Consider the following 57,339-nt stretch of genomic DNA (forward strand, 5'->3'; position numbering starts at 1 on the left):
GGAACATTCGAGTCTACTTGATTGCCATGTGCCAACATGCCGACGCATGGTTGGAAGAAGCAAGAAAAGCGAACCTTCCTTCACTGGACGAATGGTTTGCAAGCCAATTAGCTGCATAGTCACAGGCCTTTTCCATATTTTTTAAAAACCCGATATTGTCGGGTTATTTGGCATGCCCATTTTTTGAAAATGGCTTTCCAAGGTTAACAAAATAGACAATTTTTGACCCATTCACCCCTTGTCCAGACTCGGATTCATCTCTCTAATTCCGAGCTACTATCAATTTTTTCGGTCCGCCTTTCAGAAAAGCCTGGACGCGGGGATCAAGCGAGACGGTCGTAGTGGTTGCCATGGTAACTCCTCCTTGTTTTTTTGATGATGTGACGCAAAACAGTATTTGCAATATTCATGCCAGCATGAAAACGCTATCTTTTCCAGACGTTTTGCGTGTTCCAAAGTCCCTTGAACTGTACCATAACGGCGCACTTGTTCCATTTCGGAACACTCGGGTTTTCTTTGGCTAACCTTGTCTAACGAAGGCGGGTAAGGGTATGATTATGGAAAGCGGGAATTTTCAGAAAGGGTGATTGACGTGCGAAAGTTGATCAATCCTTGTTTGAACAACTCGTGGGAAAGAAGTCGCAAGTACGGCGTGGATCCTTTGCAAGCGAAGGATGCCATATTGGAATCGAACGAATTCAAACAGTTACGGGAACAGAAAGAACCTTTCTTGCGGGAAATCAATCCTACGATCGAACGTTTATACGCTTGGGTCAAATCGTTTTCCTCGACAGCCATCATTTCGGATACATCTGGGTATATATTGGAGAGGATCGGTGATCCTGCCTTTATGAAGGACACCGACAAAATTCATTTGTTTCAAGGAGCCTGTTGGTCGGAAACGGTCAGGGGCACCAATGCGGTAGGAACGGTCATTATTGAAAAAAAGCCATTGGCCGTAGTTGGGCAAGACCATTACCTGGAAGCGAACCGATATATTTATTGTGCAGCGTCACCAATATTTGATCCATTGGGGGAACAGGTCGCCGTCTTGGACATCAGCGGCTATTACAACATCTATCATCCTTCTATCCTGGCGATGGTGGATGTGATTGCACGAAAAGTTGAAGATTGGATCCTGATTCATGATTCCAACAAACAATTGGTGATCTCCCTCCACCCGCAGCAAAAAAGAGGCCAGGGGGCTTTATTGCGAGTCAATGAAGAGGGCGTAATCACCGGCGCCAATCGGGAAGCACGCGATTTGTTCGAGCTGGATCAATTGCTGCTTAACGCAGTCAAGCTTTCAGAGTTTCTGACAGGTGTCGAGTCGCTGCTGCAACGACCGGGCAATCACCCGAATTCTGATGTTTCCGCCGTATATAACAGGAAAGATGACAACAACAAATGGTTTGCGTCCGTTCTTGTAGACAAGCGCCCCCTATCGGTTGCATTCACTCAGGATCGAAAAACATCGCTTCCATCGGTCCGGCGCAGTTCCGTGAAATATACCTTTGCCGATATTTACGGGAATGATCCTGATTTTCTCTCGGTTCTTGAGCTTGCCAAACGGGCGGCGAAAACAGACTACAATATCCTGGTTACCGGCGAAAGCGGAACAGGAAAAGAGATGGTGAGCCAGGCGATCCATCACGTGAGCAACCGATCCGACAAACCTTTTGTTGCGCTGAACTGTGGGGCTATAGCAAGAACCTTGATGGAAAGTGAATTGTTCGGATATGAAGCCGGCGCATTCACCGGAGCAAAACAATCCGGCCATCCCGGAAAGATTGAACTTGCCCACGGAGGAACATTGTTTTTGGATGAAATAGCAGAAATGCCGCTCGAGATGCAAGTGTCCCTGTTACGGGTGCTCCAGGAAAAAACGGTGATTCGGGTCGGCGGAATCAAACCGATACAGGTGGATGTGCGTATTATTGCGGCAACTCACAAGGACTTATGGGAGGAAGTACAGGCGGGGCGTTTTCGTGCCGATTTGTTTTACCGGCTGCAGGGGATCCATCTCGTCTTGCCTCCTCTGCGGGATCGCAAAGACCGCCTTGACCTGGCCGCTCACTTGCTTCGGGCTGTAGTGAAGGAACTGGGCAGCCCCATGTTATCTTTCTCTGAGGAAGCAACAAAGCTGATCAACCAATATTCATGGCCGGGAAACGTACGAGAGTTGCTGGGATCCTTACGCCAAGCCGCTTTTCTGGCAACCGACGGGATCATTGACATCCGCCATTTTCCTGCTTATATTCTTAAAAACCGCGCGCCATATGCCGAAACAGCCAGTGCTTCGCTTGAACAACTGGAACACGAGACGATCCTCCGCATATTGAATACCACCGACGGGAATATCTCGCAGGCGGCACGGATGCTTGGAATCGGTCGCAATACCCTGTACCGAAAATTGAAAAAACTAAACCGTACCTACACGACCCAGTGATCCCGCATTTCTTGCAGCTAACGGAGATTTACGAACCGATCCGGCGGTGAGGTGTAGAAGCCGCGCCTATCAGCGGCGTCGTCCGCGACTTGCTGAAAAATGCGGATGCAAACTGGCGGTTCACACAAATTGGCGGTTCCCGTTTGCGCCAGCGGCGAAATATGTTATGATGTGAATGGCCATATAATAGAGCAATGTAGTAGGGCAAGTTGAGAAAAATGACGCTCCTTGCGAGCAATGGGGGCCCGATTAATGAAAACAAGGGTCATGACTTGGTTGATCAGTTTTCTTCTTATTAGTGCAATTTCCGCCTGCAGCCCGAAAGAGAGCAATGAACCGCACCCTTCCTCCTCTCCGAAAGCAGAGCAATCAAACAAGAAAAAATGGGAACCGGTCTCGAGAGCATATAGAATACAAGGGAAAATAGCAAACGTTGTGGTACAAGACGGTCAATTGAGATCAATCTCGCTTCATGTAACAAAAAACTTGGTGAACAGCAATCCTGTGGATTATGATTTTGTAGGTCAGACGATAGAAGTTCAATTTGAGGATGCTCCACTAGATGCGAACCGTTTGAACCGATTGAAGAAAGAAACGGAAATTGCCATCTCCATCGCTCAATATGCTTTACCAGACGGCAAAGTGGTTTGGGGTGCATTGCCGGAATGGGTATATTTGGTGGTCGATGGCTCTTATGAGGATCTGCAAGGCCAACCTGTGAAGGAATTGCGACCATAAAAATGGATTGCAGATGAAAGATTCCACTTCAGTAAGTGAAAAATGCGAAGCGGTCGCCAGCCACTTCGCATGTTACTTGAACCACTTAGACGAACTGCTTTTTGTTGGGGTCAATGTCCCTTGACACGTTCAGGTCCACAGCAAGACATTCGCCATTATACTTGACGTACACATCCCCGGCGTATTGTCGCATATAAGCGCCAGAGAATGAAGTGTTATCCAAATTCAAATTATTGATAGAGGCAGTATTTGTGCAGGAAGTTGTAAAGCAATAATTACTGCTTGTATTATAGGATTTTCCTGGGCTGCATTGATATTGAGCAACCCACATGTTGGCTCTTCCACCAACCGCATCGTACAATTGTTGTGCAACTGACCCGTTGCTTCCGGCACTACAATAAATTCCTGCCCAATATGCTGTCGCTCTGTTGATGTAGCTCACCCAAGCTTTGACGTAATCCACCATGGCTGTCGTATGGAGGTTCCCTCCTTCTACATCCAAGTAAATGACGCTCAGAGCAGGTGCACCGATTTCGCTAGCAAATTGTGCAGCTTGTTGAGCGTCTTGTTCACCCAAAGTAGTTGCGTTTGAGGTGGTGGGGGCATTGCAGGGATATGGTTGATCCTGGCGACCTACATAAATATAGGCCAAATTGTATCCAATATTCTTATATTCGCTGTGCAACGAAGCTGTAAAGCTTATTGCTCTGTTATTCGAATCGCGGTCGCCACTCAGATAACAAGGGCCACCAAGGTAAAATCCGTACCAGTAAAAAGGTGTGCCCGTCCACATATTCTGAGCAGTTGTTTTCGAAATGGCTGGCGCTTTATCAAAACCTTGCCAGGACATAGTTACTTTTCTCCCCCTTGCTTTGTCGCTGGATGTTCTTGTTCACGTAATTCCTGCAGCAAGTCTTCATACTTTTTTGCTTTTTCTTTCCATTCAAGCAAGAGATCCTCCGAAACGATCACCTTTCCCGGTGAATGAGGTTCAAAAATCATAATTATTAACCTCCTCGAAATATTTTCTGAGTCTTCTTAATGCTCTCCCTTTCATTCTGTTTACTGCTTGTTTGGTTGTTCCCATTTGGAGTGCCACTTCCTGTTCCGGTGTTCCCTCTAAAATCGTTGCTTTAATCACCGCTTGTTGAGGGAATGTCAATAATTTGAAGACTTCTTCAAGGGAAATCAGATCCTCCATCTCAGCAGGTGTGTCATTTGCCGCAGCAATTTGATCGATCATCTCCGTCTCTTCCGAATCGGCGTGAAGACGTTGATTCAAAATCAACAGTTCATGTTGTCTGACTCGATTTTGTCGGCGAGCCAACCTGGCAGTTTCACGGCGCAATCCTGTTAGAAACCATGCGGCGATTCTGGCCTCTTCCAAAGAGAGTTCATAAGCGTTCATTCTAATCACCTCCAATCCTCTTTTGTTTGGTGTTCTATAGAATAAAGAGAAAATAGGAGTTGTTTTGACAACTTCCTATTTGTAAAAATGGTGAGCCTAATTCTTTGTTTTATTTTCCTTCTCTAATATGTGAAGTGGAAAACGATTAACGGTTTTGATCATCCATTCCACTAAATCCGAATAGGCTTCTTCGTAGCCCAGGCGGCGGCTGTATTTTCTGATTGCAGGCATGAATCGTTGGATGATTGCGGCTAGCGCATCCTTATCCCCATTTTTTGCTCTGACCACCATTTCCCGAAGAGTCACGTTCCGATTTATATGATTTTTTGGACACCCTTTCTGAGGTTGGAGTATGGCGTTTCACAAAACAGAATTGTAAATTACTTATAATATACAATTTATTATTTTATAATGTTCGGGATGTTGATCTGGTTTGTTTGACGATTCCAAAGCGGTCGCTTGGGAGAGAATTTTGAAGCGAGCAATTTTCGTATTTACTGAAAACAGAGAATATGCTATGATATGAATGACCATTCAGTCAAAGATTTTCCTTCCAACCGTTCGGTTGCGCGGGGGGTGTTAATGACTGGATCTGGTCCATAGACATGTAGCAATGAGGTCTATCAGAAGCACTGGACACAGAATTGTTACAATTCGGGTGCCCGCCATAACGTGACCTGGCGCAATCGAGCTTCTCGACAATATGTAAGCGCTTTGCTTGCGGTTCCGGCAGCATGGCGAGCCTGCTGTTTTGGGATTGTCGGCGCAGCGGGTCAGTTGCGGGTAAGGCCGTCGCGTTGGCGGGTGGATCGATGAGGAGGTATGGGGATGGATTTTGCGGTGAAAAAAGTGGCCGTGATCGGTTCCGGCGTAATGGGATCGGGAATCGCGGCACATCTTGCGAATGTGGGAATCCCATCGTATTTGCTGGATATCGTTCCGAAGGAACTGACGGAACAGGAAGTGCGAAAAGGGCTGACGATTGACCATCCGCAGGTGCGCAACCGGTTTGCGCTGGCCGCCAAGGAACGGCTGCTCAAGTCAAAACCGGCACTGCTGTACACGCCGGAAAACGTTGACCTGATCACTCCAGGCAACCTGGAAGATGATCTGGCGGTGCTGTCGGAAGTCGACTGGATCATCGAAGTGGTCGTCGAAAATCTGGAAGTCAAGCAGCAATTGTTCGAAAAAATCGAGCAAGTATGGAAACCGGGCACGATCGTTTCCTCCAACACGTCCGGCATTTCCATCAATCGGATGTCGGAACGGTGCAGCAAGCCATTCCGGGAACATTTCCTCGGCACCCATTTCTTCAATCCCGTCCGCTATATGAAACTGTTAGAGGTGATCCCCTGCACCGAAACGAAACCGGAACTGGTCGAGTTCATGGTCAACTTCGGAGAACGGGTGCTCGGCAAAGGAGTCGTCGTCTGCAAAGACACCGTCAACTTTATCGCGAACCGCATCGGTACCTATGGACTGATGGTCACCGTTCAAGAGATGGTGAAAAACGGCCTCGGCATCGACGATGTGGACGCAATTACAGGACCGGTTATGGGCCGTCCCAAGTCGGCCACCTTCCGAACGCTCGATCTGGTTGGGCTTGACACGTTTGTCCACGTTGCTAATAACGTGCACGCAAATGTGGCCGACCGGGATGAAAAAGCTGCGTTTGTAGTGCCGGAATTTATGCAACAGATGGTGCAGCGCGGCTGGCTGGGCGAGAAAACGAAACAGGGTTTTTACAAAAAAGAAGGCAAGGACATCCTGGCCCTCGATTACAACACGCTGGAATACCGGCCGAAGCAAAAGCCGCAGTTCGCATCGCTGGAAGCGGCCAAGCTGCAAAAAGACACGAAGGAGAAACTGCGCGCTCTCGTCTACGGACAGGACGCTGCCAGCTTATTCGCTTGGGGCGTGTTAAAGCGGGTGCTGTTGTACACCGCAGAACGGGTGGATGAAATCGCCGATGACATCGTCAGCATCGACAAGGCGATGAAGTGGGGGTTCAACTGGCAACTCGGTCCGTTCGAAACATGGGATGCGATCGGTCTGGATAAATCGCTCGCACGCATGAAGCAAGAAGGTGAAACGATTCCGGACTGGGTGGAAGAGATGGTCGCATCCGGTAAAACTTCCTTCTATACGAAGGAGGGGGGAGTCAAATCTTTCTACATGCCGAAAGGCGAATACAAGGAAATCGAGGAGCAGAAAGAGATCATTGATCTGCAGGTGTTGAAAGAGCAGGGCAAGACGATCAGGTCGAACAGTGGGGCGTCGCTGATCGATATCGGCGACGGCATCGCCTGTCTCGAATTCCACTCCCCGAACCAGGCGATCGGCGCTGACATCACGCTGATGATCAATCAGGCGTGTGAGGAAGTGTCGAAGAACTGGCGGGGCCTGGTGATCGGCAACCAGGCGAAAAACTTTTGCGTCGGCGCCAACCTGATGCTGCTCCTGATGGAAGCGCAGGACGAGAACTGGGACGACATCAACTGGACGGTCAAGCAGTTCCAGGATACGCTGATGCGCCTGAAATATCTTGACAAGCCGGTCGTGGCTGCTCCGTTTGCGATGACGCTCGGTGGCGGGATCGAAGTCTGCTTCCCGGCGGACCGCATTCAGGCGGCGGCGGAAAGCTACATCGGGCTGGTCGAAGTGGGAGTCGGCCTGATCCCGGGCGGTGGTGGCAACAAAGAACTGTTGATTCGCCACACCGAGTCGGTGCAGGATCAGAAAGACGCCGATCTGCAACCGCTGGTCAACAAGACGTTTGAAACGATCGCGATGGCGAAAGTGTCCACCTCCGGGTACGACGCAAAAAAATTGGGCTATCTGCGGCGGGAAGACGGCATCACCGTCAACAACGACTATCTGCTGCACGACGCGAAACAAACGGCGCTCGCGCTGGCCAACGCAGGCTACAAGCCGCCTCAGAAGAAAAAGATTCGGGTGGTCGGGGAACCCGGATACGCGGTCATGAAAATCGCCGCTTATACGATGAAACAGTCCGGCTACATCTCCGATCACGATCTGAAGATCGCCGACAAACTGGCGTTTGTGTTGGCTGGCGGCCGGGTCCCGGCAAACACCTGGGTGACGGAAGAATACCTGCTCGATCTCGAACGGGAAGCGTTCCTGAGCCTGTGCGGCGAACCGAAGTCGCAGGAACGGATGCAGCACATGCTGACCAAAGGCAAACCTTTGCGCAACTAGGAAAAATGAACTGGAACCTCTATGGGTCCCGGCAAGTCAGCCGGAAGACGGATGATTTTCGGGACCCCGCGGAACCGGGCGGGGAAGTGATTGGGGTCCCCGCAAAGTACTCGGAATTGGCTTCAAAGCTTCGCTTCACTTTACGGGGCATAATTAGGGGGCCCCACGAAAGTAATCGGAATACGCTTCGTAGCTTTACGTCACTTTCGTGGGGTATTTTTAGGGAGGGAACGGAATGAAAGAAGCGGTAATCGTGGCCGGTGTGCGAACGGCGGTTGGCAAAGCTCCCAAAGGATCGCTCCGGCAAATGCGGCCGGAAGATCTCGGCGGCATCGTCGTCGAGGAGCTGGTTCGCCGCACGCCGGGCCTGGATCCGGCGGAAATCGAAGATGTGATCATCGGTTGCGCGATGCCGGAAGGCGAACAGGGGATGAACCTGGGGCGGATCGTCGCGCAACGCGCAGGTTTGCCAAATGAGGTGTCCGGAATGACTGTCAACCGGTTCTGTTCGTCCGGCCTGCAAACGATCGCGCTGGCCGCACAGCAAATCATGATCGGGCAAGCGGATGTGATCGTGGCCGGTGGCGTCGAAAGCATGAGCCATGTGCCAATGACCGGATACAAACTCGCTCCCAATCCGTGGCTGGTCGACAACAAACCGGAAATCTACATGTCGATGGGGCACACGGCGGAGCAAGTGGCACGCCGTTTCAACGTGACGCGCGAGGAGCAGGATGCGTTTGCAGTGCGCTCCCACCAACGGGCGGCAGCCGCCATCCAGGCAGGCAAGTTCAAAGAAGAGATCGTTCCGGTCAAGGCGCAGATCAAAACGTTTGAAGACGGGAAAGTCAAAGTCGAAGAGTTTATCTTCGACACGGACGAAGGGGTGCGCCCGGACACGACGCAGGAAGTTCTCGCGAAACTGAAGCCTGTGTTTCACGTGCAGGGAACCGTGACGGCGGGGAACTCTTCGCAGACGTCCGACGGGGCGGCGGCCGTGATGGTGATGTCAGCCGAAAAAGCGGACGCGCTCGGATTGAAGCCGCTTGCGGTGTTCCGTTCGTTCGCGGTCGGCGGCGTCGACCCTGACATCATGGGGGTCGGGCCGGTTGTCGCGATTCCGAAAGCGCTGAAAATGGCAGGCATCACAAAAGAGGACGTCGATCTGTTCGAGATCAACGAAGCGTTTGCTTCGCAGTGCGTCTATGTGACCCGCCACCTTGAACTTGACATGGACAAAGTCAATGTCAACGGCGGTGCGATCGCGCTCGGCCATCCGCTCGGCTGCACGGGGACGAAACTGACCGTATCCCTGATCAACGAACTGCGACGGCGGAACGGCAAATACGGGGTTGTATCGATGTGCATCGGCGGCGGCATGGGAGCGGCCGGCGTATTTGAAATCGTGTGAGGAGGGCTTTTTATGGAAACGAAACGCAAAGTCAAAGGCGGTAGCTTCATTCTCGAATCGATCGATGCGAATGACGTCTTTACACCGGAAGATTTTACGGATGAACAGAAGATGATCGCGCAAACGACGGCCGATTTTATCGAAGGGGAAGTGGCACCCCACCGCGAACAGCTGGAAAAATTGGATCTCGACCTGTCCGTCAAACTTCTGAAAAAAGCGGGGGAACTCGGACTGTTGGGAGCTGACGTGCCGGAAGAGTATGACGGTCTCGGCCTTGATAAAGTTTCTTCCAGCCTGATTACCGAGTACTTCACCCGCGCCGGTTCGTTTGCCCTGTCGCACGGGGCACACGTCGGGATCGGAACGCTGCCGATCGTCTTTTTCGGCAGCAAGGAGCAGAAAGCGAAATACCTACCGAAACTGGCAACCGGTGAATGGATCGCCGCTTACGCTTTGACCGAACCGGGATCCGGATCCGACGCGCTGGGGGCAAAAGCCACCGCCAGATTGTCGGAGGACGGCAAGTATTACATTCTCAACGGAACCAAGCAATTCATTACCAATGCCGGCTTCGCCGACGTGTTTGTCGTCTATGCGAAAATCGACGGTGAAAAATTCTCCGCGTTCATCGTGGAACGCACCTTCCCCGGCGTGTCGGTCGGACCGGAAGAAAAGAAGATGGGGATCAAAGGCTCTTCCACCCGTCCGCTGATTCTCGAAGATGTCAAAGTGCCGGTGGAAAATCTGCTTGGCGAGGAAGGCCGCGGCCATGTCATCGCGTTCAATATCCTGAACATCGGCCGTTACAAGCTTGGGGTCGGCTGCGTCGGTTCCTCCAAATGGGCGATCGAATTGGCCGCCAAATATGCGAACGAACGCAAGCAGTTCGGCCGTCCGATCTCGTCCTTTCCGCTGATCGGGGCAAAATTGGCCGACATGAACATCAAGACCTATGTACTCGAGTCGCTGATCTACCGGATCGGCGGACTGTATGACGAGCAGTTTGCCGATTTTACCGACCCGAACGATCTGGGACGGACCGCCGCCAAGCTGATCGAAGAGTATGCGATTGAATGCTCGATTGCGAAAGTGTTCGGTTCCGAAGTGTTTGATTTCGTTGCCGATGAAGCTGTTCAGATCCATGGCGGGTACGGGTTTATCCAGGAGTATCCGGTCGAGCAGATGTATCGCGATTCGCGGATCAACCGGATTTTTGAGGGAACGAATGAGATCAACCGCCTGTTGATCCCTGGCACGCTGTTGCGCAAGGCGCTGAAAGGCGAGTTACCGCTGATGCAAGCGGCTCAGCAGCTGCAATCGGAGCTGATGGGCATGGCGCCGCAAATGCCGGACGGCTCACCGCTTGGCGAGGAACAACTGCTGCTGGAGCAGGCGCGCAAAGCGTTCCTGATGGTCGGCGGACTGGCCGTCCAGAAGTACCAGCAGAACATCCAGAACGAGCAGGAAGTGCTGGCCAACCTGGCGGATATCATGATTGAAATCTTTGCGATGGAATCCGCTTTGCTGCGGGCCAAAAAGGCGCTGGCGAAAGACGCCGACAAGGCGCAACTGAAGGTGGCCATGACGAAAGCGTATGTCCACGAAGCGTTTGCCCGGATCGAGGCGCTCGGCCGCGACACGCTGGCCGCAATGGAAAGCGGTGACATGCTGCGGACGCAGTTGTCGATTTTCAAGAAATTGGTTCGCTTCCAGCCGATCAACACGGTCGCTCTGAAACGGGAAATCGCCGCGAAAGTGATCGAAGCGGAAAAGTATGTGTGCTAACCCGGCAGGAATCCAACAGAATACCGACGAACAATAAGGTACTGGCATTCGCCGGTACCTTTTCTATTTTCCACGAAAGTAATGCGTCGCCTGGCCTGGATCGAAGCAACCGGTCGCGGGGCGCAAAGTTATTGCAGAAACAACACCGAGCCAAACAGACCCAGTGCATAGGCCGTTCCGTAGACCAGATGCAGCAAAACGGTCAGCCCGACCACCAGGTTCATTTCGAGCGGGGTGGCGCTTGTCCATGCCTTGCGGATCACCTGCACCGCGACCGGCAGGGACAACAGGGTGATCAGCGACAACTTCGGCAGTGTGCCGGCGGACACGAGCAAAATCTGGATCGCATAGGCAGCAAAGACGAGCACGGTCAGTTCCTGTTTGGCCCCTTTTTCCGACAGCAGGTTGGCCAATGTGATCTTGCCGACCAGCCGATCGTGTTCCCTGTCCCGCAAATTGTTCGCGTGCAGCATGGCGGCCGCCACCAGCCCAATCGGGATCGATCCCCCAAAAACGGTCCAGCGCATCATACCCATTTGCGCGTAATAGGTGGCCAGCACCAGCAGCGGGCCCATTCCCACAAATGCGGCCAGCTCTCCCAGTCCCCGATAGGCAAGCGGAAACGGTCCGCCCGTGTAGCAATAGCCAACGAGCAGCCCGATCAATCCGAACCAGAGCATGCCGCTGCCCACCCTTGTGACCAGATAGGCGCCCAGCAGACTGGCCAGTACAAAACAAACAACGCCCCCTTGGTACACTTGTTGGGGGGTGAGCCATCCCTTTTGGATAACGCCGCTGGCACACAGGGAATCGGCCGCGTCGGCACCCGTTTTAGAATCGAAATAGTCGTTAAACAGGTTGGCTCCGGCATGCAGCAGATTGCTCGCCAGCAACGCCAGCAAGAACGGAACGGTTTGAAACGCGCGGTCCATCACGGCAAACGCCCCGCCCAACATGACCGGGATCAGGCTTGCCGTAAGCGACGGAAAGCGGATCGCCTGAAACCAGACCTGAAACAGACTGACCTGCCGTTTCTCCAATTCAGGACATCCTTTCCAACTCTTCCTAACCCCATAATACTATGTCCAACCTTCTCATACAATTGTTTCATAGGCCGCAACAGACATTCCGGAAAGCCGCCCGGCTGCTCACCCACCGCATGAGAATGACATTTCATCCCTGCCGGGGTAACGCGAAGCAGACAATTGCGGCAAAATGGGGAGGTTGCATATGACGGACACAAGCTTCTGGTTTGCAGTGCTGGCCGCTTTGTCGTGGGGAATCGCGCCTCTGTTTGAAAAATGGGGAGGCATGAAGGTGATCGGCACAATTTTGATTTTGATTGGAATTTTCTTGATTCGGTAATTTTGCAAATAATTGATAACATAACCAAAACTAAAAGTATTAAATTTTGATCAAGTATGTATTTTCTCGAAATCGGTAGGTAGAGCTTGATATTGAATCCTGGTTTCTTACAATGTCGAAAAATAAAAGGTGATAGTTTCTCTTCGTTCATGTACTATCAATGCTGGGATTATTCAGATAGTTGCCAGTAATAGAACCACAGGAAAACACAGCAGAAGCGGTGAATGTCATGTGGTCACGATCGTCGATGCGCCGCCTCCGGTGACACGGTGGCGATGATCCCGGTTGTGACCGGGCAAAAGACGCCGCTCATTACGCCGTCCGGGACAGCGGCGAAAGTGACGGTTGACGAGCGAAGCGGCAAGGTAAACGAGTGGGTGTTCCGCGCCTGCTTCATCGACCCGTTCCAGGGGACGGTGACGGGCAAGTTTGCCGTTAACGGTCTGATGGCGAAAACGGTTGTAATTTATACGGATGCTTCTAACGACTATTCGAAAGGTTTCGCCAAGTCGTTGCAAGAAGAATTCACGAAACGTGGCTACCGGTACCGGTACGGCTAAAATCAAGGGAGCGTTGGCAAGCATTAAGGATTACAAAGTGGCGACAGGGGGTGATTTCGTTCGACGACAAGCACAATCCGATCAAATCGGCCGTTTTGATCGAGCTGAAAGACGGAAAGCCAACGTTCAAAACGAAGGTCAATCCGTAGTCATCCTGGGACCGCAGCGTCCCCCTCTTTATCCAAAGGAAAGGAGTGCCCGTATGGACTATATCATCCAACAATTGATCAACGGGATCTCGGTCGGAAGCATCTACGCGCTCATCGCGTTGGGCTATACGATGGTGTACGGAATTATCAAGCTTATCAATTTCGCCCACGGCGATGTGTTTATGGTAGGCGCTTTTGTCGGTTTGTTCACCGTGAAAGCGCTGGAAGCGCAAGGCATGCAAAACAAAATCCTGGTGTTCGTGATCGCCCTGCTGGTGGCGATGGCGGCCAGCGCTGTGCTGGGGGTGCTGATTGAACGGACAGCGTACAAGCCGTTGCGCAACGCTTCCCGGATTGCGGTTTTGATCACGGCGATCGGTGTATCCTTTTTGCTGGAAAATGGCGGAATATTCTTGTTGGGACCGCAAGCAAAAGGATTCCCCGAAATCGTCCAGAAAACGCAGTACAACCTGTTTGGTTCTGTACAGATCGACTCGAACCAGATCATGATTCTGATCGTCACGGTCATCCTGATGGTCGTGCTGGAATTGATTGTGCACAAGACAAAAATCGGCAAGGCGATGCGCGCCGTTTCATTTGACAAGGATGCGGCCCGCCTGATGGGCATCAACGTCGACACGACGATCTCCGCTACGTTCGCCATCGGTTCCGCGCTGGCAGCGGCGGCGGGCGTGATTTTCGGCATGACGTACAACTCGATCGACCCGCTTATGGGCATTATTCCGGGGCTGAAAGCGTTCGTTGCGGCGGTGCTCGGCGGCATCGGGATTATTCCGGGGGCGCTGGTCGGCGGCTTGCTGCTCGGGGTGATCGAAACCGGCGTCTCGTCGGTCGGTTTTTCGCTCTGGCGGGACGGAGTGGCGTTTGCGATCCTGATTCTGATCCTGATCTTCAAACCGTCTGGCCTGTTTGGCAAGAACGTTCGCGAGAAAGTGTAGGTGACAGCGGATGCGCGTGCAAAACAAAAGTTTTTGGACCGGAATCGTCGTCAGTCTCCTGATTTATGCGGTGTGCGAAGTGTTGATCGATACGGGCGTGCTGAACGATTTTGCGGAATCGACGCTGATCTTGATCTGCATCAACATCATTCTTGGCGTTTCCCTCAATCTGATCAACGGGTTCACCGGACAATTTTCGATCGGTCACGCCGGCTTCATGTCGATCGGCGCCTATCTGTCGGCGATTATGACGATCGATTTCAACATGCCGTTTGTGGTGGCCCTGGTGATCGGCGGATTGGCGGCGGCCGTCGCAGGTCTCATCATCGGCATTCCGTCCCTGCGGCTGAAAGGGGACTATCTGGCGATCGCCACGCTCGGATTCGGCGAGATCATCCGGATCGTGTGGCTGAATACCGAGTATGTAGGGGGTGCCTCCGGCCTCAGCGGCATCCCGACGGAGACGAACTGGACCTGGGTTTTCCTCTGGACCTTGATTACGGTGGTTGTGATCAACAACTTCGTCAATTCGACGCACGGGCGGGCCTGCATTTCCGTCCGCGAAAATGAGATCGCGGCCGAAGCGATGGGGGTCAACACGACCAAGTACAAAGTGATGGCGTTCGTGATCGGCGCCTTTTTCGCAGGGATTGCGGGCGGGCTGTCTGCACACATGTTCTACATCATCAATCCGAACAACTACAACTTCATGAAATCGTTCGAGATTCTCGTGATCGTGGTACTCGGCGGTCTTGGTAGCACGTCCGGCTCAATCGTCGGGGCGATCGTTCTGACGATGATCTTCACCCTGCTGCAGGATTACCCGGATATCCGCATGATCATCTATTCGGTGCTGCTGATTTTGATGATGATTTTCCGTCCGAGCGGACTGATGGGGACTCGCGAATTTCGGTTCAACTTCCTGAACAAGAAGGAGGAGCAGCATGGCGCAACCAACACTTCTGCTTGATGTGCAAAAGGTCAGCCGCTCTTTCGGTGGTCTGAAGGCGGTATCCGACGTATCGATGCATCTGCGCAAGGGCGAACTGGTCGGTCTGATCGGTCCGAACGGCGCAGGAAAGACGACTTTGTTCAACCTGCTGACCGGGGTCTATGAACCTTCCGAGGGGAAGATCCTGTTGAACGGGGAGTCGATCGGCGGCCTGAAACCTTACCAGATCACGCAAAAAGGCGCCGCCCGCACATTCCAGAACATCCGCCTGTTCAGCGATCTGTCCGTCCTGGACAACGTGAAAATCGCCTATCACCAGCACGCGAAACATTCGGTGTTCTCGTCGATTTTGCGGCTGCCGTCCCATTTTAAAGGCGAGGCGGAGATCACGGAGAAAGCGATCGAGTTTCTGAAAATCTTCAAACTGGACGGCAAGAAGGACGAACTTGCGAAAAATCTGCCATACGGCGAACAGCGCCGGTTGGAGATCGCCCGTGCGCTGGCGGCACGGCCGAAGCTGCTGCTGCTCGACGAGCCGGCGGCCGGCATGAACCCGCAGGAAACGCAGGATCTGATGCATCTGATCCAATGGATTCGCCGTGAGTTCGATTTGACGATTCTCCTGATCGAGCACGACATGTCGTTGGTGATGGGCGTTTGCGAACGGATTTACGTGCTGGATCGCGGCCTGCTGATCGCTGAGGGAACACCGAGCGAGATCAAGTCGAACCCGAAAGTGATCGAAGCCTATCTGGGGCAGGAGGTGTGAACGGGTGTTAAAGGTCGATAACATCAACGTGTACTACGGTGCCATCCACGCGCTGAAAGGGGTAAGCCTGACGGTCAATCAAGGCGAAATCGTGACTTTGATCGGCGCCAACGGAGCCGGCAAATCGACACTGCTGAAGACATTGTCGGGACTTTTGAAGCCGAAAACGGGCGGGATCGAATTTTTGGGCCAATCGATCGCCGGCCAGCCCGCCCAGTCGATCGTCAAACAGGGCCTGATCCACTGCCCGGAAGGTCGGCGTGTGTTTGCCAACATGACGGTCGAGGAAAATCTGGAATTGGGCGCTTTTTCCCGTACCGACAAGGAAATCAAGGCGGATATGGAAAAAGTGTTCGACCGTTTCCCACGTTTGCTGGAGCGGCGCAAGCAGCAGGCCGGCACATTGTCCGGCGGCGAGCAGCAGATGTTGGCGATTGGCCGTGCTTTAATGGCGCGCCCCAAGCTGCTGCTGCTCGATGAACCGTCAATGGGCCTGGCGCCGCTTCTGGTGCAGGAGATCTTCCGCATCATCCAGGAAATCAACCAAGCGGGGACAACCGTCTTGCTGGTGGAGCAAAACGCCAACCAGGCGCTGCGGATCGCCCACCGGGCGTATGTGCTGGAAACCGGCAAAATCGTGCTGTCCGGAGACGCCGCCGAACTGGCCGCTTCCGAGGAAATCAAAAAAGCGTATCTGGGCGCATAGACGGCCCGGAGTTCGGCAAGTTGGAAACGGAAAAGCTCTCCCACTCTGGCGGAGCTTTTCCCAAACTTCTATACTTTTAGCACTTTTTTATAGAAAAGTAGAAAAAGATTACATCTGTGTAGGGGGTGATGAAAACGAAAGATTGAGCGTGATTGTGCGAGCTGTTTTGCAAAAAACGTCATCCACGGCAGGTGATTGTTTTCCACCGATATTGTAGTATGAGTTCGTGCATTATTCAGATTTTTACCGGAAATCGAAAGAGAGGAAAAAAGTAGAAAGGGGTCAAGTGGGATGAAGAAAAAACTGATAACCGCAACCGCCATCGCGGCACTGGCGCTTGGCGCATTGGCAGGCTGCGGCGGTAAGCAGCAGGCAAACGGCAACGCCGGGGGAGGCAGCAGCTCCGGGGACACGATCAAGATTGGCACCGACTTTGAGATGACCGGCGGTCAAGCGGCGTTCGGTACATCGGCGTTGAAAGGCGTCAAACTGGCCGTCAAGGAGATTAACGCAGCAGGCGGGGTGCTCGGCAAGCAAATTCAGATTATCGACGCCGACAACGCGTCCAAAAACGACGAATCCGCCCGCGCGGCGCAAAAACTGATTTCGAACGATAAAGTGGTCGCTTTGATCGGGGCCACCACTTCCACCAACACACTGGCGGCAGTGCCGGTAGCGATGGAGAAGAAGATTCCGTTGATCACTTCTTCCGCCACCAACCCGAAAGTAACGGTTGACGAGCGGACCGGCAAGGTCAATGAGTGGGTGTTCCGGGCTTGCTTCATCGACCCGTTCCAGGGCAAGGTGATGGCCGATTTCGCAACGAAAGAGCTGAAGGCGAAGACGGCGGTGATCTACACCGATACGTCGAGTGACTATTCAAAAGGCCTGACCAAGTTCTTTGAAGAAACCTTTACCAAGAACGGCGGCCAGATTTTGGCGAAAGAATCCTATCAGCAGAAAGACACCGACTTCAAGGCGGTGCTCACCCGCATCAAGGAAAAGAAACCGGATGTGATCTACGTCCCTGGCTACTATGAAGAGGTCGGCAAAATCATCAAACAGGGCCGTGAACTGGGAATCACCGCTCCGTTTATGGGCGGCGACGGTTGGGACGCTCCGCAGCTGATCGACATCGCCGGCAAGGAGAACCTGAACAACACTTACATCTCCAACCACTATGCGCCGGATGACAACTCGCCGGAAGTCCAGCAGTTCGTCCAGTCGTTCAAGAAAGAATACAACGGCGAAACACCGGATGCGATGGCGGTTCTCGGTTACGATGCAATGAAGATGCTGGCGGACGCGATCAAGCGGGCCGGCAGCACCGATCCGGCGAAAATCAAAGACGCGCTTGCAGCGACCAAAGATTTCAAAGCGGCGACCGGTTCCATCACGCTCAATGAGAACCACGACCCTGTGAAATCGGCCGTTGTACTGGAGTACAAAGACGGCAAACAAGTATTCAAAGGAAAGGTAAATCCGTAACTCTGACGAACGGGGGGCTGACACCCGAAAGGGCGAAAGCCTCCCGTTTTTGTTGACTTTATTGACTTTCCGCCGAGAGCCGCCTGGGGAACTTCCCGTTTGCCTCCGGAAGGGACGGCAGGATACGCGGAATCGCCGGAAGACTGGTGGCATGTGTCCCGCGATCTCCCGCTTGCTGCAGAGGGAGCGGCGGGCGATGGAAAGCTGTATCCTGTTGCACTATAATGGGAGGAAAATGGGAGGGAATTTTGATAGCGGGTGGGTGGAATCGGATGCGGAAGTCTCTGTACGAAGTACGGCAGTTGCTGAAGCGGTTTCAGATTTTTGTCTATACGGGAAACGAGTTGGACGATGCGGTGCTGATGGAGGCGGAACTGGAAGACTTGTACGAAATGAAGCTGATCGAAGAGGAAGAATACCTCAAGGCGCGGCTGATGATTAAGCAAGTATTGGCAAACCAGCATCATAATACTTGATGGAAGAAAGCGCAAGAAGCAAACCGAGAGCTGAGGTGGCGCGAAAATGAGTGTGTTCCAATTGGCCTGTCTGCTTGCGGCGGGACTGTTCTGCATTGTGTTGCCGTTTCTTTCGTTTCTGGTGGTGAAACGAAAACTTCCCTCCCGCTGGCGGATTTTCTGGATCGGTGCGCTGACGTTTTTCATCTTTCAGATCCTGCTGCGGCTGCCGTGGCAAATCCCGCTTGCTGCTTGGATGCGCGAACATGCAGCAGAGGGGTGGATGTTGGTCTGGTTCACCTTGTTGTCCGGGCTAACAGCAGGTCTGTTTGAGGAGACGGGGCGCTACCTGGCGTACCGATTTTTCGTGAAAAAACCGACTGTAGGCGACGGCGTCGCATTGGGGATGGGCCACGGCGGAATCGAGAGCGCGCTGCTGGTGGGTGTCAGCATCATTTCGGCCAGTATCGTGACCTATCTGGCTACACATCAACAGATTGCCATCCCGCCCGATCAGATGGCTGCATTGGCGGCGCAAACCAACCTGAACGGACCGTGGTATCTGAATTTTGCCGGAGCTTATGAACGGGTGATGGCGCTGATCGCTCATGTGACGATGAGTTTGCTGGTGTATGTGGCGTATACGCGGAAACGGTTCTCGTATTTTTTGATCGCGGTGGTCGTCCATATGGCGATCGATGCGGGCGTTGTCCTGTTTGCAAAATTCACCGGCAGCACGCTGCTGGCGGAGGTGCTGCTGACGGCGGTGGCGGTTGCCGGATGGTTGTGGATGTCACGTTTGATTGCAAAAGAACGCGTTCAAATGGATATAATTAGGACGGATCGTTCGCTGCATGTCCACTGATGGACGATTTTGCTGCTTGATTTCATCCAGCAAAGAGTGTATGATAAAATTACGTGCCGCTGTCGGCGTGTTAGGCAATATTCTGACGGCGAGCCATCAATAGGCAAGGCAACAAAGAGTGGTTGTCACGGGCCGAAGCGTTGAACGGGGCTTCGGCCTTTCTTTTTTTACAAATTCGCTACAAACTGTCAACCGAACCGCAATATTTCCGTTGTACGATGAAATTGTGAAGCGGCTGGCAGTTTCACATCCCGATCACTGGCACTCCCCATGAGTGCCCCCCCTACCGGATACCGCTGCCGGGACGCAAGGATCGTGCGGACCGGTGGTGTTGTTCCATACAGGAAAGATGACAGAGGTGGTCATCATGGCCGTCAGCGAAGGTGGGGCTGGCGGTTTTTCTATTCAACCGCTTCCCCCAAACATGCATTGATCGAATTTTGCTGCATCACTTATTGACGAATCTTGTGAAAACCGGGTAGTATAAAAGTAACATTCCTGAACGAGCGCTCGGTCGAGGGGGGTTCGTGACGGTGTCCGCCATCGCTGCCACTGGCTGCTGCGGTTCCGAAAGCGAGACCGTCCGACCGCGCGTTCGGCGGCTGGAAAAGAGGGGCTGTGCGTGGCAAACAAAAGCAAACCGATTCCTTCTTTGGTAAAGGATCAAGAACTGGTGAAAATCCGCCGGGGGCAGATCATCCGGGCTGCCGTCGATCTGTTCGTGGAGAAAGGGTTTCACAAGACGACCACTCGCGAGATTGCCCGCAAAAGCGGACTCGGGATCGGGACGCTGTATGAATACATCCAGTCAAAAGAAGACGTTCTCTATCTGGTCTGCGACTTTATCCACACCGATGTTCTGCAGCAGTTGGATGAGGAGATGACACACGGGCATACGGGCCGGGATACGCTGGTCAACGCGATTCGCGACTTTTTCCGTGTGATGGATCGCATGCAGGACTATGTGCTGCTGATCTACCAGGAGTTGAAGTCGCTTCCCGGCGAGATGCTCCGCTATGTGCTTGCGAAGGAAGAGGAGATCACCAGCCGCTTTGAGCGAATCCTGGAACGGGGGATTGCGGACGGCTCACTGTTGCTGGAACCCGGTTCCGTCAAGCTGATGGCGCACAACATCGTGGTGCTGGGCCAGATGTGGGCGTTCCGCCGCTGGGCGCTCGGCCGCCATTACACGCTGGATGAGTATACGCAGCATCAGACCAGCCTGATTTTGCAAGGGATGCAGCCAAAAGACCAGGTGGCCACCTGAGGCGATTGAGTCAGGACTCCGCTTGGACGAACCGGAGCTGCTCCTGAACGCGGCGGGGTTGCGACGGAGGGCTTGCGAATGTACATGCGTCGCCGATCCATTCGGCGAACTGTGGACCGCGATTTTGTACGCGCGTTGCCGACCGGTTGTTTGGTAGAAACAAGGGGAGAAGGAGGAGCATTTGATGGAAACCACCGTGTATCGTCCGAAACATAAAATCCGTTTTGTCACAGCGTCCAGTCTGTTTGACGGGCATGATGCGTCGATCAACATTTTCCGGCGGATTCTGCAGGCGTCCGGCGCGGAAGTGATTCACCTGGGGCACAACCGTTCGGTTGAGGAAGTGGTGAACGCCGCCATCCAGGAGGATGTGCAGGGAATTGCCGTCAGTTCCTACCAGGGCGGGCACATGGAATATTTCAAGTACATGTACGACCTGCTGCAGGAAAAAGGGGCCGGCCACATCAAGATTTTCGGCGGCGGCGGCGGCGTGATCGTGCCGGAGGAAATCCGGGAACTGGAAGCGTATGGCATTACCAAGATCTATTCGCCGGAAGACGGGCGGCGGATGGGACTGCAGGGGATCATCAACCACATGCTGCAGGAGACCGATTTTCCGACCGTCCGCGATCTGCAGAACGAAGTGGAGCAGCTGCACGAGAAAAATTCGCTGGCGATCGCCCGCCTGATCACGTTGGCGGAAGAGGCGGTGAGAACGAAGGAGGCTGCCGCTTCCGCGGGGGCGGCCGGCAACGGCCCGGGTGCCGGACAGGCGGCTGCAGCCGGGAGCGCGGCAAACCATGGTGCGGCGGAGATCGCCCCGGCGGCGGAAGCGATTTTGGCAACGGTCAAGGAGAAGGCGGCTGATGTGCCGGTCGTCGGCATTACCGGGACGGGCGGAGCCGGCAAATCCTCGCTGACGGATGAATTGGTACGCCGGTTTTTGAACGATTTTGCCGATAAGACGGTGGCGATCCTGTCGGTCGACCCGTCCAAGCAAAAAACGGGCGGTGCGCTGCTTGGCGACCGCATCCGCATGAACTCGATCCACAACCCGCGTGTGTACATGCGTTCGCTGGCGACCCGCAAGTCCAGGTCGGAGCTGTCGGCGGCCATCACCGATGCGATCAACGTGGTGAAAGCAGCCGGATTCGATTTGATCATCGTCGAAACATCCGGAATCGGCCAAGGTGACGCTGGAATTACCGAGATCGCCGATGTGTCGCTGTATGTGATGACATCCGAGTTCGGGGCGCCGTCCCAGCTTGAAAAAATCGACATGCTCGACTACGCCGACCTGATTGCGATCAACAAGTTTGAGCGGAAAGGGTCGGAAGACGCGCTGCGCGACGTGCGCAAACAGTATCAGCGCAACCACAATCTGTTCCATGTGAAAGAGGAGGAACTCCCGGTCTACGGCACGATCGCCAGCCAGTTTAACGATCCGGGGACGAATGTTTTGTACCGGGCGCTGATCGATACGATCAACCGGAAATGCGGCACCGATTGGCAATCGTCGCTGGAAATCCGCGAGACGAGAAGCCGCAAAAATTATATCGTGCCGCCTGACCGCACGATGTATCTGGCGGAGATCGTCAACACGGTGCGCAACTACAAGAAATTCACCGACGAGCAGGTGGCGATCGCCCGCAAGCTGTACCAGCTGCATGGGGCGAAGGAGACGCTGGCGGCGGCCGGTGCGGACGCGAAGCTTCTGCAGTCGCTCGATCAGCAGATCGCCCATTTTGACGGCATGCTGCATCCCGAATGCAAACGCATCTTGGAAAATTGGCCGAAGCTGAAGGAAACCTACCGCCAGGACGAGTTTGTGACCAAAGTGCGGGATAAGGAAGTTCGCACAAAACTGTTCCACACTTCGCTGTCCGGCTTGCGGATTCCGAAGATCGCGCTGCCCGATTTTGCGGATTGGGGCGAAATCCTGAAATGGAGCTTGAAGGAAAACGTGCCAGGCGAGTTTCCCTACACGGCAGGCGTGTTCCCGTTCAAACGGGAAGGGGAGGACCCGAAACGCCAGTTCGCCGGTGAAGGGACGCCGGAGCGGACGAACCTCCGCTTCCATTACCTGTGCAAAAACGATCCGGCCAAGCGGCTGTCGACCGCGTTTGATTCGGTCACGCTGTACGGCCACGACCCGGATACCCGCCCGGACATCTACGGGAAAATCGGCGAATCGGGCGTGTCGGTCTGCACGCTGGACGACATGAAGAAGCTGTACGCCGGTTTCGACCTGTGCGACCCGTCCACTTCGGTGTCGATGACGATCAACGGCCCGGCGCCGATTTTGCTGGCGATGTTTATGAACACGGCGATCGACCAGCAGGTGCAGAAGTTTGTCGAGAAAAATGGCCGCCAGCCGAATGCGGAGGAGTATGAACAGATTAAGGCCTACACCCTGTCGACCGTACGGGGAACCGTGCAGGCGGATATCCTGAAAGAGGACCAGGGGCAGAACACCTGTATTTTCTCGACCGAGTTTGCGCTGCGGATGATGGGGGATATCCAGCAATACTTCATCGATCACAAAGTGCGCAATTACTATTCGGTCTCGATTTCCGGCTACCATATCGCGGAGGCGGGGGCGAATCCGATCTCGCAGCTGGCGTTTACGCTGGCGAACGCGTTCACCTACGTCGAATACTACCTGAGCCGCGGCATGCACATTGACGATTTTGCGCCGAACCTGTCGTTCTTCTTCTCGAACGGCATGGATCCGGAATACAGTGTAATGGGCCGGGTGGCGCGGCGGATCTGGGCGACTGTCATCAAGCACAAGTACGGCGGCAACGAGCGTTCGCAGAAGCTGAAGTACCACATTCAGACGTCGGGCCGTTCGCTGCATGCGATGGAGATCGATTTCAACGACATCCGGACGACGCTGCAGGCGCTGATCGCGATCTACGACAACTGCAACAGCTTGCACACGAACGCGTATGACGAAGCGATCACGACGCCGACGGAAGAGTCGGTGCGGCGCGCGATGGCGATCCAGATGATCATCACGAAGGAATTTGGCCTGGCGAAAAACGAGAATCCGCTGCAAGGCTCGTTTATCATCGAGGAGTTGACCGATCTGGTGGAAGAGGCGGTGCTGGCCGAATTCATGCGGATCAACGACCGCGGCGGCGTGCTCGGGGCGATGGAAACGCAGTACCAGCGCGGCAAAATCCAGGAAGAATCGATGTATTACGAACAGTTGAAACACAGCGGCGAACTGCCGATCATCGGCGTCAACACGTTCCTCAATCCGAAGGCGCTGGCAGGCGAGGCGGAGGCGCCGAAGGTGGAACTCGCCCGCGCCACAAGGGAAGAGAAGGAACTGCAAATTGCGAATCTGCGCGAGTTCCAGGAGCGGAACAAAGACAAGGCGCCGGAAATGCTGCAGCGGCTGAAGCAGGTGGCACAAAGCGGCGGCAACATTTTTGCGGAGTTGATGGAAACGGTCAAATACTGCTCGCTCGGCCAGATCACGCAAGCGCTGTATGAGGTCGGCGGCCAATACCGGCGGAATATGTAAAAGATGAAAGTACGTCGCTTCGGAGAAAGTCCGTCAACCCGGCAACATGCCGGCGGTGGCGGGCTTTTTTTAAATTATACATAAAAATAATTTAACAAATAAAAATAAAGAATGCAGAGTGATGGAAAGAAAAAATTTTTTGAAATAGACATGAAATAGGCAGGAATACCATGAGTTTACGTAGAATATAGTCAATACATCGCAAAAAAGATTGGAGTAGTTACAAATGTTGAAGAAAATGGTAGTGGCTGTCCTGTCTGCTGTAATACTGCTGACCAGCATGGAGTCTCTGTCGTTTGCTCAACCAAAAAACTCTGCCGATCAGATTAGTACCCCGGTAGATTTCACAACTACGAATTCTAGCCAGTTTGAAATCGAACCTGCGGCAATTTTAATCCCTGACAAGTTTTCACTGACATCTTCAAGACGAACAGAGAGTAATCAAAAACATGAAGGAGTCAGGTGTTGACGAGGCAATTTAAAAGAAACTGATTAATAAACTAAAAAGAGGCGAAAAGTGGGATTCCATGAAACCGGAAATGTTGCCACTGGCCAAAAAAGAAGTGAAGACCACTCCCACGAGTCGTGAAACAAGATACACTTTTCCTGATGGCTCCATGATTATTCAGAGCGTAGATGGTGGAACGACTAGCTGTGGAACAGGATATTGCAACTTTACAAACATGACCGTAAAAGAAACACGGTGGTATTGTGAAGGTAGATTTCAAGCTGATTTTACGCTGGTTAACGGCGGGGACGACTACATCTCACGCGTTTATGATGCCCAGGTTTGGTCAGCCGGATCGATCAGTGATGTTTCATTAAATCTCACCAAAGCATGGGAAGATCTTAACGGTCCAGCAGAAGCCGTGTTGCGGTGGGTGGCGTACAATGGTGTTACATCCACCACATATATACTAAAACTCAAAGTTGGCGGGAATAATTATTGGGATGAATGTAACTATTAACGGGGGACATTCCATCGTTAATTCTGTAAGAGGGGGAATGTAGATGGAGATGTATCCGGGAACGATCTTTTTCCAGATTGTGCTTTTGATCATGGTTGTCGCGATATTGGGTGTCGGAATTTTACTCTACAGATCCCGCAAAAAGTAACTTTCATAGCGTAAATATGTAAGGGACCCTGATGGGAATCGGGGTCCTCTTAGTTGTTTTTGTAAGTTTGGTTCAGGCTTGTCTCGCTCAGAACTTTCTTTTGCATCCACACCACGAGCACGGTGCCTACCAATACCATGCACCCCCCGACTGACTGAAGCCAGGTCAACCGCTCCTCGAACAACAAGGAAGAGCAGACGATCGTCACCACCGGTTCCAGCGAACTAAGGATAGACGCCTTGGTCGAGCCGATCACACGGACGCCGGCAAAAAAGGCCAGGATCGACAGAACGGTCGACACCAATGCGATGCCCACCACAGATACCCAAGCCTGGCGGCTCATTTCGAGGTTCAGGCTGCCGGTGGCGATACCAAGCACCAACAGGGCGAAAGCGGCGAAGAAAGAGATAAACGCACTGGTGGTAACCGGCGGAATTTGCGCCACCACCCGGTTGCCGAACACAATATAGCACGAGTACGTGAGTGCCGCGCCGACCGCGCACAACACGCCCACGATGTTGATTCTGTCGATCGGGGCACCGAGAACGATGGCGACGCCGGTAATCGTCAGGCAAATCGACAGAATCGTTTGCCTGGACAGCTTTTCATGTTCGACAAAAAATGCGAGCGCCGCGACAAACACCGGATACATATACAGAAGCAAAGCGGCCAGTGAGGTCGGGATATATTTTACGGATAAAAAATACAGGCTCGACTGGATGGTGTAGAAGATTCCCCCCAGCAGAAACAGCGACATGAATTGGCGAGCTGTCAGGCGGTATCCTTTCGTTTTCGCAAACAGGTATGTAAAGAAAAACAGGCTGGCGATGGAAAATCGCAAAAACAGCAGAGTGGTAACACTGGCTCCCCCCTGGTACGCATACAATGCAAAAATCGGCAACAGCCCGAATCCTGCCGCCGACAGAATTACGTAGACAGCACCCAAATAAAACGGATTCATACAAATTCCTCCAGGTGTGCGGATCGATGCGGGTTGCAATTCTGAACTTATTATAAATTTCATCCAAAGATCGCGCCATACTTCATTTTCGCATATTTCCCCGGGAATGGGGCATATAGATACAAGATGTGAAACACGATAGGACGGTGAGTGCGGATGTGGATCGTCAAACAGCAACATAAGCGGGACGACGGCGAGAGCGTCGCGATCGAGCTGGAACATTCGGACGGGTGGATGGACGCGAACGTGCGTTGGGACGGCTGCATGGAAATCCATTTGCGCACAAAGACCGAGGAAGGGCATGGGATGACCGGTACTGTGCATACATGCGACATCGACGGACTGATCGAAAAGCTGCAACAGGTAAAGCAAATCAGCCAGGAATACTTCGATTTTAAAGGCTATTGGCAGCGGCATACCACGGATGAGGCGGAGATTTGAAGCAAACCTGTCGGCAACGAGCGGGGTTGCTTTTTTCGTTTGGGTGTGATAAATGTTTTGTATACGAATTTTTTTTTGTGAAACTATTTCTGTGCGATCAAAGGAGGATCCGATGGATGTCTTCAACCACGAGCTGATTCGTTCCTTCTGGAAAATCACGCGCGCGTTCAAGCGCATCTTCCGTGAAAGCGCCGAAGCGGCCGGTTTGACGGGCGTCCAGTTGTGGTGTCTGTTCATCATCTCGAAACATCCCAACATCGGATTGGGAGAATTGGCAGACCGGGTGCATTTGACCAACAGCACGATAAGCGGTGTGGTGGACCGGCTGGTGAAGGCCGGCCTGATCGTGCGGGAGACGCCGCCGCACGACCGACGGGCGATTTCGCTTGTGATCACCGACAAAGGACGGGAGAAACTGCAACAGTTCGTCGCGCCAGACTCCGTCTTGGTGAAACGCCTGTCGGTACTGCTGGAGCTGCCCGATGAGGATGTGCAGACGCTGTTGCGGATTCATCGGCAAATTTTGCGGAAAATCGAGATCGAGGAGGACTGATTTTTTGTTATGAACAATTTTCGCCGTTTGCTCGCAGTCAACATCATCATTCTCGTTTTGCTGGTGGGGGGCGGCTTCGCCGGTTGGTACTTCCTGAACCAGTCGGCCACCTATCTGACAACCGATAACGCAAAAATCGACGGGCAGCCGATCACGATCGCCGCGACAGCAGCCGGGCAGCTGGTCGATTGGAACGGGGAAGTCGGCAAGACCTATCAGGCGGGCGAACGGGTCGGCACCATCCAGGTGGCTGGCGGAGCGCCGACAGCGGCAGCGGCGGCCGGACCGGTACGGACAGATATTACGTTTCCGATGAGCGCTACGATCGTCGAACAAACGGCTGTCAAAAATTCGTTTGTGACGCCCGGCACACCGCTTGCGCATGCGTTCGACCTCGATCACCTGTGGGTGACCGCAAACATCAAGGAAACCGACATCAATGATGTGAAAGTTGGGCAAGACGTGGATGTGTATGTCGATGCTTATCTCGGCACGACGCTGAAAGGGAAAGTCAACCGAATCGGCCTGGCCACCGCGAACACATTTTCCCTGCTGCCCAGTTCCAACAACACCGCCAACTACACAAAAGTGACCCAGGTGATACCCGTTACGATCACGTTTGACGGATACAAAGGATTGAAACTGATGCCGGGCATGAACGTCACCGTCCGAATCCACAAGTAGAGAGGCGGATGCTGGGATGTCCGGATACTTCATTGGATATATCCTGTTTTCGTTGTTGGTGCTGGCGGGGGTGAACAGACTGCTGCGGCGCCAGCCGTCCGCACGAACAGAACCGGTTGGCCAAATGGCCAAACCGCTGGAGCCGGAGAAACCTTCCGCGGCGAGGAAACTGTATGAGCCCGGAAAACAGCAGCAGGCAGGGGAGGCGAAGCCGGATCTGCAAACGGCTGCTCAGACGGGTGACTCAAAAGCCACGCCGGGGCAGCCGGTGCTGTCCCCGAGTGCGCCGGCAACAGAGCCGCATCTTAGCAAGGCGGCAGTGGAGCCGCAGCCGGACGAAGCGATCAAGCCCGGTCCGATTGTTGCCGTCCTGATGGCCGGCGCGTTTGTGGCGATCCTCAATCAGACGCTGATCAATGTGGCGATTCCGCATCTGATGAGCGATTTCAATGTCTCGGCCAACACGGTCCAATGGTTGATCACCGGCTTTATGCTGGTCAACGGGGTGCTGATTCCCCTGACCGCGTTTCTGATTGAAAAATTCGGCACGCGCAAGCTGTTCATGGCGGCGATGATTTTCTTCACGGTCGGCGCGGTGCTGTGCGCAGTGGCGCCGACGTTCGGTGTGCTGCTGGCGGGACGGCTGATCCAGGCGGTCGGCGCCGGCATCATCATGCCGTTGATGATGACCGTGTTCCTGATGATCTTTCCGCCGGAAAAAAGGGGCCGGGCGATGGGGGCGATGGGAATACCTTTGATGTTCGCGCCGGCGATCGGCCCGACGCTGTCCGGCTGGATCGTACAAAATTACAGTTGGCGTGTGCTATTTTACATTGTGATTCCGATCGCACTGATCGATTTGCTGCTGGCTGCTGCCTGGATGAAAAATGTGGCGAAACTGTCCAACCCGAAGCTGGATGTGTTGGGAGTTGTCTTCTCCACATTGGGGTTCGGCGGTCTGCTGTACGGGTTCAGCGAGGCGGGCAACAACGGGTGGAGCAGCAGGGAAGTGGTGATCTCGCTGGGGATTGGGCTGATCGGGCTCGCGCTGTTCGTTTGGCGGGAACTGACCGTGGAAAAGCCGATGCTCGAGCTGCGGGTTTTCAAATATGATGTGTTCCTTTTGACGACCATCATCAGTTCGATTCTCAACATGGCACTGTTTGCCGCGATGATCCTGCTGCCGATCTATCTGCAAAACATCCGCGGCTTCACGCCGCTGGAATCCGGTTTGCTGCTGCTGCCGGGCGCCCTGATCATGGGGATTATGACGCCGATTGCCGGCGCGATTTTTGACCGGATCGGCGCCCGCTGGCTGGCGGTCGCCGGGTTGCTGATCACGACGATTACGACGTGGGAGTTCAGCAAATTGACGGCCGATACGAGCTACAGCCATATTTTGTTGCTGTATATCATGCGAATGTTTGGCATGTCGTTTTTGATGATGACGATCATGACGGCCGGCCTCAATCAGTTGCCGCGCCGATTGAGCGCCCACGGAACGGCCATGTCAAACACGCTGCGGCAGGTGGCAGCGTCGCTTGGCACCGCGTTTTTGGTGACCGTGATGTCGACGCGGGCGAACGTTCACCTGGCCGATTATTCGAATGTGGTGACGGCGGACAACCCGATTCTGTATCAAAAAATCAGCGGTTTCGGGGCGCAGCTGGCGGCTGCAACCGGTTTGCCGCAGCAGGCGGGCGCGGGTCTGGCTGCGCAAGTTCTGCACGGCCTTGCGATGAAACAGTCGGTGATCGATGGCATCAACGATGCGTTCCTCGTCGCGACCGGCATTACGGCGGTTGCATTGGTGCTGGCTTTCTTCATCAAACGAACGAAGCCCGCTGGGCAGGAAAATCGATAGCAGCAGCACCTCAAACAACGCAGTCCAAAATCTTTGGGCTGCATTGTTCTATTGAAAGAGCGAATTTTTGTGCGGTACGATTTAAACGTTTGTTTTAAACATTTGATTAAAAGATTGTTTCAAAAAGGGGGGCTGTGCAGCTGGTGGCTTTCATGCGGACGGATCAGGGTTACGACCGGTTGAATACCCGGCCGGATTCCGGCACACTGGTTTAGAGAGAATTCGATACGGAAAGGATCCGATCAGATGGCAGGCAAAAGGCGTTACGAAAATCTGGACCAGGCGAAAACAACGGGATCGTTTCGGGAGTTTGTCAAGTGGCAGCAGGAGCGCCGGCGGAAAGTCAAGGATCTGTCCTATGTGGTTCCGCAAGCCGACCGGGTGGACATCGAATTTCTCCGGGCCAATCGGACGGAGACGACGATCACCTGGATCGGCCATGCGACGTTTCTGATTCAATTGTCGGGCCTCAACATCCTGACAGACCCTGTGTGGGCGAACCGGATGGGATTCGAAAAACGGCTTGCCCCGCCCGGCCTTGCTTTGACGGAGCTGCCTGCGATCGACGCGGTGCTGATCTCCCACAGCCATTACGACCACCTGCACTTCCGCTCCCTGCGGCGGCTGAAAGGCAGTCCGCTGCATATGGTGCCGGCCGGTTTGCGTTCCCTGTTCCGGAAAAAGAGGCTGCCCCGGACGGAGGAATTCGGCTGGTGGGAGTCGAGGAAAATCGGCCGGGTGGAGTTTCATTTTGTCCCCGCCCAGCACTGGTCGAAACGGACGTTGTGGGATACCAACCGCTCGCACTGGGGCGGCTGGGTGGTCACAAACGGGCGGGAAACGGTCTATTTTGCCGGTGACAGCGGGTATTTCCGGGGCTTTCACGAGATCGGCCGGCGGTTTGCCGTTGATGCGGCGCTGCTGCCAATCGGCGCCTACGAGCCGGAATGGTTCATGTCGCCGCAGCATGTGACGCCGGAGGAGGCGGTGCAAGCCTATTTGGACGTGGGGGCGGATACGTTTGTGCCGATGCATTACGGCGCTTTTCGGCTGGCGGATGATACGCCGAGAGAAGCGCTCGACCGCCTGCAGGCCGAGTGGGCAAGGCGCGGGTTGCCCTCTTCCAGATTGCGAATCCTCAAGCATGGCGAAACCATTCGATTGAGCACAGGAGCGGATGGACAATAAAAAATGCGCTGCTGGCGTTTCTGAAAACACCGACGACGATCGTCGGGATTGTGATCGCGCTGATGTTCCAGGTGGTTTTCGGTGTCGTCTGGATGACCGGTTATGACGGTGTCAGCGACAATGTGAAGAAGCTGAAAATCGCCGTCGTCAACCGCGATCTTTCCCAACAGCGTCTCGTTTCATCAGCAAATCATGCCTGCCGGTGAAGAGCCGGCGCTTGACGAGCGGATCGAGGAAACGATCCGGTTTGTTTTAGGCGGCCTTGGATATCAAGCAGATATGGAGGGATCGAGAGCATGAACCGCACGATTGAAATTTTGCAAAACCACAGGTCGATACGGAAGTACAAGCCGACTCCGTTGACGGAAGAGCAGGTGGAAGCGATCGTACGCTCCGCCCAGATGGCGTCCAGTTCCAGCAATGTACAAGCTTACAGCGTGATCGGCGTCACCGATCCGAACATGAAAAAAGAGCTGGCGGCGCTCGCCGGCAACCAGGCCTACATTGAACAGTGCCCGCTCTTTCTCGTGTGGTGTGCCGACCTGTACCGCTTACGGGAAGCGTGCGCCATGCAAAATACGGAGATGGTGCACGGCACGATGGAAAATTTTATCGTAGCGACCGTTGACACCGCGCTGGCTGCGCAAAACGCCGCCGTTGCCGCCGAGTCGATGGGGCTTGGCATTGTATACATCGGCGGCATCCGCAACAATCCGCGGGAAGTGACAAAACTGCTGCGGCTGCCCGAGTTGGTGTATCCGATTTTCGGGATGTGCGTCGGCGTGCCGGATCATGATCCGGGGATTCGGCCGCGGCTTGGCAGCGAGGCGATTTTTCACCAGAATACATATGACGCCGGCAAGTTCAAACGGGAAATCGAATCATACGACCGGGTGATGCGCGATTATTACCTGAGACGGACAAATGGCAAACGGGACACGGTTTGGTCAAAAGAAATGTCTGACAAATTCCGCCAGCCGGTGCGCACTCATATGCGGTCGTTTCTGGAGGAGCAGGGATTTCGCTTCGACTGATCAGCCGAGCAAGCCAAACGCCAACTTGCCCAGCAAGCCGACTGTAATCCCGAGAATGCCCGCCAGGACAGCAAACAGCAGATAGGCGAACAGCGGACCCCAAAACGCCAGCGCGGCTGACACATGATACACCCGTTTGACGATGTGCACCATCACGATCAGTTGCAATACAAACGTGCCGCAGCCGAGCAGCAGGACTCCGATCATCAGCACCAGCTTGGCCAGCAGGTGGGGGGAATCGTGCGCAGTCGGGGCGACTGCCAGCGGCAGCAGGATCGCCGGCACCACGAGCGGCAGAACGTGGTACGGATAGAGCAGGTACAGATAGCGGGCCCGCTCCCTCCGTTCCGCCGGGTCGCTCGGCAAGTTGTGCCGGTTGACCATCCGCAGTGCCAGTTGCACCAACATCCGAAACAAAAAGCGGGAAAACAGAAGCCCCCCGATCGGCCCGATCGCGACCAGTACGATCAGCCACGGACGAACGGCGGAAACTCCCGTCTGCAGCAAATAGAGGGACAAAACGGCCGACAGGCTGACGACCACCATCGTCAGAAAAAAAATTTGGTTCGATCGCATATAATTTTTCTCGGCGAGCAGCCGGTCGATCGTTTTTCCGGGATATGTAAACAGGTCGAGAATGGTTTGCCACATGCTTGGACCCTCCTCGAACCCATGATACGGGAAGCGTATGTTTATTTCAACGTAAGAATGCAGGGAACGCCGTAGCCGATCGCACCCGGCCGGTTCATCTGCCCGATATAGCGGATGCCCCGCTGGCATTGGGTCGGACATGCGATGCAGGTGTCGACTGTGACGATTTTCATCTGTGGTTGGTGATGCTGCGGATCGGACTTTTTTTTCTTTTTTGCCCCCGGTTTGGAACTTGGTTTTGCCTGCGACTTTCCGGCCATTTCCATCCCTTCCCTTGCGAAATTTTTGGTTATCCATATGTCGAATCCGTCCAACGTGTGCCTGTACGTTTGCAGGTCAAGCGGGAGCGGGTGACGAATCACTAAAAGGGACATGTTGTATCTCTCAACCAAAGGTGAACCGCAAATGCATATCATTCAAACGTCTGCTTTAAAGCCGGGAGATAAACTGGGCAAGCCGGTGTACACGGAAACGGGGCAAATTCTTATCAACACGAATGTGGAATTGACCGCGAGCATGATCAAACGCTTGCGGGAGTTGGGTGTGCAGACGGTGTATGTGGCAGATCCGCGGACAGACGACCTCGTCGTGGATGAAACGGTATCCCATGAAACCCGGCAGCGGGCGACGCAAATCGTCTTCCACACGTTTTCGCGGATGATCGAGGCGAGAAAATGGAACCGGACGCTCACCCTGTCCAAACCGGGGACGGAGTTTCGCAAAATGTTTGAGGACATTTTGCATGAGCTGCAGGGCAAAAAGCAACTGATGCTGCACCTGTCAGGCATCTATTCCTCGAGCAATCACTTGTACGTTCATTCGGTCAATGTCGGGATCTATGCAACCGTGCTCGGCATGGTTATCGGGCTGAACCGCAACCAGTTGATCGAACTGGGCGTCGGCGCCATGCTGCATGACATCGGCAAGACACAGATCCCGCCGGAAATTATTGAAAAACCCGGCAAGCTGACGGATGCGGAATTTGAGCAAATGAAAAAGCATACCACTTACGGCTATGAAATTTTGCGCGAACAGCCTGACATTCCGCTGTTGGCCGCGCACTGCGCCCTGCAGCACCACGAGCGGCTCGACGGCTCCGGCTACCCGCGCGGGCTGCAGGAAAACGAAATTCACCTATACGGCAAAATCGTCGGTCTGGTTGACACTTACGACGCTCTGATCACGAACCGTCCGTACCGGAAAGCATACTTGCCGCATGAAGCACTGGATATCATTTTCGCTTCCGTCGGCAAGTATGATATCGGCTTGATGACTGCGTTCCGCAATCATATCGTGGTGTATCCGGTCGGCATGATGGTGTCGCTGAACACCGGGGAATCGGGCGTTGTGGTAGATGTCAACACCAAATACCCGCATCGGCCGATCGTCCGCGTTTTGAAAAATCCGCAGGGAGAACCGATAGAACCTTACGAAATCGACCTTTCCTCCCGGCTGTCGGTGATGATCGCAGGTTGTGAAAACCCGTTTTGAAAAGGGATTTGAACAGGATATTTTTACTCTGCCGAATGCATTTGACTAAAAAAGCGGGAGGGACGGCAGTTATCACGCTCCTGAACAAACGGCTTTTCCGGCCGTTTTTTGTTTTGTTAATATTTTATTATTTTTTTATGTAAAATTCCTGTAGAAAATTGTCGAAATGGTTGCTATAATGAAAAAGGCTTTTTTCCAGAAAAGCAAATAACAAGAGAATACGCAAAGTGGGGAGTTGAGTATGAGCTTATTTCGCAAAAAAGACATTTCCAAATTACTGGAAGAAAAGGAAAAAGGGAACCAACTGAAACGGGCGCTCGGTGCGTTTGACCTGACCATGCTGGGCATCGGAGCCATCATCGGCACGGGGATTTTCGTTCTGACGGGAACGGCAGCGGCGACGAAAGCCGGCCCTGCGCTGATCTTGTCGTTTATCATCGCCGGTTTGGCTTGTGCTTTTGCGGCACTTTGCTATGCGGAGTTCGCATCAACGGTGCCGGTCTCGGGCAGTGTGTACACATACAGTTATGCGACTTTGGGTGAATTGGTCGCCTGGGTGATCGGTTGGGACCTGATTCTTGAATATTTGCTCGCGGTCAGCACCGTTTCCGTCGGCTGGTCCGGCTATTTTCAGAAACTGTTGAGCGGTTTTGGGATCCATCTGCCGCCTGCCCTGGCGTCGGTTGACCAACCCGGCGGCGTGTTTAATCTGCCGGCGTTTCTGATCGTGCTCCTGATCACCTGGCTGCTCAGCCGCGGCGTCAAAGAATCGGCCCGCCTGAACAATATCATGGTGGTCATCAAGGTGACAGTGGTTCTGCTGTTTATCGCCGTTTCCATCTGGTATGTGAAGCCGGCCAACTGGACGCCGTTCATGCCGTTTGGCTGGAGCGGGGTGTTTGGCGGAGCCGCGTTCGTGTTCTTCGCTTACATCGGATTTGACGCGGTCGCAACTGCGGCGGAAGAGGTGCGCAATCCGAAACGGGATCTGCCGATCGGCATCATCGCGTCGCTCGCCATCTGCACCCTGTTGTATATCGTGGTGGCCGCATTGATGACAGGGATCGTGCCGTATCCGAAGCTGAACGATCCGGCTCCGATTTCACTCGTGCTGCAGGCGGCGGGGCAAAACTGGGTAGCAGGGTTTGTGTCGCTTGGCGCGATCCTGGGGATCACCACCGTGCTGTTGGTGATGATGTACGGCCAGACCCGGATTTTCTTCGCAATGTCGCGGGACGGGCTACTGCCGAAGGTGTTCTCGACCGTGCATCCGAAGTATCGGACGCCCTACGTCTGCACGTGGCTGGTCGGCGTTGTGGCCGCTGTACTGGGGGGATTTTTCCCTCTCAACAAATTGGCGGAACTGGTGAACATCGGAACGCTCGCCGCTTTTACGCTGATTTCGATCGGCGTGATCGTGCTGCGGTACAAGCAGCCGGATCTGCCGCGTGCTTTCCGGGTTCCGTTCGTTCCGGTTGTACCGCTGTTGTCCGCCGGTTTTTGCCTGTTCCTGATGACGCAATTGCCGTTTGACACCTGGGCGGCGTTCCTGATCTGGCTGGTGATTGGCTGCATCATATATTTTGGCTACAGCCGCCAGCACAGCACATTGAACCAACCGACCAACAACTGATAACAAACTGGGGACCCGGCTGTTGTGTGCCGGGTCCCCGATTTTTGCCGGAATGTTGTGGCGGGGTTTTTAGCCGAGTTTTTCTTGATCAAAATTCGGTGCTCTGCGTGTACGGATAGGAAATCGTTCCTGACGGGTTCAGGTTGCGCAGCGCGCGATCGGCCAACGACACGGGAATCCCCAGCCGCGATGCCACATCGTACGCTGTCGGAAAGCTCTCGCCGACCGCCAGTCGCTGCCGGACAAATTCCTGCACGTTGCGTTCCATCGCATGGATATCCATGTTTGCTTCCCCCTCGTCTGACGGTTTATCTGCATGCCGATTCATACGATGCTGATCGCCACTTCACCTGCAAACAACGGTTCCGGCCGACCTGCCCGGCGGCGGATTTGCTCGAGTTCCTGCTCGCTGATCGCTTTTTCGAAACGGCGAAAGCCGGCGATCTGAAACCCGTGTTTGTGAGCCAGCCCATGAATCGTTTGCACCTGGTGCACATCGATGTGGTCGCCCAGCGTAAAGCATTCATAGCGCCGTTCGAGTGCCAACATCATCGTTTCTGCGATGCATGCTTCGGCTGTTTTCGGAGGAAAGCCAAAATTCAGGCCGAAGTCAAGATGCTCTCCCGGGACGGAAATCACGCCGCCATCGATCACCAGCACGTCTGGACGTTTCGTATAGACATGTTCCGACACGTTGCGGGGACGGGCCACATCGCAAATCACCGCCCCCGGTTTTAGCAGATCGGGATCGATCAGCGTGTCGATCGCCGAACTGACGGTCATGATCATATCGGCGCCGCGCACGGCACGGTTAACATCAGTTTCGATCCGGACGTTGTTTTGCAACGAATCGGCCAATGCTTCAAGCCGTGTGACATCACGCGCTACAAGCGTCAGTTCGCCGACATGCGGGCTCAGCAAGCGGCTGCAGACGGAACCGATGTTGCCGGTCGCTCCAATGACGACCGCCCGTGCCCGTTTCGGCTCGATGCCCATCCGCAAGGCTGCCTTGATCGTCCCTTCGATCGCCGACGCCGCCGTGTAGCTGTTGCCCGTTGTCACCGGGATGCCTACACGCTTGGCGACCTCGGTGCCGTGGCCGCTGGCGATTTTTAAAAAGGCGCCGAGGCCGACGATGCCCGCCCCCAATTGCTCCGCCAATTCGCACGCGTGGACGATCCGGTCGATCACGAATGACCGCTTGCTTTGCAAAATCATGCGGGGAGTCAACGGCACCACAATAAACCAGCCTTCCGCCTGTGTGCCGGTGATCGACTGGAGGCCCCGGATGTGCGATACACACCAGGGTTTCAGGTGTTTGCACCCGTGTTCCAGAACCACGCCGGGGATGCAGCGCAGCAGCCGGCTTTTGCGGGCGAAGTCCTGATAGCGTAACGGGTGAAGTATGAATGCAAAGCGCTCCATCTTGATCCTTCCTCTCGCTTGGCTGCGGTCTGTTTGGCACGGTTATTTTTGGTTATTGCAACACTGATTATGCACACAGAAAAAGAGGCGCTTTGGGGAAGCGCCTCTTTTTCTGAACCAAACGAAGGTGGGTCACCTAAGAAATCTTAGGTTACTTGTATTTTAGTTTGAATATTTATTCATGTCAACGGTATTTTATTCCGAGTTGCACGGGATCTGCTGCAAACCCTAGAGAAACCGGCCATGAGCCAGAAAAAATCAGAAAAACAATCGATTCGACCGGTTTTGTTCAAGCGTCACACTTGCGCTTGCCGGAAGCCGGCAGTATGATATAACTTGTCACAAGTTTATGCGGTCGTGGCGGAATTGGCAGACGCGCAAGATTCAGGTTCTTGTGGGCGCAAGCTCGTGGAGGTTCAAGTCCTCTCGACCGCACCATCGACGATGCATGAAGGTCCCGACTGACAAGAATATGCGGCTATAGCTCAGAGGGAGAGCACCACCTTGACACGGTGGGGGCCATAGGTTCGATTCCTATTAGCCGCACCAAACATAACATGCCTCCGATTTTTTTCGGAGTTCCCAGAAAGTACCCGGAGTGAAATCCAGTAGCATTTCTGTCACTTTCTGGGGTGGTTCTGGAGAGGTGTCCGAGCTGGTCGAAGGAGCACGACTCGAAATCGTGTAGGCGGGAAACCGTCTCGTGGGTTCGAATCCCACCCTCTCCGCCAGCTGTAAAAAGGCCTTGCCTGATTGGGTAAGGCTTTTTTTGATGGTCCGGACCCTCATGCAGAGGGCGTTGCCACTTCCAGAGACGAATGAAAATTGGAAGACAGGGTGAGATTGACGAATTCTTTCATTGCTCGCGACTGAAACTGCCCTTTTTTCCAGATCACCGAAAACTCCCTGGTAAACGAATGACCGCGTACTCGCACGACGGACAAAGTCCCCAGCCTTAACTCCTTTTGGATACTCCATTTCGAGATGAATGAGACGCCGAGTCCGGCTTCCACCGCTTCCTTGATCGCTTGCGTCGAACCAAACTGAATTTCCCGCTTCGGTTGAAACTCCAGTTTGCGGAACACTTCCTCAACGACAAACCGGGTGCCCGAGCCGGCTTCCCGAATAATAAACGTTTCATCGGCCAATTCGGCCGTTTCGATCTCTTTGCCCGACGCGAGTCGGTGGGAAGCGGGCACGATCAGCACCATTTCATCCTGCAAAAATGGGGTGATGATCAGATTCGCCGGGTTGACCGGTCCTTCCACCAGTCCCACATCGATCCGGTTGTTCAGCGTGTTGTCGGCAATCACTTCCGTGTTGCCGATCGACACTGCGACTTCCACATTCGAAAACTGCCGCGTAAACACGGACAGCAGCCGCGGAAGCACATACTCGCCGATCGTCAGCGACGCCCCGATGATCAGTTTGCCTGTCACAAGTCCCATCAGATTGTTGATCGCCTGCCGGGCTTCCTGGTGCAATTGCAGGATCTGCACCGCATAGTCATAGAGGATTTCTCCCGCTTGTGTCATTTCCACTTTTTTGCTGCTGCGTTCGAACAATTTCACGCCGTAATATTCTTCCAGTGAATGGATCTGTTGCGAAACGGCCGGCTGCGTCAGATTAAGCGCTTCCGCCGCGCGCGAGAAATTTTTTTTCTCGACGACGGTGACAAACACCAACAGTTGAAACTGCAAGGGAACACCCCGATTCCTCCGAGTACTTGCTTCCATTGTACCCGATTGGGATACGCTTTTTTTGCAAAGTTTGTTGCTGTTCCTTGACCTAAATTTACCATAGTTTTCGGGCATATGTCAGTACAACAATATGTACGAAAAGAGTCTTCAACAAAATTGGAGGAGGTCATTCGATGAAGCGATGGATCGCGGCTGTGCTGGTCGTCCTGTCCGCGCTGTTCACCGGACAACCGGTGTTCGCCGAACAGGCGCCCTTTCCGTACACCGTCCAACCGGGGGACACTGTCTGGCGGATCGCTCAGCGGTTTGAGGTTGGCATGGACGACATAATCGGACAAAACAGGCTGAAAAATCCGGATCTGATCTATCCCGGCCAGCGGTTGCTGATCCCGCGGCTCGATCCGAAAGTGAAAAGTTTTGAACAGCGCGTCATCCAGCTGACCAACCAGGCGCGGACGGCGCAAGGGTTGAAACCGCTGAGGTCGAATTGGGAGCTGTCGCGAATGGCCCGCCACAAATCGGAGGATATGCGGGATCGCGGATACTTTTCCCATCAAAGCCCCACGTACGGGTCGCCGTTTGATATGATGCGCGCATACGGAATTCCGTACCGGGCGGCCGGAGAAAATATTGCTGCGGGACAGCCAACGCCGGAAGAAGTGGTGAAAGCGTGGCTCGCTTCGCCGGGGCATCGGCGCAACATTATGAACCCCGCCTACACCGAAATCGGTTGCGGCGTCGCATTCGGCGGCAGCATGCGTATCTACTGGTCGCAGGAGTTCATCATGCGCTAAGCGGAAAAATCCGCGAATGCCTATCGAACATTCCTCCCTTCCTTCATAAATTGATACCAAACGATGCTTGTATCAAACAAGGGGAGGAACAAACGATGGTATCCGGACTCTTGCTGTACGCTCTTTGGCTGGTGTTGGCGGCGATCGGTCTGAATGTGTTGCTGGGCGTCATCCGGGCATTCATAGGGGGATCGTTTGATCTGGGCACATTCACCAATTTCCTCAAATCGGGCATCCTGTACAGCGTACTGCCGCTGTTGGTGATTGCCTACATGATGCCGATGGATCCGACCGGCTGGCTACTGCAGATCGCTTATTACGCCGGGGCGCTGGGCATCTTCCTGAAATATCTGGTCGATCTGCTGCAAAAACTGAAAAAATGAGCGTCTGCCAGGACGAACATTGCGCGCAGGGGTGCACTCCCCTTCCCTCGCAATGTTCGTTCTTTTTGTTTCATTTTCTGCGGTACGGGTTATGAATGAATCAAACGGCAGCGGCATAGCGTACTACCAAAGGGAAGGGACTCCGGATGCGTGTCCAAAGGCCTACAAAGCGGAGGGGGGAAACGAACATTGGCTGTAAATTCCATCCAGAGTCCCTTGCAGTTTTTCACTTTTAAAAGTAGACTGAAAAAAGGAAAACTCTATATGGAGATACTGGCGGGACTACCTTTTATTTCAGGCCGCTTGTCACGGAAGGCCGTTAGGAGGAATGAACGATGTTTCAGTGTCCGGTATGTGGCGAACTGATGGAGATCCTCACCAACTATCATTGCATGGCAAAGCATCACCTGACCAAAAAGGAACTGGTGGAAAAATACGGCGCTCCGAAATATGTATCTCCAACGATGAGTCGGGAAGTGCAAAATTGGATTCGTGAATCGACGATAATCACCCGCATGGATTTCGATATTGCGCAAGCGGCTGTGAGAAGCCAGCTGCGCCGCGGATAAAGGCAAACAACCGGGCCCTGTCTCCAGTTTGAGCAGGGTCTTTCAAATTTTGGCGTGTGGATTGATTTTCCTGCATACATATGACCATACTAAAATTGTGCTGGTTCGATCACCTTTAAGGGGACGGTGTGCAAGTTGCTGAATTTTGTTTCAGAACTGCAGAACGGTATTCATGTACATGTGCTGCCGACTTCCAAATTCAAGCTGAATACAATCGTTGTCACATTTCATACCGATCTGGAGGCAGCGAAAGTGACCTCACAGGCGATGCTGCCGCATGTATTGCTACGCGGTTCGCAGCAGCATCCGACCGCCGAGTCGATCCAGTTGGCGCTGTCCGATCTGTACGGGGCGACGCTGGCCGGAACGGTCTCGAAGAAAGGAGAACGGCAGATCGTCGAATTCCTGTTCAAGATCGCCAACGAAACGTACCTCAAGCAAGCGGAGCCGCTGTTGGAAAATGGATTTTCCCTGCTGGCGGAAGTCCTGTTTCAGCCGGTGCAGGAAGCGGGCGGTTTCAAGCCTGATTTTGTGGAAAAGGAAAAAGAGCAGCACGCGAAACGGATCGACTCGCTGCTCGACGACAAAATCGTCTATGCGGCCGAACGCTGTCTTGAGGAAATGACAAAAGGCGAACGGTTTTCGATCCCGAAACTCGGCCGCAAGTCGGACCTGGCTGGGATCGACGGGAAAAATCTGTTTTCCGTTTACCAGGAGCTTGTGCAGACGGCGCCGATGCACGTGTATGTGGTGGGAAATGTGCAGCCGGAACAGGTGATCGCTCTCGTGCAGAAGTATTTTCCGCAGACCCGGACGCCCAGAACCGAACTGTTGCCGACGCAAACGGACGTGCGGCCGCAGCAGGTGAAAGAGATCGTGGAGCGGCTGGATGTCAACCAGGGAAAATTGAACATCGGCCTGCGCACGAAAGTCACCCATGCGGACGATACATATCCCGCTTTGTTGATGTACAACGGAGTTCTCGGCGGTTTTCCGCACTCGAAGCTGTTCGTCAATGTACGGGAAAAAGCGTCGCTCGCCTATTACGCGTCCAGCCGACTTGAATCCTACAAAGGAATCCTCTACATCCAATCGGGCATCCAGATCGAAAACTATGAGAAAGCGCTGGAGATCATCAAAAAGCAGCTGGAAGAGATGAAAAACGGAAACATCACCGACACGGAACTGGAGTTCACGAAAAACGGCCTGATCAACTCGTTCCGTACCATTCTCGATTCACCGGAGAATTTGGTCGACATCCACACCGGCGGTCTCGTGTCCGGCCGGCAGCGGACGGTCGAGGAACTGATCCGGCTTGTCCAACAGGTGACAAAACAAGAGGTTGTGCAGATCGCAAACCAGGTGCAGTTGGATACGGTGTATTTTTTGCGCGACAAGAAAGAGGTGGCGGCCCATGCGTGAAATTCGATACGACCAATTGCAGGAAACATTGTATTACGAGCAGTTGGACAACGGACTAGAGGTCTACATCCTGCCGAAACCGGAGTTTCAACAGGCGTTTGCCACATTTTCCACCAAATACGGATCGATCGATCGCGAGTTTGTGGTGCCGGGCCAAAATCAGCAGATCGTTGTGCCGGACGGGATTGCCCATTTTCTCGAACACAAAATGTTTGAGGAGGAAGACGGCGATGTCTTTCGCGATTTTGCAAAATATGGCGCATCCGCCAACGCGTTCACCACGTTTGACATGACCACCTACCTGTTTTCTGCCACCGATCACCTGAAAGAGAATCTGGAGATCCTGCTTGATTTTGTCCAGCGGCCATACCTGACGGACGAGAACGTGGAGAAGGAAAAGGGCATCATCGGCCAGGAAATCCGTATGTATGACGACAATCCGGACTGGCGTTCCTATTTTGGCGTGTTGCAGGGGCTGTTCCAGGAACATCCGATCCGCATCGACATCGCCGGGACGGTCGAAAGCATCGGAAAAATCACGAAGGAATTGTTGATGGACTGCTACAGGACATTTTACCACCCGAGCAACATGCTGCTGTTTGCGGTGGGGCCTTTCAATCCGCAGGAAGTCATCCGGCTGGTGGCCGACAATCAGGCACGCAAACAGTTTTCGCCGCAAGGCGAGATTATCCGCAAATACCCGCAGGAGCCGGCGGAAGCGGCGAAGCCAAGGGTGGAAACCCGCTTGTCCGTGTCAATCCCGCGCTGCCTGTTCGGTTTTAAGGAAGTGAATCCCGGGGTGTCCGGCCGGGCGCTGCTGGAGCGGGAGATGGCGACAGCTGTCGGGTTCGATGCACTGTTTTCGCGCAGCGCCGAGCTGTTTAACCGTCTGTTTAACGAGGGATTGATCGACAAAGGATTCAGTTGGGAGTATGAAGTGACGACCGGATACGGTTTCTCGGTGATCGGGGGCAATACGAAAGACCCTGACCGGATGATGGAGATCATCAACGAGGAGTTGGACAAGGTGCGCCGGCAGGGGATTCCGGCGGACGCGTTTGCGATGAGCCGCAAGAAATTGATCGGCAAGTTTCTCGAAGGAATCGATTCGCCGCGCTATATCGCCCGCAACTTCACTTCCTACAAGTTCAAGGACGCCGATTTCTTCGATTCGATCACAGTGTTGGAGAAACTGACGCACGAGCAGGTAAACCGGCGGATAGCGGAGCATTTTCAACCGGCGGCGCAGACGGTGTCGGTTGTTCTGCCTAGTTCTCGGTAGCGCTGGGCTGCTGTTCCGTATAGTATAGATATGGGTTGGACCTACGGGCGAAAAACGGGAGCCTTGACCGAAATCTGTAGAAGATGGTTTCGCCCTGATAAAAAACAAAAATCATAAGGATATCGGGGAAATCGCTCTTGTAAATTGGGTTTAAGCAGGGCAAACTATGGACAGATGATTCTAGGATTGGTGGAGGACAACGGAATGCGGATTCATTTTACAGGTGTCAAAGGTTCGGGCATGAGTTCACTCGCTCAGATTTTCAAACTAAAAGGCCACGAGGTCACGGGAAGCGACGTGACGGAAACCTTTTTTACCGATAAGCTGCTGGAGCAGGCAGGTATTGAGGTGTTGCCGTTCCACCATGAGAATGTGCGGCAGGCGGACATCGTATGCGCATCCGCCGCATACAGTCTGGCGCACGTGGAATTGCAGGAAGCGAGCAGACGGCAGATTCCGATCCTGACTTATCCGATGCTCCTGGGGGCACTGACAAAGGAATACGAAACGATTCTGATCACCGGAACGCACGGCAAGACGACCACGACCGGACTGGTGGGGTCGCTCCTGGTGAATGCCGGCTTGGATCCGACGATCGTCGTCGGCTCTTATATTGAAACGCTGAAAAACAACGCGCGTTACGGGGCAGGCCGCCAACTGGTCGTGGAAGCCTGCGAATACAAACGGCACTTCCTGCATTACGAGGGCAAGGTGATGGTGGTCACCAACATCGATTTTGACCATCCCGATTACTTCCAGGACATTCAGGACACGTTCAACGCTTTCCAGGAGTGTGCAGCGAAACTGCCGGAGGATGGGGCCCTGATCGTCTGCGGCGACAACCTGGCACGCAACCTGCAGGCGCCTTGCCGCGTCATCTCGTACGGTCTGTCGGAGGAAAACGACGTGTACGCGGTGAAGAAAGGGCCCGGCCAGTTCAAGGTATACGTCCACGGTGAACATCTGGGTGACATGACAACGCCGCTCCTGGGCGAACACAACATTCAAAACGCGTTGGCGATGGTCGCGGTCGGTTTGTATTACAACGTGCCGTTTTCCGTGATGCAGCGGACGCTGACCGGATATGTCGGGGTGAAACGGCGGCTGGAGCTGAAGGGGCAGCTCAACCAGCATCTGGTGTTTGATGACTATGCCCACCATCCGACGGAAATTCGCGTGACGCTGCATGCCGTCAAAGAAAGTTATCCGCACGCGAACGTCGTGTCGATTTTCCAGCCGCACACCTACACCCGCACGAAAAAGCTGCTGAGCGAATTCGCGCAATCGTTCCAGGCGGCCGACTGGGTGGTGCTGACCGACATTTTCGCGTCCGAACGGGAGAAAGAAAAACTGATCGACATCTCCGATCTGGTGGAAGAAACGAAAAAACACCATCCGCGCGTCACGTACGTGCCGAAGGCGAAGCTGATCGACTGGCTGGAAGAGATGAGCCGGGTGGACGATGACCACGTGTTCCTCACGATGGGGGCCGGGGACATCTACAAAGAAGGGGAAAAAGTGCTGGAAAAACTGAAAATGTCTTCCTGAATCCCGACGCCGATCCTGGCGGATCGGTTTTTTGTTTTTGGCAGGGGAGATGAAACGATGAAGCAGTGGTTCAAACGTCTGTCCGGCGCTGTTCTGGCGGTGGTGGTGGTGCTGGCCATCAGCGCTCCGACGCCGCAGACTTTCGCCGCCCAGTCGGATCAGTCGGCGCTTCTGTCGCCTGCGGACAAGATTCTCAACATCGCCCACCGCGGCGCCTCCGGTCATGCGCCTGAGCATACACTGGCGGCTTACGAGAAGGCTGTCCAGATGAAGGCAGATTACATTGAAATCGATCTGCAGATGACAAAAGACGGCGTCCTGGTCGCGATGCACGATGAAACGCTGGACCGTACCACCAACGGAACGGGGTACGTGAAAGACCATACGCTGGCGGAGATCAAACGGCTGGACGCGGGGTCCTGGTTCAATCGGAAACATCCGGACAAGGCCAACCCCACTTATGTCGGGTTGCAGGTTCCCACCCTGGAAGAGATTTTGCAGACATTCGGACCTGAGGGGCACTATTATATCGAGACAAAGGAACCGGGGTTGTATCCCGGCATGGAGGAGGAACTGCTGCGGATTCTGGCCAAATACAAACTGACTGGACAAGATGGCCGTCCGCCGGACGTCATCATCCAGTCGTTCAGCCCGCACAGCCTGCAAAAAATTCATCGGCTGAATCCGGCGATTCCGCTGATCCAGTTGATGTGGTACGATCCGGCAACACCGGGCAAAGCAACGATCACCGATGCGGAGTTGAACCGGATCAAGCAATATGCGGTCGGCGTCGGGCCCAACTACCGCAAAATCGATCAGGCCTACGTGGTAAAAGTGCGCCGCCACGGATTGCTGATCCATCCGTACACGGTGGACGACGCAAAAGACATGAAGCGGCTTCTCGATTGGGGCGTGACCGGCCTGTTCACCGGCTATCCGGACGTGTTGCGAGACGTGTTGAAAAGCGGGAAAGTATAAGGAAGCAAATTTTTTTAAGCTAAGTTAGAATTTTTTATTGACTGACGGATGTTATATACAATATTATCTAGTTGTACACAGTAGCTTGAACATGGATTCGGAAAGTAACAGGCTCGAAAGCTGAAGTAACCGCGTCATATTAAGGTTTATTGGTCATAAAAAGTTGTTAATTTTTTTGCGAAAAAACTGGACACTGCATTCCTCTTGTCAAATGGTTAAAGCAACCTTACAAATAACCACGAGAGGAAGTGTCCTTAGCAACATGGTAACACAGACATCGAACCATGCGCCAGAACAAAAAACACGCCGTGAACGCCGAATCGAAATCCTCCAGGAGCGTCGTCGGATCAAGAAGATCGTGAAGAAGCTGCGACCCGTCACCTTAAGCCAACTGTATCTACAGGGCCGGAACGCTCGTCGATCATCTGCTGGACTGTGCGTTCTCGGTTACACGCGTTTTCAGCACATGAATGCGCTACAGTCGGATCCCGGTTACCAGATCATCATCGGTATCCGACCGTTTTCCTGACGAAAGCACCTTCCGCGGCTTCTTGAGCAAGCTCTCCTGGAGCCATCTGATTCAGCTTGTCGCCCTGAATCGGCCTAAATGAGATAAGCACCACGGTAACAGACAGCAAAGGCAATAAGCAAAAGATTACACACGGCGGTCAGGACAAGATTGCCAAAGAAAAAGGGAAGCCAAAACAAAACCCTAACAAAATCCTTACTGAAGATGAAAACAAATATGATATTATTGGTTATACTCTTAACGAGAATTCACCTCATAAGTTGTCTGTTGTGTCCATTTCCGTAACATCGGAAAATGGCAAATTGGAACCAAATGAAGGTCTTTTCTTACGGGAAATCTTGGATAACCTTTCTTACGTGATTGACAAAGCCAATAAAGCGAACAAGCCCACAACCTTTATAAAAAAGAATAGAGTTTTGGCAGGAAATAACGTCATTGTGGCGACGGCTCCTTATAGATTTGAAGCGTCGGCATATTATCAGAGACTTGGCCAAGAAGCTTTATTAGCTGGTAAAACGTTCACCGATTGGGTCTTGGAACAAAACAAAGATGAGACAGTTGCCGACTATGATTTCTTCCTGATTAAAGATTACACTACCATTCAAGGTTATAATGGTTGGTATGGTAAAAAGCTGAAGACAGACCACGACATCCCTTGGGACACTGATTACATCCTCGAATGGGGACCCAAAGACAGCAGTACAAGCCCTTATCAAGTTACATTTGGGTATCCGTTTAATGTACAATTGCAGTTCAGCATGAGCTCAAACCCGATAGTTGATGAAATGGGTTCTCAGCCTTATGATTACGGGCGTTGGGAGGTATATAAGAATTTTGGATATATTAACGGGGATCAATTTCAACCCGCAACAACTTGGAAATCATACGGTACTTGGGCGGATATGGATATCAGAGAATTTGGCAATTTCCAAAGATCCGATAGTGCGTATGGGCCTGCTGACAGCTCGATAAAGATAGACGTTAGTCACGATTATTAATAAAAAGGTGCGTTATGAAACAAATAGATAAGGATTTTTTGGATTGGGTGAAAACAATCAGCCTAGTTGTGATCGCTATTACGTCAGTGATTTATGTCTTTCAATTTGCTGATATAATTGAAATGTTGAAAAAAATAGTTATTGCTGTGGGAAATAGATAGCCCGCTTATCCAGGACAACAGAGGTCATTCGAGATACGTTTGGCCTGACAGAATTGGCAATCTGCTCCGGTATAATCAACCTGTTTGACACCGATACGGAGGGGGAGGCATATCAAAAACGGTATCCGGGGGCCGGTAATTTCCTGCCCCCATTCGTTAAGGATCCGGCTTCTTGGGAACGATTTGAAACCGGTTTCTGGCTCAATAGGAAAACACCTGAATCCGTGACGCTGTCCTCAAGTATCAGGCCAGGCTCCATTTTGTTTTGAATTTAATCCTTCGGTACTCGAATTTTGGCTCTGGATCACACACATTTCGTCCTTTGGATGGCGTCATGACCTGCGTGTTCCGTTAATGAAAAGCAGGCGAACTTTACAGCAGTTGTTCCTGCAGTTGAAAATAATTTTGTTATAGAGCCACCTAGTAAGCCCCCTGTCAGACAATATCATCCTGTGAAAGAAGGAAAGTAGTAGTTATAAATCTAATTATAAACTAGGTTTGCAACTTTTAGTTCCGTTAAGGGGGTATATATGCAAAAAGTTCTTATCACATTGCTACTAACGATTAGCGTGACCGGATGTAACCGACAAAATTCTTTGCCCAATGAGATTCTAGTCACTCTTCCTGCAATTGCGGTGGATGGAACCAAATGGGGTTTTGAAGCGAATAAAATGACAGGAAAAATTGATGAGCTAGTGATAGGCGAAGATGGAAAAAAGAAAGATTACAAGGTGGGTGATGAGATAAATATTAATGGTCAAAATTATTTAGTAAAAGAATTTCTGTACGATGAACATTATTTAGAGAACAAAAAAGGGGGAGTTATAGTTAAATTACAATCGAAAAAGTGATAAACAGGTGCTGATGCAGTTCACTACTTAGATTCCCATGAAAAACTACCCATCTCGTCTAAGGATCAACCGTCGGGATGTGTCTAGTTTCGGATGCGGGTAAGGGGGCTACACCAGTGTTTTTGGGTAGACCCCGTTGAACCCGAAGATCGTCAGCCTGCGGGATCAGTCACCTTGAACAACGCCTTGCACAACGGGTGCACAACAGAGAGTGGGCTACCAATCGATCTCGATCGCATACGCAACCGGGTCTTTCACGCCCGCTTCCTTGAACCCTTTGATGCGGAGTTGGCAGGAATCGCAGACGCCGCAGGCCGGGTCGGTGCCCTGGTAGCAGGAATGGGTCAGTTCCAAAGGCGCGTTCAACCGGCTGGCCAGGCGGACGATGTCCGCTTTCGTCAGATGCTGCAGCGGGGCCTCGATGCGGATGCCGTCGCCGTGCGCGCCCGCCACCGTGCCTTTGTTGATCACTTCCTGAAACGCCTCGATAAATTCCGGCCGGCAATCCGGGTAACCCGAATAATCCAGCGCGTTGACGCCGATGTAAATCGCTTCCGCGCCGATCGCTTCCGCGTAGGAAAGCGCCACCGCCAGAAACACGATATTGCGGGCCGGTACGTAGGTGGACGGAATTTCCGCCTGCATCTCGGCTTCCGTGCGGCCGACCGGAATGTCCTTGTCCGCGTCCGTCAGGGCCGAACCGCGGATGAGACCGTTCAGATCGGCGATGAAGTGGCGGTTCCCGCAGCCGTAGTGGGCGGCCACCCGCTTTGCTGATTCCAGCTCAATCGAATGTTTTTGTCCGTAAAAAAAGGTGAGCGGCCACAGCTCAAGCCCGCCGTCCTGGGCCACCGCCATGCAGGTGGTGGAATCCAGGCCGCCGGACAGGATGACCACCGCCTTATTTTTTGCTTGCATGCTCACACCCCCCGTAGCTGAGGATCCCAAACGATCTTGTGCAATTGCACCTGGAAGCGGGCGTCCAATCGGTCCTCCAGGACCCATTCAACCAGCTCGCGATACGTCAAACCCCCGAAAATCGGGGAAAAGATCAACCGGTACCCTTTCGCCGGGTCGAGATCGTAGTTGGCGATCAGCCGTTTCGACCACTCATAATCCTCCCGGTTGCCGACGACAAACTTGATCTCGTCCCGTTCCGGCACGATCCGCCGAAGATTGGCAAAATCCATCCGGTCCGACATGCCGGATGACGGCACTTTCATGTCGAGGATGAACCGTTGCCGGTCGTGCAGGCAAATTTTTGAGATGTCGATCGATCCGTCCGTTTCGATCGACACTTCGTAGTCTTCTGCCGCCAGCAGGTCGAGCAGCCGCTGCATCTCCTCGCGCGGCTGAATTAGCGGCTCGCCGCCGGTCAGACAGACCCGTTTGACGCCGTAGGAGCGAATCTTTTCCATGATCCCTTCCGGCGTATCCGGTTCTCCCTCATAGTAGGAATATTTGGTGTCGCAGTAGGTGCAGCGCAGATTGCAGCCGGTAAACCGGACGAACACGGTCGGCAGGCCGATCGAACTGGATTCCCCCTGAATCGAGAAAAAAATCTCATTCACTTTCACGGTCGAAATCCTCCCGCGTGATCTCCGCATAGCAGGTCGGCGTTTCCCACAAGCGGACGCGCTGCAACCGAACTGGCGGAGCCGCTTCCAGCTGTTTCAGGTAAGTGTCGATGATCCCAAAGAAAAAGACGACCATATTTTCGGCGGTCGTGTGAAACGGCAGCAGGTCGTTGAGAAACTGGTGATCGTACTTGGAGATGATCTGTTCGTTGACGATTTTCTTCAGATCGGTAAAATCGATCACGATCCCCCGATGATCGGTGCGGCCTTTCACTTCCACTTCCAGTTTATACGTATGGCCGTGCAGATTGGCGCATTTTCCGATATAATCGTCCAGCCGGTGGGCCGAGTCGAACGTGAAAATCTTGGTCACCGAGACTTGCTTCGTGTGAAACGGTTGCTTCCGGTCCACCGCAGAACCTCCTTTCCTCAGCGGCGTGCCGTGTGGTGCAGCGGCACAGTACCACTTGCCCCAGTGTCGGGATCCATTTTCCATAATAAACAAAAACAGGTGTGCTGTCGACTTCCGGTTGGTGCAGTGTTGTTCATCTGTGGCAAATCACCAACGACCAGATCTTCGAGATATTTCTTATGCGTAAATTCCGCCAGGCGAATCCGGTTGTACCGTGAAGCTTCCCGCCGGGCGTCACATTCCTTCTGCAGCAGGTGGGCCAGAAATTCCTCGTAACTTATATCCTGCTGCATCGCCTCCTGGACATACTCTTCGATATGTTTACGGATCATGGGCAGTTTCAATTCCTTGCTGTATTCGATGACCGCTTCAAGAGCGGTGGGCATTCTTGTAGGGCATCGTGTCAAACTTGAGATTATGAAAATGTCCTCCAAAGTGATTTACTTTTCGGCGTTCATAAGCGAAATTGAAACCCAGCAGAACGCCTTGAGCACAAATGATTGTTGCCACGAGCGCATCCATCAAATTTCACTCGGTTGTAAATGGCCACTGAAAAATCGACGGTTGTGGCCATTTTATTTCGTCAACATGGCCTGGTGAAAAATAAAAAATCCTCCCTGACGTCGAATGTTGTGGTGTTCCCACACATTATCAGGTACACTGGATGTAAACCGAATCAACCAGGGAACCGGGTGGAACTCCCGGGCGGACGCGCCACTGTGAAAGCCAGACCCCTGTTTCATTCTGGACAGATGACCCTCGCGAGCTGGGGTATCGGGTAATGGCGTCCCCTTTTCGCGAGTGAAAGGGGGATTTTCTTTTGGCATTGACCGTGATGGTGCAGGGAACGGCCAGCGATGCGGGGAAAAGTCTGCTGTGTACCGCGCTCTGCCGGATTTTTGCGCGGCGGGGATTTCGGGTGGCTCCTTTCAAATCGCAAAATATGGCGCTCAACTCCTACGTCACGGAGGACGGCAAAGAGATCGGGAGGGCGCAAGGCGTGCAGGCGGAAGCGGCCGGCGTGCGGGCGACCGTCGACATGAACCCGATTCTGCTGAAGCCGAAAGGCGACATGACCTCGCAGGTGGTGGTGCGGGGAGCGCCGATCGGCGACATGTCGGCGGTGGAGTATCGGCGGGACTATATCCCGACCGGTTTGCGGATCATTGAGGAGTCACTCGCCCGCTTGCAAGCCGATTTTGAGATGATCGTCATCGAAGGCGCCGGCAGCCCGGCCGAGATCAACCTGAAAGACCGCGACATCGCCAATATGCGAGTGGCAAAATTGGCGAACGCGCCGGTGCTGCTGGTGGCAGACATCGACCGGGGCGGGGTGTTCGCCTCGATCGTCGGGACGCTGGAGTTGCTGGATCCGGACGAACGGGAACGGGTGAAGGGGATTGTCATCAACAAGTTTCGCGGCGACGTTCAGCTGCTGCAGCCGGGCCTCGATTGGCTGGAAAAAAAGACGGGCATCTCTGTGCTCGGCGTCATCCCTTACCAGTGTAACCTGTATATCGAAAGTGAGGACTCGGTCGTGCTCGACCGGCTATCAGCCCCGTCGCAAACAAACGAGATCGACGTCGCGGTGATTCGGCTGCCGCACATTTCCAATTTTACCGATGTCGATCCGCTGCGGTTTGAGCCCGATGTGTCGATTCGCTTTGTGTCGGCTGCCGATCAGCTGGGGCAGCCGGACTTGCTGATTTTGCCGGGGACGAAAAATACGGTTGATGATCTGGTATGGCTGCAAACATCAGGGCTGGCCGAGCAGATCCGCGCGTTGCGGCCGAATACGCGAATCCTCGGCATCTGCGGCGGGTACCAAATGCTTGGCAAAAAGCTGTTTGACCCGGATCTGGTGGAGTCGAACGTGCCGGAAATGGCGGGCTTGGGGCTGCTCGATGTGACCACCCGATTTTTGCCAAACAAGACGACGGTCCAGGTGCGGGGCACTGTGCTGCCGCTCCCGGGATCGGCCGCCGCTCTGTCGGGGATGGCGGTCGAAGGGTACGAAATTCATATGGGGCAGTCGCAGCGCGGGAATGTGCAGCCGTTTGCCCGCTTGCTGCAGGCGGATCGGGAAAAAGAGGACGGAGCCGTCAACGCCGCCGGCACGGTGATCGGCACCTATCTGCATGGCATTTTGCACAACGACCAATGGCGCCGAACTCTCCTCGATGAAATTCGCAAACAAAAAGGGTTGCCGCCGATCGGCCGCACCACCTCCAACCATCGCAGGCGGCAGGAAGCGTTCGACCGGTGGGCCGACATCGTCGAGGCGGCGATCGACGTGGAAAAATTGTTGTCGATGATGCGGGAGTTTCAGTCACAAGCTGTAAGTGTACACTCATGATTCGGCCTCGTGCCAAGGAGGATTGGAAGATGAAAATCTATACCCGAACAGGCGACAAGGGGATGACCGGCCTCATCGGCGGTCGGGTGCGAAAAGATTCCGTGCGCGTGGAAGCGTACGGAACCGTCGATGAACTGAACTCATTGGTCGGCCAGGCGATCGCCCTGATGGATCGGTCGAAACACAAAGAGATGATCGACGATTTGACGGAAATCCAGCACGAATTGTTTGATGCGGGCAGCGACCTGGCTCTGGTGAAAGCGCCGGAAGGCATGCAGCTCCCGTACAAAATCACCGCCGACATGGTGACCCGCCTTGAACAGTGGATCGACCGGTACGATGCGGAATGTCCGCCAATCAAACGGTTTGTCCTGCCGGGAGGTACCCCTGTCTCTGCCGCGTTGCACGTCTGCCGTACGGTTGCCCGCCGCGCGGAACGTCGGGTGGTGACACTGGCCGAGCAGGAACCGATCAATGAAGAAGTGCGCCGCTATTTGAACCGCCTGTCCGATTTTTTCTTCGTGGCTGCACGGGCTGCCAACGTCCGGGAAGGTGTCGGCGACGTGGAATACAAACGGGGTGGCGAAGTGTTTCGGTGATGGCAAGTTCCAAAGCTGCGCCTGGGGGAGCCGGCGCCTCGGCAGTGTTCCGGTGATGACGAGTCCCCCTCCCTTGCCGCCGATTTGGCGGATGGGGCGGGGGCGATTTTTTTGCCGAAACAAAATTGGTTTTATGTCTACCCGTCCTCTGAATAGTATGGTAGTGGTTGAATGACTTCCCTATCAAACAAGCGGACGGACTGGCGATTCGCTGAGCGCCGCTTGGTTGGGGGCCTGTGAGGAGGAGGGGCCATGTTCGTCCACGTCGTCAAGTCGGGGGAAACCCTTTTTTCCATCGCCAACCGGTATGGGGGTACTGCGGAGCGGATTCGGGCAGCCAATGATTTGCAGGGGGATCAACTGATCCCGGGCATGAGCCTGTTGATTCCGGCCGGGCCGCGGTCGACGCTGGAACCGTACAAAATCCGGGAAGGCGACACGCTCGACACAATTTCCGGCCAGTTGGGAGTCCCGCCGCACATCATTCAGGCGGTCAACGAGCGGCTCGATGAACAGAACCTTGTGGCCGGTGAGACCATCTGGCTGCCGGTGCCGCTTCGTGCCGAGAAAACGATCGATGTGAACGCGTTCATGATTCCGACGGGCGGTGGTATCGATCAGGAAATTCTGCTGGATGCGGCCGACTGCCTGACGTATCTGTCGGTGTTTCATCGTTCCGTCAATCCGGATGGGACATTGTCCGACATTCCGGACGACAAACTGATCGACTGGGTGAAGGCGGAACATGTGGCGCCGCTTTTGACGGTCACCAATTTTGAGGGAGACAGGTTCAGTCCGGATCTGGCGCACGTCATTTTGCAGGATGCGAACATCCGCCGGCAGACGATCGAAAACATCGTGAATCTGGCCAAAACAAAAGGATATCAAGGCGTCAACATCGATTTTGAACATTTGCATCCGGAGGAGCGCGATTCGTTTAACTGCTTTGTCCGGGAGCTGGCGGAGGCGTCGGCGTCCGAAGGATTGCCAATCACCGTCACGCTCGGGCCGAAGACGGCGGATGACCCGAACAATCCTTGGATGGGCGCGTTCGACTACCGAACGCTGGGCGGCCTGGCTGACCGGGTGATCCTGATGACGTTTGAATGGGGCTGGGTGGGCGGCCCACCGATGGCGGTTGCCCCGCTGAATATGGTTCGCCGTGTGCTTGACTATGCGACCACGGTGATTCCTTCGGATAAAATTTTGATGGGCATTGCCCTGTACGGGTACAACTGGCCGACACCGTATGAAGAGGGGAACCGGGCGACCGGCATCTCGCCGAAAGCGGCTGTGGAACAGGCGATCCGCGCGAAAGGACACATCCATTTTCATGCCGAATCGGCGGCGCCCATGTTTATGTATCGCGGACCGCGCAATGAGATGCGGCAGGTGTGGTTTGAAGACGCCCGTTCCGTGCTGGCGAAATTTCACCTCGTGCGCGAGCTGGAACTGGGCGGGATCAGCTATTGGATGCTGGGCAATCCGTTCCCGCAAAACTGGACGCTCTTGCACTCGACGTTTCAGATTCGGAAACCGGACTAGCGAACCTCGTCCCGATTGGCTGGCAAAATTGGATCGGCCCATTGTGCATATTTTGTGTGCTGACCTGAGTGATTGCGACAAGTGATTGCGACAGGTTGACAAATGGGGAACGAAGTGCGTATACTAACAATCAAATCTTTCCTTTCGACAAATTGTTACGGAACATGCGCTGACGAGGAGCAGTATTCGTTCCAATCCTTGCAGAGAGCCAACGGGTGGTGGGAGTTGGCAGGAGCGGGCGAAGAAACTCGCCTCCGAGCTGTTACAGGGAAAGCCAGTACCTGTAACCGGATTGTCCCCGTTACCGGATCTCGAGTGGACAGGGAAACGTGCGTTCTCTGTCTAGTAGGGTGGTACCGCGGGAAGGCCATATGATTCCAACCTCTCGTCCCTAGCGTCAGGCTTTGGGGTGGGAGGTTTTCTTCATTTTTTTGATGGAACTGACGAGGAGGGAATGTCGATGAGCGAACGGAAGTACGAACCGGCGGAAATTGAGAGAAAATGGCAGAAATACTGGGAACAGTCGGGACTCCATAAAACGGTCGAAGCGTCCGGCCAACCTTATTACTACTGTCTGGAAATGTTTCCGTATCCGTCCGGCCGGCTGCATATGGGGCACGTGCGGGTGTATTCGATCGGGGATGTGGTGGCCCGTTTCAAGCGGATGCAGGGATACAACGTGCTGCATCCGATGGGCTGGGACGCGTTCGGGATGCCGGCGGAAAATGCGGCGATCAAGAACCAGAGCCATCCGGCGCCGTGGACGTTTGACAACATTGCGTTTATGCGCAACCAGCAGAAAGAATTGGGCGTTTCCTATGATTGGGAGCGGGAAGTGACCACCTGTTTACCCGATTACTACAAATGGACGCAGTGGTTGTTCCTGCTGTTTTACGAGAGGGGTCTGGCCTACAAGAAAAAAGGAGCGGTCAACTGGTGTCCGGAATGCGCTACGGTGCTCGCCAACGAGCAGGTGGAAGACGGCGAGTGCTGGCGCTGCGGCAGCGAGGTCGTGAAAAAAGACCTGGAGCAATGGTTCCTGCGCATCACCGATTACGCCGAGCGGCTGCTGAACGATCTGGACAAACTGTCCGGGTGGCCAGAACGGGTAAAAACGATGCAGCGCAACTGGATCGGCAAATCGCACGGCACCGAAGTGGTGTTTGCGGTGGACGGCCACGACGAAACGCTCACAGTGTTCACTACACGTCCCGATACGCTTTACGGCGTAACGTACCTGGTGGTGGCGCCCGAACATCCGGCGGTGGAACGGATTACGCAAACTTCACCGAGACGGGACGAGATCCGTGCATTTGTAGAGGAGGTACGGAAAAAATCGGAGATCGAACGGACCTCCGCCGACGCGGAAAAAATCGGACTGTTCACGGGCGAATACGCGATTCATCCGAAAACGGGCGAGCGGGTGCCGATCTGGATCGCCAACTACGTGCTCCCCGATTACGGGACGGGTGCTGTGATGGGAGTGCCGGCGCACGACGAACGCGATTTCGAGTTTGCAACGAAGTACAACCTGCCGATCAAAGTGGTCATCCAGCCGCAAGGCGAGCCGCTTGCACTGCCGCTGCAAGCCGCTTACACAGAGAAAGGCGTATTGGTCGACTCGCAAGAGTTCAGCGGTCTGCCAACGGTGGAAGCGATCGAAAAGATTTCGGAGAGTCTTGAACGGGAAGGAAAGGGCAAGCGCACCGTGTCCTACCGCCTGCGCGACTGGCTGATTTCCCGCCAGCGGTACTGGGGCTGCCCGATCCCGATCGTCTATTGCGAAGCCTGTGGAACGGTTCCCGTGCCCAAAGAACAGTTGCCGGTGCTGCTGCCGGATGAGGTGCAATTTGAAGTGGCCGGCAAATCGCCGCTGGCGACCAACGAATCGTTTGTCAACACCGCCTGCCCGGCCTGCGGCGGCAAGGCGACCCGCGAAACCGATACGATGGACACGTTTATTGACTCGTCCTGGTATTACTTGCGCTATACGTCGCCGCAGAAAGCGGACGGCCCGTTCGACTCGGAGGCGGTGAACCGCTGGTTGCCGGTCGACAAATACATTGGCGGCATCGAACATGCGGTGTTGCATTTGCTGTACTCCCGCTTCTTCACGAAAGTGTTGTACGACGCGGGTCTCGTCAATTTTGAGGAGCCGTTTGAAAGCCTGCTGACGCAGGGGATGGTGATCAAGGAAGGGGCCAAAATGTCCAAATCGAAAGGCAATGTCGTGTCGCCGGAAGACATCGTCGCCAAGTACGGAGCGGATACGGCGCGCACCTTCATTTTGTTTGCTGCACCGCCGGATCGTGACCTGGAATGGAGCGATCAGGGCGTGGAGGGAGCCCATCGCTTCCTCGGCCGCGTCTGGCGATTGGTGGAAACCCATGCGGACCGGTTTGCCGCCCGGACGGCCGCCGATCCTTCGCAACCTGCCGCCAGAAAGCTGTGGCAGCAGACCCATTTTGCCATCAAAAAAGTGACAGAGGACATCGGCGAACGGTACCAGTTTAA

At 53.8% G+C, this 57,339-nt stretch carries 54 protein-coding genes, 3 tRNA genes, 1 pseudogene and 1 other annotated feature (1 of these 59 only partly in view); of the genes and pseudogenes, 43 read left to right on the forward strand and 15 right to left on the reverse strand.

The window, feature by feature from the left end:
- Positions 1-592: 592 nt before the first annotated feature.
- Complete coding sequence (locus C230_RS0112055) at positions 593-2,449, forward strand: sigma-54-dependent Fis family transcriptional regulator (RefSeq protein ID WP_018132296.1); 1,857 nt, start codon at positions 593-595, stop codon at positions 2,447-2,449.
- 252 nt (positions 2,450-2,701) lie between these two features.
- Positions 2,702-3,187, forward strand: coding sequence for a hypothetical protein (locus C230_RS0112060; protein ID WP_018132297.1), 486 nt, complete (start codon positions 2,702-2,704; stop codon positions 3,185-3,187).
- An 85-nt stretch (positions 3,188-3,272) separates the two neighbouring features.
- On the opposite strand, the gene C230_RS0112065 is transcribed toward C230_RS0112060, so the two are convergent.
- From C230_RS0112065 to C230_RS23905, 4 genes are all read right to left on the reverse strand, one after another.
- On the reverse strand, positions 3,273-4,037 hold the full coding sequence (locus tag C230_RS0112065; RefSeq protein WP_018132298.1) for a glycoside hydrolase domain-containing protein: 765 nt from the start codon (positions 4,035-4,037) through the stop codon (positions 3,273-3,275).
- A 2-nt stretch (positions 4,038-4,039) separates the two neighbouring features.
- Positions 4,040-4,189: a hypothetical protein gene (locus C230_RS22595; protein ID WP_018132299.1), complete on the reverse strand. Its 150-nt coding sequence runs from the start codon at positions 4,187-4,189 to the stop codon at positions 4,040-4,042.
- Positions 4,179-4,595, reverse strand: coding sequence for a sigma-70 RNA polymerase sigma factor region 4 domain-containing protein (locus C230_RS0112075; RefSeq protein ID WP_018132300.1), 417 nt, complete (start codon positions 4,593-4,595; stop codon positions 4,179-4,181). The genes C230_RS22595 and C230_RS0112075 overlap by 11 nt, the downstream gene beginning before the upstream one ends.
- A 96-nt stretch (positions 4,596-4,691) precedes the next feature.
- Entirely contained in the window at positions 4,692-4,886 is a 195-nt protein-coding gene (locus tag C230_RS23905) for a helix-turn-helix domain-containing protein (RefSeq protein ID WP_156807445.1), read from the reverse strand.
- A gap of 537 nt (positions 4,887-5,423) precedes the next feature.
- Here C230_RS23905 and C230_RS0112080 point away from each other — a divergent pair.
- The 3 genes from C230_RS0112080 to C230_RS0112090 all read left to right on the forward strand — a co-directional run bounded on the left by C230_RS0112080 (position 5,424) and on the right by C230_RS0112090 (position 11,010).
- Positions 5,424-7,814 carry a 3-hydroxyacyl-CoA dehydrogenase/enoyl-CoA hydratase family protein gene (locus C230_RS0112080; protein WP_018132301.1) on the forward strand — a complete coding sequence of 797 codons (2,391 nt, stop codon included), beginning with the start codon at positions 5,424-5,426 and terminating at the stop codon, positions 7,812-7,814.
- 235 nt (positions 7,815-8,049) lie between these two features.
- Positions 8,050-9,225: an acetyl-CoA C-acetyltransferase gene (locus C230_RS0112085; RefSeq protein ID WP_018132302.1), complete on the forward strand. Its 1,176-nt coding sequence runs from the start codon at positions 8,050-8,052 to the stop codon at positions 9,223-9,225.
- 12 nt (positions 9,226-9,237) lie between these two features.
- Positions 9,238-11,010, forward strand: coding sequence for an acyl-CoA dehydrogenase family protein (locus C230_RS0112090; protein WP_018132303.1), 1,773 nt, complete (start codon positions 9,238-9,240; stop codon positions 11,008-11,010).
- Between the two features lie 128 nt (positions 11,011-11,138).
- Here the strand turns inward: C230_RS0112090 and menA are convergent, their stop codons facing one another.
- The gene (gene menA, locus C230_RS20295) at positions 11,139-12,050 is read right to left on the reverse strand and encodes a 1,4-dihydroxy-2-naphthoate octaprenyltransferase (protein WP_018132304.1); all 912 of its coding nucleotides are present in this window, start codon (positions 12,048-12,050) and stop codon (positions 11,139-11,141) included.
- A 190-nt stretch (positions 12,051-12,240) separates the two neighbouring features.
- On the opposite strand from menA, the gene C230_RS23620 reads away from it, so the two are divergent.
- From C230_RS23620 to C230_RS20300, 12 genes are all read left to right on the forward strand, one after another.
- Positions 12,241-12,375, forward strand: a complete 135-nt coding sequence (locus tag C230_RS23620; protein WP_018132305.1) for a hypothetical protein — start codon at positions 12,241-12,243, stop codon at positions 12,373-12,375.
- A 224-nt stretch (positions 12,376-12,599) separates the two neighbouring features.
- Complete coding sequence (locus tag C230_RS0112105) at positions 12,600-12,935, forward strand: type 1 periplasmic-binding domain-containing protein (RefSeq protein WP_156807446.1); 336 nt, start codon at positions 12,600-12,602, stop codon at positions 12,933-12,935.
- Between the two features lie 202 nt (positions 12,936-13,137).
- Complete coding sequence (locus tag C230_RS0112115) at positions 13,138-14,043, forward strand: branched-chain amino acid ABC transporter permease (protein ID WP_018132308.1); 906 nt, start codon at positions 13,138-13,140, stop codon at positions 14,041-14,043.
- Between the two features lie 10 nt (positions 14,044-14,053).
- The gene (locus C230_RS0112120) at positions 14,054-15,013 is read left to right on the forward strand and encodes a branched-chain amino acid ABC transporter permease (RefSeq protein WP_018132309.1); all 960 of its coding nucleotides are present in this window, start codon (positions 14,054-14,056) and stop codon (positions 15,011-15,013) included.
- Positions 14,988-15,764, forward strand: coding sequence for an ABC transporter ATP-binding protein (locus tag C230_RS0112125; RefSeq protein ID WP_018132310.1), 777 nt, complete (start codon positions 14,988-14,990; stop codon positions 15,762-15,764). The genes C230_RS0112120 and C230_RS0112125 overlap by 26 nt, the downstream gene beginning before the upstream one ends.
- A 4-nt stretch (positions 15,765-15,768) precedes the next feature.
- Entirely contained in the window at positions 15,769-16,470 is a 702-nt protein-coding gene (locus C230_RS0112130) for an ABC transporter ATP-binding protein (RefSeq protein WP_018132311.1), read from the forward strand.
- Positions 16,471-16,761: 291 nt separating this feature from the next.
- Positions 16,762-17,958, forward strand: a complete 1,197-nt coding sequence (locus C230_RS0112135) for an ABC transporter substrate-binding protein (protein ID WP_018132312.1) — start codon at positions 16,762-16,764, stop codon at positions 17,956-17,958.
- Positions 17,959-18,230: 272 nt separating this feature from the next.
- Positions 18,231-18,434 carry a YqgQ family protein gene (locus C230_RS0112140; RefSeq protein ID WP_018132313.1) on the forward strand — a complete coding sequence of 68 codons (204 nt, stop codon included), beginning with the start codon at positions 18,231-18,233 and terminating at the stop codon, positions 18,432-18,434.
- Positions 18,435-18,480: 46 nt separating this feature from the next.
- On the forward strand, positions 18,481-19,278 hold the full coding sequence (locus tag C230_RS0112145) for a YhfC family intramembrane metalloprotease (RefSeq protein WP_018132314.1): 798 nt from the start codon (positions 18,481-18,483) through the stop codon (positions 19,276-19,278).
- 622 nt (positions 19,279-19,900) lie between these two features.
- Complete coding sequence (locus C230_RS0112150) at positions 19,901-20,545, forward strand: TetR/AcrR family transcriptional regulator (RefSeq protein WP_018132315.1); 645 nt, start codon at positions 19,901-19,903, stop codon at positions 20,543-20,545.
- Between the two features lie 184 nt (positions 20,546-20,729).
- Positions 20,730-24,080 carry a fused isobutyryl-CoA mutase/GTPase IcmF gene (gene icmF / locus C230_RS0112155; RefSeq protein ID WP_018132316.1) on the forward strand — a complete coding sequence of 1,117 codons (3,351 nt, stop codon included), beginning with the start codon at positions 20,730-20,732 and terminating at the stop codon, positions 24,078-24,080.
- A gap of 527 nt (positions 24,081-24,607) precedes the next feature.
- Complete coding sequence (locus C230_RS20300; RefSeq protein ID WP_018132318.1) at positions 24,608-25,048, forward strand: hypothetical protein; 441 nt, start codon at positions 24,608-24,610, stop codon at positions 25,046-25,048.
- A gap of 197 nt (positions 25,049-25,245) precedes the next feature.
- On the opposite strand, the gene C230_RS0112175 is transcribed toward C230_RS20300, so the two are convergent.
- A complete protein-coding gene (locus C230_RS0112175) occupies positions 25,246-26,157 on the reverse strand; it encodes a DMT family transporter (protein WP_018132320.1) in 912 nt (303 codons plus the stop codon).
- Positions 26,158-26,313: 156 nt separating this feature from the next.
- Between C230_RS0112175 and C230_RS0112180 the strand changes: the two genes are divergently transcribed.
- The 7 genes from C230_RS0112180 (at position 26,314) to nfsA (ending at position 31,921) form a co-directional block, all read left to right on the forward strand.
- The gene (locus C230_RS0112180) at positions 26,314-26,598 is read left to right on the forward strand and encodes a hypothetical protein (protein ID WP_018132321.1); all 285 of its coding nucleotides are present in this window, start codon (positions 26,314-26,316) and stop codon (positions 26,596-26,598) included.
- Between the two features lie 112 nt (positions 26,599-26,710).
- Positions 26,711-27,151 (forward strand): MarR family winged helix-turn-helix transcriptional regulator, encoded by a 441-nt coding sequence (locus C230_RS0112185; protein ID WP_018132322.1) that lies wholly within the window; start codon positions 26,711-26,713, stop codon positions 27,149-27,151.
- A gap of 9 nt (positions 27,152-27,160) precedes the next feature.
- On the forward strand, positions 27,161-27,835 hold the full coding sequence (locus C230_RS0112190; protein ID WP_018132323.1) for an HlyD family secretion protein: 675 nt from the start codon (positions 27,161-27,163) through the stop codon (positions 27,833-27,835).
- A gap of 16 nt (positions 27,836-27,851) precedes the next feature.
- Positions 27,852-29,699 (forward strand): DHA2 family efflux MFS transporter permease subunit, encoded by a 1,848-nt coding sequence (locus C230_RS0112195; protein ID WP_018132324.1) that lies wholly within the window; start codon positions 27,852-27,854, stop codon positions 29,697-29,699.
- 246 nt (positions 29,700-29,945) lie between these two features.
- Complete coding sequence (locus C230_RS0112205) at positions 29,946-30,887, forward strand: MBL fold metallo-hydrolase (RefSeq protein WP_018132325.1); 942 nt, start codon at positions 29,946-29,948, stop codon at positions 30,885-30,887.
- A 50-nt stretch (positions 30,888-30,937) separates the two neighbouring features.
- Positions 30,938-31,093 (forward strand): hypothetical protein, encoded by a 156-nt coding sequence (locus C230_RS22600; protein ID WP_156807447.1) that lies wholly within the window; start codon positions 30,938-30,940, stop codon positions 31,091-31,093.
- A 90-nt stretch (positions 31,094-31,183) separates the two neighbouring features.
- Positions 31,184-31,921 carry an oxygen-insensitive NADPH nitroreductase gene (gene nfsA, locus C230_RS0112215; protein ID WP_018132327.1) on the forward strand — a complete coding sequence of 246 codons (738 nt, stop codon included), beginning with the start codon at positions 31,184-31,186 and terminating at the stop codon, positions 31,919-31,921.
- Here the strand turns inward: nfsA and C230_RS0112220 are convergent, their stop codons facing one another.
- A complete protein-coding gene (locus C230_RS0112220) occupies positions 31,922-32,572 on the reverse strand; it encodes a hypothetical protein (protein WP_018132328.1) in 651 nt (216 codons plus the stop codon).
- Between the two features lie 41 nt (positions 32,573-32,613).
- Positions 32,614-32,832, reverse strand: a complete 219-nt coding sequence (locus C230_RS0112225; RefSeq protein ID WP_018132329.1) for a hypothetical protein — start codon at positions 32,830-32,832, stop codon at positions 32,614-32,616.
- Positions 32,833-32,977: 145 nt separating this feature from the next.
- Here C230_RS0112225 and C230_RS0112230 point away from each other — a divergent pair, with 145 nt between their 5' ends.
- Both C230_RS0112230 and C230_RS0112235 read left to right on the forward strand, forming a co-directional pair.
- Positions 32,978-34,063: an HD-GYP domain-containing protein gene (locus C230_RS0112230; protein ID WP_018132330.1), complete on the forward strand. Its 1,086-nt coding sequence runs from the start codon at positions 32,978-32,980 to the stop codon at positions 34,061-34,063.
- A 241-nt stretch (positions 34,064-34,304) separates the two neighbouring features.
- A complete protein-coding gene (locus tag C230_RS0112235; protein ID WP_018132332.1) occupies positions 34,305-35,696 on the forward strand; it encodes an amino acid permease in 1,392 nt (463 codons plus the stop codon).
- An 88-nt stretch (positions 35,697-35,784) separates the two neighbouring features.
- Here the strand turns inward: C230_RS0112235 and C230_RS0112240 are convergent, their stop codons facing one another.
- Positions 35,785-35,979: a hypothetical protein gene (locus C230_RS0112240; protein ID WP_018132333.1), complete on the reverse strand. Its 195-nt coding sequence runs from the start codon at positions 35,977-35,979 to the stop codon at positions 35,785-35,787.
- A 41-nt stretch (positions 35,980-36,020) separates the two neighbouring features.
- Positions 36,021-37,121: a hypothetical protein gene (locus C230_RS0112245; RefSeq protein WP_018132334.1), complete on the reverse strand. Its 1,101-nt coding sequence runs from the start codon at positions 37,119-37,121 to the stop codon at positions 36,021-36,023.
- A 351-nt stretch (positions 37,122-37,472) separates the two neighbouring features.
- On the opposite strand from C230_RS0112245, the gene C230_RS0112250 reads away from it, so the two are divergent.
- From C230_RS0112250 to C230_RS0112260, 3 genes are all read left to right on the forward strand, one after another.
- Positions 37,473-37,559, forward strand: a tRNA-Leu gene (locus C230_RS0112250).
- A 36-nt stretch (positions 37,560-37,595) separates the two neighbouring features.
- Positions 37,596-37,670 (forward strand) — tRNA-Val (locus tag C230_RS0112255).
- Positions 37,671-37,761: 91 nt separating this feature from the next.
- A tRNA-Ser gene (locus C230_RS0112260) sits at positions 37,762-37,852 on the forward strand.
- 54 nt (positions 37,853-37,906) lie between these two features.
- Here C230_RS0112260 and C230_RS0112265 read toward each other — a convergent pair.
- Positions 37,907-38,821, reverse strand: coding sequence for a selenium metabolism-associated LysR family transcriptional regulator (locus tag C230_RS0112265; RefSeq protein ID WP_018132335.1), 915 nt, complete (start codon positions 38,819-38,821; stop codon positions 37,907-37,909).
- A 173-nt stretch (positions 38,822-38,994) separates the two neighbouring features.
- Here C230_RS0112265 and C230_RS0112270 point away from each other — a divergent pair, with 173 nt between their 5' ends.
- The 10 genes and pseudogenes from C230_RS0112270 to C230_RS0112315 all read left to right on the forward strand — a co-directional run bounded on the left by C230_RS0112270 (position 38,995) and on the right by C230_RS0112315 (position 48,336).
- A complete protein-coding gene (locus C230_RS0112270; protein ID WP_018132336.1) occupies positions 38,995-39,615 on the forward strand; it encodes a CAP domain-containing protein in 621 nt (206 codons plus the stop codon).
- A gap of 95 nt (positions 39,616-39,710) precedes the next feature.
- Entirely contained in the window at positions 39,711-39,998 is a 288-nt protein-coding gene (locus C230_RS0112275; RefSeq protein ID WP_018132337.1) for a hypothetical protein, read from the forward strand.
- 335 nt (positions 39,999-40,333) lie between these two features.
- Positions 40,334-40,567, forward strand: a complete 234-nt coding sequence (locus C230_RS0112280; RefSeq protein WP_018132338.1) for a hypothetical protein — start codon at positions 40,334-40,336, stop codon at positions 40,565-40,567.
- A 135-nt stretch (positions 40,568-40,702) separates the two neighbouring features.
- The gene (gene yfmF, locus C230_RS0112285; RefSeq protein ID WP_018132339.1) at positions 40,703-41,989 is read left to right on the forward strand and encodes an EF-P 5-aminopentanol modification-associated protein YfmF; all 1,287 of its coding nucleotides are present in this window, start codon (positions 40,703-40,705) and stop codon (positions 41,987-41,989) included.
- Complete coding sequence (gene yfmH / locus C230_RS0112290) at positions 41,982-43,271, forward strand: EF-P 5-aminopentanol modification-associated protein YfmH (protein ID WP_018132340.1); 1,290 nt, start codon at positions 41,982-41,984, stop codon at positions 43,269-43,271. The genes yfmF and yfmH overlap by 8 nt, the downstream gene beginning before the upstream one ends.
- 204 nt (positions 43,272-43,475) lie before the next feature.
- Positions 43,476-44,819 (forward strand): UDP-N-acetylmuramate--L-alanine ligase, encoded by a 1,344-nt coding sequence (gene murC, locus C230_RS0112295; protein ID WP_018132341.1) that lies wholly within the window; start codon positions 43,476-43,478, stop codon positions 44,817-44,819.
- A 57-nt stretch (positions 44,820-44,876) separates the two neighbouring features.
- A complete protein-coding gene (locus C230_RS0112300) occupies positions 44,877-45,797 on the forward strand; it encodes a glycerophosphodiester phosphodiesterase (RefSeq protein WP_018132342.1) in 921 nt (306 codons plus the stop codon).
- A 262-nt stretch (positions 45,798-46,059) separates the two neighbouring features.
- A pseudogene (locus tag C230_RS22040) lies at positions 46,060-46,399 on the forward strand (IS1380 family transposase); the annotation flags it as partial.
- 229 nt (positions 46,400-46,628) lie between these two features.
- Positions 46,629-47,324 (forward strand): hypothetical protein, encoded by a 696-nt coding sequence (locus C230_RS0112305; protein WP_018132343.1) that lies wholly within the window; start codon positions 46,629-46,631, stop codon positions 47,322-47,324.
- A 691-nt stretch (positions 47,325-48,015) separates the two neighbouring features.
- Positions 48,016-48,336, forward strand: a complete 321-nt coding sequence (locus tag C230_RS0112315; protein ID WP_018132345.1) for a hypothetical protein — start codon at positions 48,016-48,018, stop codon at positions 48,334-48,336.
- Between the two features lie 216 nt (positions 48,337-48,552).
- Here C230_RS0112315 and queC read toward each other — a convergent pair whose 3' ends face one another.
- Genes queC through C230_RS0112335 form a run of 4 tightly spaced genes read right to left on the reverse strand, consistent with a single transcriptional unit; the run spans position 48,553 to position 50,711 of the window.
- Positions 48,553-49,254, reverse strand: coding sequence for a 7-cyano-7-deazaguanine synthase QueC (gene queC / locus C230_RS0112320; protein ID WP_018132346.1), 702 nt, complete (start codon positions 49,252-49,254; stop codon positions 48,553-48,555).
- A gap of 2 nt (positions 49,255-49,256) precedes the next feature.
- Positions 49,257-49,913: a radical SAM protein gene (locus tag C230_RS0112325; RefSeq protein ID WP_018132347.1), complete on the reverse strand. Its 657-nt coding sequence runs from the start codon at positions 49,911-49,913 to the stop codon at positions 49,257-49,259.
- A complete protein-coding gene (gene queD, locus C230_RS0112330; protein ID WP_018132348.1) occupies positions 49,900-50,325 on the reverse strand; it encodes a 6-carboxytetrahydropterin synthase QueD in 426 nt (141 codons plus the stop codon). Before queD ends, C230_RS0112325 begins: the two co-directional genes overlap by 14 nt.
- Before the next feature lie 17 nt (positions 50,326-50,342).
- Positions 50,343-50,711, reverse strand: coding sequence for an ATP-binding protein (locus C230_RS0112335; protein ID WP_018132349.1), 369 nt, complete (start codon positions 50,709-50,711; stop codon positions 50,343-50,345).
- Positions 50,712-51,160: 449 nt separating this feature from the next.
- Between C230_RS0112335 and C230_RS0112340 the strand changes: the two genes are divergently transcribed.
- The 4 genes from C230_RS0112340 to leuS form a co-directional block, all read left to right on the forward strand.
- A complete protein-coding gene (locus C230_RS0112340; protein WP_040393521.1) occupies positions 51,161-52,681 on the forward strand; it encodes a cobyric acid synthase in 1,521 nt (506 codons plus the stop codon).
- Between the two features lie 29 nt (positions 52,682-52,710).
- Positions 52,711-53,280 carry a cob(I)yrinic acid a,c-diamide adenosyltransferase gene (locus tag C230_RS0112345; protein ID WP_018132351.1) on the forward strand — a complete coding sequence of 190 codons (570 nt, stop codon included), beginning with the start codon at positions 52,711-52,713 and terminating at the stop codon, positions 53,278-53,280.
- Between the two features lie 252 nt (positions 53,281-53,532).
- A complete protein-coding gene (locus C230_RS0112350; RefSeq protein ID WP_018132352.1) occupies positions 53,533-54,825 on the forward strand; it encodes a glycosyl hydrolase family 18 protein in 1,293 nt (430 codons plus the stop codon).
- 160 nt (positions 54,826-54,985) lie between these two features.
- Positions 54,986-55,221: a binding site (T-box leader), on the forward strand.
- A 64-nt stretch (positions 55,222-55,285) separates the two neighbouring features.
- Positions 55,286-57,339, forward strand: the 5' portion of a protein-coding gene (gene leuS, locus C230_RS0112355; protein WP_018132353.1) for a leucine--tRNA ligase. Its footprint extends 409 nt past the window's final position; only the first 2,054 of its 2,463 coding nucleotides appear in the window; its start codon is at positions 55,286-55,288; its stop codon lies off the right edge, out of view.

It is taken from the genome of Effusibacillus pohliae DSM 22757, from assembly GCF_000376225.1.
In the GTDB taxonomy this organism is placed as follows: domain Bacteria; phylum Bacillota; class Bacilli; order Tumebacillales; family Effusibacillaceae; genus Effusibacillus; species Effusibacillus pohliae.

Excerpts from the sequence above, each read along its gene's own strand:
- C230_RS0112060 (WP_018132297.1), top strand. The coding sequence starts at position 2,702 with ATGAAAACAAGGGTCATGACTTGGTTGATCAGTTTTCTTCTTATTAGT.
- C230_RS0112065 (WP_018132298.1), bottom strand. The coding sequence starts at position 4,037 with ATGTCCTGGCAAGGTTTTGATAAAGCGCCAGCCATTTCGAAAACAACT.
- C230_RS22595 (WP_018132299.1), bottom strand. The coding sequence starts at position 4,189 with ATGATTTTTGAACCTCATTCACCGGGAAAGGTGATCGTTTCGGAGGAT.
- C230_RS0112075 (WP_018132300.1), bottom strand. The coding sequence starts at position 4,595 with ATGAACGCTTATGAACTCTCTTTGGAAGAGGCCAGAATCGCCGCATGG.
- C230_RS23905 (WP_156807445.1), bottom strand. The coding sequence starts at position 4,886 with ATGGTGGTCAGAGCAAAAAATGGGGATAAGGATGCGCTAGCCGCAATC.
- C230_RS0112080 (WP_018132301.1), top strand. The coding sequence starts at position 5,424 with ATGGATTTTGCGGTGAAAAAAGTGGCCGTGATCGGTTCCGGCGTAATG.
- C230_RS0112085 (WP_018132302.1), top strand. The coding sequence starts at position 8,050 with ATGAAAGAAGCGGTAATCGTGGCCGGTGTGCGAACGGCGGTTGGCAAA.
- C230_RS0112090 (WP_018132303.1), top strand. The coding sequence starts at position 9,238 with ATGGAAACGAAACGCAAAGTCAAAGGCGGTAGCTTCATTCTCGAATCG.
- C230_RS23620 (WP_018132305.1), top strand. The coding sequence starts at position 12,241 with ATGACGGACACAAGCTTCTGGTTTGCAGTGCTGGCCGCTTTGTCGTGG.
- C230_RS0112105 (WP_156807446.1), top strand. The coding sequence starts at position 12,600 with ATGTCATGTGGTCACGATCGTCGATGCGCCGCCTCCGGTGACACGGTG.
- C230_RS0112115 (WP_018132308.1), top strand. The coding sequence starts at position 13,138 with ATGGACTATATCATCCAACAATTGATCAACGGGATCTCGGTCGGAAGC.
- C230_RS0112120 (WP_018132309.1), top strand. The coding sequence starts at position 14,054 with ATGCGCGTGCAAAACAAAAGTTTTTGGACCGGAATCGTCGTCAGTCTC.
- C230_RS0112125 (WP_018132310.1), top strand. The coding sequence starts at position 14,988 with ATGGCGCAACCAACACTTCTGCTTGATGTGCAAAAGGTCAGCCGCTCT.
- C230_RS0112135 (WP_018132312.1), top strand. The coding sequence starts at position 16,762 with ATGAAGAAAAAACTGATAACCGCAACCGCCATCGCGGCACTGGCGCTT.
- C230_RS0112140 (WP_018132313.1), top strand. The coding sequence starts at position 18,231 with ATGCGGAAGTCTCTGTACGAAGTACGGCAGTTGCTGAAGCGGTTTCAG.
- C230_RS0112145 (WP_018132314.1), top strand. The coding sequence starts at position 18,481 with ATGAGTGTGTTCCAATTGGCCTGTCTGCTTGCGGCGGGACTGTTCTGC.
- icmF (WP_018132316.1), top strand. The coding sequence starts at position 20,730 with ATGGAAACCACCGTGTATCGTCCGAAACATAAAATCCGTTTTGTCACA.
- C230_RS20300 (WP_018132318.1), top strand. The coding sequence starts at position 24,608 with ATGAAACCGGAAATGTTGCCACTGGCCAAAAAAGAAGTGAAGACCACT.
- C230_RS0112175 (WP_018132320.1), bottom strand. The coding sequence starts at position 26,157 with ATGAATCCGTTTTATTTGGGTGCTGTCTACGTAATTCTGTCGGCGGCA.
- C230_RS0112180 (WP_018132321.1), top strand. The coding sequence starts at position 26,314 with ATGTGGATCGTCAAACAGCAACATAAGCGGGACGACGGCGAGAGCGTC.
- C230_RS0112185 (WP_018132322.1), top strand. The coding sequence starts at position 26,711 with ATGGATGTCTTCAACCACGAGCTGATTCGTTCCTTCTGGAAAATCACG.
- C230_RS0112190 (WP_018132323.1), top strand. The coding sequence starts at position 27,161 with ATGAACAATTTTCGCCGTTTGCTCGCAGTCAACATCATCATTCTCGTT.
- C230_RS0112195 (WP_018132324.1), top strand. The coding sequence starts at position 27,852 with ATGTCCGGATACTTCATTGGATATATCCTGTTTTCGTTGTTGGTGCTG.
- C230_RS0112205 (WP_018132325.1), top strand. The coding sequence starts at position 29,946 with ATGGCAGGCAAAAGGCGTTACGAAAATCTGGACCAGGCGAAAACAACG.
- nfsA (WP_018132327.1), top strand. The coding sequence starts at position 31,184 with ATGAACCGCACGATTGAAATTTTGCAAAACCACAGGTCGATACGGAAG.
- C230_RS0112220 (WP_018132328.1), bottom strand. The coding sequence starts at position 32,572 with ATGTGGCAAACCATTCTCGACCTGTTTACATATCCCGGAAAAACGATC.
- C230_RS0112225 (WP_018132329.1), bottom strand. The coding sequence starts at position 32,832 with ATGGCCGGAAAGTCGCAGGCAAAACCAAGTTCCAAACCGGGGGCAAAA.
- C230_RS0112230 (WP_018132330.1), top strand. The coding sequence starts at position 32,978 with ATGCATATCATTCAAACGTCTGCTTTAAAGCCGGGAGATAAACTGGGC.
- C230_RS0112235 (WP_018132332.1), top strand. The coding sequence starts at position 34,305 with ATGAGCTTATTTCGCAAAAAAGACATTTCCAAATTACTGGAAGAAAAG.
- C230_RS0112240 (WP_018132333.1), bottom strand. The coding sequence starts at position 35,979 with ATGGATATCCATGCGATGGAACGCAACGTGCAGGAATTTGTCCGGCAG.
- C230_RS0112245 (WP_018132334.1), bottom strand. The coding sequence starts at position 37,121 with ATGGAGCGCTTTGCATTCATACTTCACCCGTTACGCTATCAGGACTTC.
- C230_RS0112270 (WP_018132336.1), top strand. The coding sequence starts at position 38,995 with ATGAAGCGATGGATCGCGGCTGTGCTGGTCGTCCTGTCCGCGCTGTTC.
- C230_RS0112275 (WP_018132337.1), top strand. The coding sequence starts at position 39,711 with ATGGTATCCGGACTCTTGCTGTACGCTCTTTGGCTGGTGTTGGCGGCG.
- C230_RS0112280 (WP_018132338.1), top strand. The coding sequence starts at position 40,334 with ATGTTTCAGTGTCCGGTATGTGGCGAACTGATGGAGATCCTCACCAAC.
- yfmH (WP_018132340.1), top strand. The coding sequence starts at position 41,982 with ATGCGTGAAATTCGATACGACCAATTGCAGGAAACATTGTATTACGAG.
- murC (WP_018132341.1), top strand. The coding sequence starts at position 43,476 with ATGCGGATTCATTTTACAGGTGTCAAAGGTTCGGGCATGAGTTCACTC.
- C230_RS0112300 (WP_018132342.1), top strand. The coding sequence starts at position 44,877 with ATGAAGCAGTGGTTCAAACGTCTGTCCGGCGCTGTTCTGGCGGTGGTG.
- C230_RS0112315 (WP_018132345.1), top strand. The coding sequence starts at position 48,016 with ATGCAAAAAGTTCTTATCACATTGCTACTAACGATTAGCGTGACCGGA.
- queC (WP_018132346.1), bottom strand. The coding sequence starts at position 49,254 with ATGCAAGCAAAAAATAAGGCGGTGGTCATCCTGTCCGGCGGCCTGGAT.
- C230_RS0112335 (WP_018132349.1), bottom strand. The coding sequence starts at position 50,711 with ATGCCCACCGCTCTTGAAGCGGTCATCGAATACAGCAAGGAATTGAAA.
- C230_RS0112340 (WP_040393521.1), top strand. The coding sequence starts at position 51,161 with ATGGTGCAGGGAACGGCCAGCGATGCGGGGAAAAGTCTGCTGTGTACC.
- C230_RS0112345 (WP_018132351.1), top strand. The coding sequence starts at position 52,711 with ATGAAAATCTATACCCGAACAGGCGACAAGGGGATGACCGGCCTCATC.
- C230_RS0112350 (WP_018132352.1), top strand. The coding sequence starts at position 53,533 with ATGTTCGTCCACGTCGTCAAGTCGGGGGAAACCCTTTTTTCCATCGCC.